55 protein-coding genes, 4 tRNA genes and 1 other annotated feature (1 of these 60 running past the window's edge) are annotated in these 57,671 nt (G+C 46.6%); of the genes, 18 read left to right on the top strand and 41 right to left on the bottom strand.

Going from position 1 to position 57,671, the window contains the following annotated elements:
* The 3 genes from gcvH to leuB form a co-directional block, all read right to left on the bottom strand.
* A protein-coding gene (gene gcvH / locus BP97_RS0124270) for a glycine cleavage system protein GcvH (protein ID WP_028551451.1) crosses the window boundary here: on the bottom strand, nt 1-298 show its 5' portion. 86 nt of this gene lie to the left of the window's left edge; only the first 298 of its 384 coding nucleotides appear in the window; it begins with the start codon at nt 296-298; the stop codon falls past the left edge of the window.
* Nucleotides 299-402: 104 nt separating this feature from the next.
* The gene (locus BP97_RS0124265; RefSeq protein WP_028551450.1) at nt 403-951 is read right to left on the bottom strand and encodes a peroxiredoxin; all 549 of its coding nucleotides are present in this window, start codon (nt 949-951) and stop codon (nt 403-405) included.
* A gap of 283 nt (nt 952-1,234) precedes the next feature.
* Nucleotides 1,235-2,314, bottom strand: coding sequence for a 3-isopropylmalate dehydrogenase (gene leuB / locus BP97_RS0124260; protein ID WP_028551449.1), 1,080 nt, complete (start codon nt 2,312-2,314; stop codon nt 1,235-1,237).
* 228 nt (nt 2,315-2,542) lie between these two features.
* On the opposite strand from leuB, the gene BP97_RS0124255 reads away from it, so the two are divergent.
* The gene (locus BP97_RS0124255; RefSeq protein WP_028551448.1) at nt 2,543-3,727 is read left to right on the top strand and encodes an aminotransferase-like domain-containing protein; all 1,185 of its coding nucleotides are present in this window, start codon (nt 2,543-2,545) and stop codon (nt 3,725-3,727) included.
* Between the two features lie 115 nt (nt 3,728-3,842).
* Here BP97_RS0124255 and BP97_RS41460 read toward each other — a convergent pair whose 3' ends face one another.
* The 15 genes from BP97_RS41460 to BP97_RS0124180 all read right to left on the bottom strand — a co-directional run bounded on the left by BP97_RS41460 (nt 3,843) and on the right by BP97_RS0124180 (nt 19,647).
* Nucleotides 3,843-3,977 (bottom strand): hypothetical protein, encoded by a 135-nt coding sequence (locus BP97_RS41460; protein ID WP_269321925.1) that lies wholly within the window; start codon nt 3,975-3,977, stop codon nt 3,843-3,845.
* 186 nt (nt 3,978-4,163) lie between these two features.
* Nucleotides 4,164-5,714: a 2-isopropylmalate synthase gene (locus BP97_RS0124245; protein ID WP_028551447.1), complete on the bottom strand. Its 1,551-nt coding sequence runs from the start codon at nt 5,712-5,714 to the stop codon at nt 4,164-4,166.
* A gap of 200 nt (nt 5,715-5,914) precedes the next feature.
* Entirely contained in the window at nt 5,915-6,907 is a 993-nt protein-coding gene (ilvC, locus tag BP97_RS0124240) for a ketol-acid reductoisomerase (RefSeq protein ID WP_028551446.1), read from the bottom strand.
* 184 nt (nt 6,908-7,091) lie between these two features.
* Nucleotides 7,092-7,580 (bottom strand): acetolactate synthase small subunit, encoded by a 489-nt coding sequence (ilvN, locus tag BP97_RS0124235; protein ID WP_028551445.1) that lies wholly within the window; start codon nt 7,578-7,580, stop codon nt 7,092-7,094.
* A complete protein-coding gene (ilvB, locus tag BP97_RS0124230) occupies nt 7,577-9,319 on the bottom strand; it encodes a biosynthetic-type acetolactate synthase large subunit (protein WP_028551444.1) in 1,743 nt (580 codons plus the stop codon). The genes ilvN and ilvB overlap by 4 nt, the downstream gene beginning before the upstream one ends.
* Nucleotides 9,320-9,814: 495 nt before the next feature.
* Nucleotides 9,815-10,201, bottom strand: a complete 387-nt coding sequence (locus tag BP97_RS0124225) for a GtrA family protein (protein ID WP_028551443.1) — start codon at nt 10,199-10,201, stop codon at nt 9,815-9,817.
* Nucleotides 10,201-11,178: a glycosyltransferase family 2 protein gene (locus BP97_RS37270; RefSeq protein ID WP_051620928.1), complete on the bottom strand. Its 978-nt coding sequence runs from the start codon at nt 11,176-11,178 to the stop codon at nt 10,201-10,203. The genes BP97_RS0124225 and BP97_RS37270 overlap by 1 nt, the downstream gene beginning before the upstream one ends.
* A complete protein-coding gene (locus tag BP97_RS0124215; RefSeq protein ID WP_028551442.1) occupies nt 11,165-12,769 on the bottom strand; it encodes an ArnT family glycosyltransferase in 1,605 nt (534 codons plus the stop codon). The genes BP97_RS37270 and BP97_RS0124215 overlap by 14 nt, the downstream gene beginning before the upstream one ends.
* Before the next feature lie 28 nt (nt 12,770-12,797).
* Nucleotides 12,798-15,131: a cyclic di-GMP-binding domain-containing protein, MshE-related gene (locus BP97_RS0124210; protein ID WP_028551441.1), complete on the bottom strand. Its 2,334-nt coding sequence runs from the start codon at nt 15,129-15,131 to the stop codon at nt 12,798-12,800.
* On the bottom strand, nt 15,107-15,337 hold the full coding sequence (locus tag BP97_RS0124205; protein ID WP_028551440.1) for a hypothetical protein: 231 nt from the start codon (nt 15,335-15,337) through the stop codon (nt 15,107-15,109). The genes BP97_RS0124210 and BP97_RS0124205 overlap by 25 nt, the downstream gene beginning before the upstream one ends.
* A 6-nt stretch (nt 15,338-15,343) precedes the next feature.
* Nucleotides 15,344-16,675: a sugar phosphate nucleotidyltransferase gene (locus BP97_RS0124200; RefSeq protein WP_028551439.1), complete on the bottom strand. Its 1,332-nt coding sequence runs from the start codon at nt 16,673-16,675 to the stop codon at nt 15,344-15,346.
* A 253-nt stretch (nt 16,676-16,928) separates the two neighbouring features.
* The gene (rplT, locus tag BP97_RS0124195) at nt 16,929-17,288 is read right to left on the bottom strand and encodes a 50S ribosomal protein L20 (protein ID WP_028551438.1); all 360 of its coding nucleotides are present in this window, start codon (nt 17,286-17,288) and stop codon (nt 16,929-16,931) included.
* A 41-nt stretch (nt 17,289-17,329) separates the two neighbouring features.
* Nucleotides 17,330-17,533, bottom strand: coding sequence for a 50S ribosomal protein L35 (rpmI, locus tag BP97_RS0124190; protein WP_028551437.1), 204 nt, complete (start codon nt 17,531-17,533; stop codon nt 17,330-17,332).
* 22 nt (nt 17,534-17,555) lie between these two features.
* Nucleotides 17,556-18,071, bottom strand: a complete 516-nt coding sequence (infC, locus tag BP97_RS0124185) for a translation initiation factor IF-3 (protein ID WP_036746454.1) — start codon at nt 18,069-18,071, stop codon at nt 17,556-17,558.
* Between the two features lie 148 nt (nt 18,072-18,219).
* Nucleotides 18,220-18,358 (bottom strand) — a sequence feature (ribosomal protein L20 leader region).
* A gap of 53 nt (nt 18,359-18,411) precedes the next feature.
* A complete protein-coding gene (locus tag BP97_RS0124180) occupies nt 18,412-19,647 on the bottom strand; it encodes a glycosyltransferase family 2 protein (protein ID WP_028551435.1) in 1,236 nt (411 codons plus the stop codon).
* 1,081 nt (nt 19,648-20,728) lie between these two features.
* On the opposite strand from BP97_RS0124180, the gene BP97_RS0124175 reads away from it, so the two are divergent.
* Nucleotides 20,729-21,256 carry a phosphatase PAP2 family protein gene (locus tag BP97_RS0124175; RefSeq protein ID WP_028551434.1) on the top strand — a complete coding sequence of 176 codons (528 nt, stop codon included), beginning with the start codon at nt 20,729-20,731 and terminating at the stop codon, nt 21,254-21,256.
* A 68-nt stretch (nt 21,257-21,324) separates the two neighbouring features.
* Complete coding sequence (locus BP97_RS0124170) at nt 21,325-22,443, top strand: UDP-N-acetylglucosamine--LPS N-acetylglucosamine transferase (RefSeq protein WP_028551433.1); 1,119 nt, start codon at nt 21,325-21,327, stop codon at nt 22,441-22,443.
* 77 nt (nt 22,444-22,520) lie between these two features.
* On the opposite strand, the gene trmB is transcribed toward BP97_RS0124170, so the two are convergent.
* The 3 genes from trmB to BP97_RS0124155 all read right to left on the bottom strand — a co-directional run bounded on the left by trmB (nt 22,521) and on the right by BP97_RS0124155 (nt 24,141).
* The gene (trmB, locus tag BP97_RS0124165) at nt 22,521-23,270 is read right to left on the bottom strand and encodes a tRNA (guanosine(46)-N7)-methyltransferase TrmB (protein WP_028551432.1); all 750 of its coding nucleotides are present in this window, start codon (nt 23,268-23,270) and stop codon (nt 22,521-22,523) included.
* A 124-nt stretch (nt 23,271-23,394) separates the two neighbouring features.
* Complete coding sequence (locus BP97_RS0124160) at nt 23,395-23,598, bottom strand: hypothetical protein (protein ID WP_036746451.1); 204 nt, start codon at nt 23,596-23,598, stop codon at nt 23,395-23,397.
* 12 nt (nt 23,599-23,610) lie between these two features.
* A complete protein-coding gene (locus BP97_RS0124155) occupies nt 23,611-24,141 on the bottom strand; it encodes a WGxxGxxG-CTERM domain-containing protein (protein ID WP_028551430.1) in 531 nt (176 codons plus the stop codon).
* Between the two features lie 256 nt (nt 24,142-24,397).
* Here BP97_RS0124155 and BP97_RS0124150 point away from each other — a divergent pair, with 256 nt between their 5' ends.
* Entirely contained in the window at nt 24,398-25,354 is a 957-nt protein-coding gene (locus BP97_RS0124150; protein WP_028551429.1) for a tRNA modification radical SAM protein MnmL/YtqA, read from the top strand.
* Nucleotides 25,355-25,367: 13 nt separating this feature from the next.
* Here the strand turns inward: BP97_RS0124150 and BP97_RS40320 are convergent, their stop codons facing one another.
* Entirely contained in the window at nt 25,368-25,841 is a 474-nt protein-coding gene (locus BP97_RS40320) for a hypothetical protein (RefSeq protein WP_156043299.1), read from the bottom strand.
* Nucleotides 25,842-26,055: 214 nt separating this feature from the next.
* Between BP97_RS40320 and BP97_RS0124140 the strand changes: the two genes are divergently transcribed.
* On the top strand, nt 26,056-26,640 hold the full coding sequence (locus BP97_RS0124140; RefSeq protein ID WP_028551427.1) for a tRNA 5-(aminomethyl)-2-thiouridylate-methyltransferase MnmM: 585 nt from the start codon (nt 26,056-26,058) through the stop codon (nt 26,638-26,640).
* Nucleotides 26,641-26,696: 56 nt separating this feature from the next.
* The gene (locus BP97_RS0124135) at nt 26,697-27,662 is read left to right on the top strand and encodes a type I phosphomannose isomerase catalytic subunit (RefSeq protein ID WP_028551426.1); all 966 of its coding nucleotides are present in this window, start codon (nt 26,697-26,699) and stop codon (nt 27,660-27,662) included.
* Between the two features lie 186 nt (nt 27,663-27,848).
* Here the strand turns inward: BP97_RS0124135 and BP97_RS0124130 are convergent, their stop codons facing one another.
* From BP97_RS0124130 to BP97_RS0124120, 3 genes are all read right to left on the bottom strand, one after another.
* The gene (locus tag BP97_RS0124130) at nt 27,849-29,417 is read right to left on the bottom strand and encodes a TolB-like translocation protein (protein WP_156043298.1); all 1,569 of its coding nucleotides are present in this window, start codon (nt 29,415-29,417) and stop codon (nt 27,849-27,851) included.
* A gap of 142 nt (nt 29,418-29,559) precedes the next feature.
* The gene (locus BP97_RS0124125) at nt 29,560-31,320 is read right to left on the bottom strand and encodes a B12-binding domain-containing radical SAM protein (RefSeq protein ID WP_028551424.1); all 1,761 of its coding nucleotides are present in this window, start codon (nt 31,318-31,320) and stop codon (nt 29,560-29,562) included.
* Between the two features lie 105 nt (nt 31,321-31,425).
* The gene (locus BP97_RS0124120; RefSeq protein ID WP_028551423.1) at nt 31,426-31,653 is read right to left on the bottom strand and encodes a hypothetical protein; all 228 of its coding nucleotides are present in this window, start codon (nt 31,651-31,653) and stop codon (nt 31,426-31,428) included.
* A gap of 313 nt (nt 31,654-31,966) precedes the next feature.
* Between BP97_RS0124120 and rlmD the strand changes: the two genes are divergently transcribed.
* The 7 genes from rlmD to BP97_RS0124080 all read left to right on the top strand — a co-directional run bounded on the left by rlmD (nt 31,967) and on the right by BP97_RS0124080 (nt 40,802).
* A complete protein-coding gene (rlmD, locus tag BP97_RS37265; protein ID WP_081824338.1) occupies nt 31,967-33,415 on the top strand; it encodes a 23S rRNA (uracil(1939)-C(5))-methyltransferase RlmD in 1,449 nt (482 codons plus the stop codon).
* Between the two features lie 316 nt (nt 33,416-33,731).
* Entirely contained in the window at nt 33,732-35,018 is a 1,287-nt protein-coding gene (locus BP97_RS0124105) for a histidine--tRNA ligase (protein ID WP_028551422.1), read from the top strand.
* Nucleotides 35,019-35,342: 324 nt separating this feature from the next.
* Nucleotides 35,343-36,506: an SEC-C metal-binding domain-containing protein gene (locus BP97_RS0124100; RefSeq protein WP_197035529.1), complete on the top strand. Its 1,164-nt coding sequence runs from the start codon at nt 35,343-35,345 to the stop codon at nt 36,504-36,506.
* Nucleotides 36,507-36,680: 174 nt separating this feature from the next.
* Nucleotides 36,681-38,279 carry a spore germination protein gene (locus BP97_RS0124095; RefSeq protein ID WP_028551420.1) on the top strand — a complete coding sequence of 533 codons (1,599 nt, stop codon included), beginning with the start codon at nt 36,681-36,683 and terminating at the stop codon, nt 38,277-38,279.
* Nucleotides 38,276-39,475, top strand: a complete 1,200-nt coding sequence (locus tag BP97_RS0124090) for a Ger(x)C family spore germination protein (RefSeq protein ID WP_028551419.1) — start codon at nt 38,276-38,278, stop codon at nt 39,473-39,475. The genes BP97_RS0124095 and BP97_RS0124090 overlap by 4 nt, the downstream gene beginning before the upstream one ends.
* Complete coding sequence (locus tag BP97_RS40745) at nt 39,472-39,696, top strand: hypothetical protein (RefSeq protein WP_036746450.1); 225 nt, start codon at nt 39,472-39,474, stop codon at nt 39,694-39,696. The genes BP97_RS0124090 and BP97_RS40745 overlap by 4 nt, the downstream gene beginning before the upstream one ends.
* Before the next feature lie 14 nt (nt 39,697-39,710).
* Nucleotides 39,711-40,802, top strand: coding sequence for a GerAB/ArcD/ProY family transporter (locus BP97_RS0124080; RefSeq protein WP_028551418.1), 1,092 nt, complete (start codon nt 39,711-39,713; stop codon nt 40,800-40,802).
* A 50-nt stretch (nt 40,803-40,852) separates the two neighbouring features.
* Here BP97_RS0124080 and BP97_RS0124075 read toward each other — a convergent pair whose 3' ends face one another.
* The 5 genes from BP97_RS0124075 to BP97_RS0124055 all read right to left on the bottom strand — a co-directional run bounded on the left by BP97_RS0124075 (nt 40,853) and on the right by BP97_RS0124055 (nt 44,813).
* The gene (locus BP97_RS0124075; protein WP_028551417.1) at nt 40,853-41,134 is read right to left on the bottom strand and encodes a hypothetical protein; all 282 of its coding nucleotides are present in this window, start codon (nt 41,132-41,134) and stop codon (nt 40,853-40,855) included.
* A 146-nt stretch (nt 41,135-41,280) separates the two neighbouring features.
* The gene (locus tag BP97_RS0124070; protein WP_028551416.1) at nt 41,281-41,505 is read right to left on the bottom strand and encodes a DUF1128 domain-containing protein; all 225 of its coding nucleotides are present in this window, start codon (nt 41,503-41,505) and stop codon (nt 41,281-41,283) included.
* Between the two features lie 235 nt (nt 41,506-41,740).
* The gene (locus BP97_RS0124065; protein ID WP_028551415.1) at nt 41,741-42,325 is read right to left on the bottom strand and encodes a TetR/AcrR family transcriptional regulator; all 585 of its coding nucleotides are present in this window, start codon (nt 42,323-42,325) and stop codon (nt 41,741-41,743) included.
* A gap of 247 nt (nt 42,326-42,572) precedes the next feature.
* Nucleotides 42,573-43,211: a YigZ family protein gene (locus BP97_RS0124060; RefSeq protein ID WP_028551414.1), complete on the bottom strand. Its 639-nt coding sequence runs from the start codon at nt 43,209-43,211 to the stop codon at nt 42,573-42,575.
* A gap of 246 nt (nt 43,212-43,457) precedes the next feature.
* Nucleotides 43,458-44,813, bottom strand: coding sequence for a glucose-6-phosphate isomerase (locus tag BP97_RS0124055; RefSeq protein WP_028551413.1), 1,356 nt, complete (start codon nt 44,811-44,813; stop codon nt 43,458-43,460).
* 127 nt (nt 44,814-44,940) lie between these two features.
* Between BP97_RS0124055 and BP97_RS0124050 the strand changes: the two genes are divergently transcribed.
* On the top strand, nt 44,941-46,188 hold the full coding sequence (locus BP97_RS0124050) for an NAD(P)-binding domain-containing protein (protein WP_028551412.1): 1,248 nt from the start codon (nt 44,941-44,943) through the stop codon (nt 46,186-46,188).
* Between the two features lie 122 nt (nt 46,189-46,310).
* Here BP97_RS0124050 and ppnP read toward each other — a convergent pair whose 3' ends face one another.
* Nucleotides 46,311-46,628 (bottom strand): pyrimidine/purine nucleoside phosphorylase, encoded by a 318-nt coding sequence (gene ppnP / locus BP97_RS0124045; protein ID WP_028551411.1) that lies wholly within the window; start codon nt 46,626-46,628, stop codon nt 46,311-46,313.
* 61 nt (nt 46,629-46,689) lie between these two features.
* Nucleotides 46,690-48,699 carry a transketolase gene (gene tkt, locus BP97_RS0124040; protein ID WP_028551410.1) on the bottom strand — a complete coding sequence of 670 codons (2,010 nt, stop codon included), beginning with the start codon at nt 48,697-48,699 and terminating at the stop codon, nt 46,690-46,692.
* Nucleotides 48,700-48,997: 298 nt separating this feature from the next.
* On the opposite strand from tkt, the gene BP97_RS39070 reads away from it, so the two are divergent.
* The gene (locus tag BP97_RS39070) at nt 48,998-50,104 is read left to right on the top strand and encodes a GGDEF domain-containing protein (RefSeq protein WP_051620927.1); all 1,107 of its coding nucleotides are present in this window, start codon (nt 48,998-49,000) and stop codon (nt 50,102-50,104) included.
* A 105-nt stretch (nt 50,105-50,209) separates the two neighbouring features.
* Here BP97_RS39070 and purU read toward each other — a convergent pair whose 3' ends face one another.
* Together purU and BP97_RS0124025 are read right to left on the bottom strand one after the other, a co-directional pair.
* Nucleotides 50,210-51,103, bottom strand: coding sequence for a formyltetrahydrofolate deformylase (purU, locus tag BP97_RS0124030; protein WP_028551409.1), 894 nt, complete (start codon nt 51,101-51,103; stop codon nt 50,210-50,212).
* Nucleotides 51,104-51,139: 36 nt separating this feature from the next.
* Nucleotides 51,140-52,264 carry a deoxyribonuclease IV gene (locus BP97_RS0124025; RefSeq protein ID WP_028551408.1) on the bottom strand — a complete coding sequence of 375 codons (1,125 nt, stop codon included), beginning with the start codon at nt 52,262-52,264 and terminating at the stop codon, nt 51,140-51,142.
* 121 nt (nt 52,265-52,385) lie between these two features.
* Between BP97_RS0124025 and BP97_RS0124020 the strand changes: the two genes are divergently transcribed.
* Nucleotides 52,386-52,811 (top strand): DUF2621 domain-containing protein, encoded by a 426-nt coding sequence (locus BP97_RS0124020; RefSeq protein WP_081824335.1) that lies wholly within the window; start codon nt 52,386-52,388, stop codon nt 52,809-52,811.
* 46 nt (nt 52,812-52,857) lie between these two features.
* On the opposite strand, the gene BP97_RS37250 is transcribed toward BP97_RS0124020, so the two are convergent.
* The 6 genes from BP97_RS37250 to BP97_RS0123990 form a co-directional block, all read right to left on the bottom strand.
* On the bottom strand, nt 52,858-54,243 hold the full coding sequence (locus BP97_RS37250; RefSeq protein WP_051620926.1) for an S-layer homology domain-containing protein: 1,386 nt from the start codon (nt 54,241-54,243) through the stop codon (nt 52,858-52,860).
* Between the two features lie 126 nt (nt 54,244-54,369).
* The gene (locus tag BP97_RS0124010) at nt 54,370-54,555 is read right to left on the bottom strand and encodes a YjfB family protein (RefSeq protein ID WP_028551406.1); all 186 of its coding nucleotides are present in this window, start codon (nt 54,553-54,555) and stop codon (nt 54,370-54,372) included.
* A gap of 72 nt (nt 54,556-54,627) precedes the next feature.
* Nucleotides 54,628-55,158: a VanZ family protein gene (locus BP97_RS0124005; protein ID WP_051620935.1), complete on the bottom strand. Its 531-nt coding sequence runs from the start codon at nt 55,156-55,158 to the stop codon at nt 54,628-54,630.
* A 146-nt stretch (nt 55,159-55,304) separates the two neighbouring features.
* A tRNA-Leu gene (locus BP97_RS0124000) sits at nt 55,305-55,387 on the bottom strand.
* Nucleotides 55,388-55,415: 28 nt separating this feature from the next.
* A tRNA-Lys gene (locus BP97_RS0123995) sits at nt 55,416-55,488 on the bottom strand.
* Nucleotides 55,489-55,530: 42 nt separating this feature from the next.
* A tRNA-Glu gene (locus BP97_RS0123990) sits at nt 55,531-55,605 on the bottom strand.
* Nucleotides 55,606-55,750: 145 nt separating this feature from the next.
* Between BP97_RS0123990 and corA the strand changes: the two genes are divergently transcribed.
* Together corA and BP97_RS0123980 are read left to right on the top strand one after the other, a co-directional pair.
* Nucleotides 55,751-56,683 (top strand): magnesium/cobalt transporter CorA, encoded by a 933-nt coding sequence (corA, locus tag BP97_RS0123985; protein ID WP_028551404.1) that lies wholly within the window; start codon nt 55,751-55,753, stop codon nt 56,681-56,683.
* Nucleotides 56,684-56,721: 38 nt separating this feature from the next.
* On the top strand, nt 56,722-57,393 hold the full coding sequence (locus BP97_RS0123980; protein ID WP_028551403.1) for a hypothetical protein: 672 nt from the start codon (nt 56,722-56,724) through the stop codon (nt 57,391-57,393).
* A 188-nt stretch (nt 57,394-57,581) separates the two neighbouring features.
* Here BP97_RS0123980 and BP97_RS0123975 read toward each other — a convergent pair.
* Nucleotides 57,582-57,670 (bottom strand) — tRNA-Ser (locus tag BP97_RS0123975).
* Nucleotide 57,671: the final 1 nt, after the last annotated feature.

The following is a 57,671-nucleotide window of genomic DNA, read 5'->3' as shown; positions in this document are numbered from 1 at the left end:
TCCATCCACCCTCATACGGAGATAGATTGATAACGCCCGGATTATCCTGCAGCTTACGGTTAATATCGATCACTTTGCCTGATACCGGAGCATACATCTCGGATACCGTCTTCACGGATTCCATGCTGCCGAACGGTTCGCCTGCTTTCAATGTATCACCGACCTCTGGGAGCTCAGCAAATACTATCATTCCAAGCTCTTCTTGGGCAAAATCGGTCATCCCGATAACGGCTCGATTGCCTTCTATACGAACCCATTCATGATTTTCGCTGTATTTCAAGTTATCCAATACTTCCACTTGCCACGTCCTCCTGTCTTACAAATAAAAATCCCTCTAGCTGCAGTATAGCAGACCAGAGGGATTTTTTGAAATAGGAAGTCCAAGAACCGAATGATCGGATATTATTTCGCAACCAGGTGCTTGTCGCCTTTTTTCCAGTTCATTGGGCACAGACCGCCGGATTGCAATGCTTCCAGCACGCGGAAAGTTTCTTCTACGCTGCGGCCTACATCGTTGTGGTTGACCACTTGATATTTCAATTCGCCTTCTGGATTGATGATGAACAAACCACGAAGCGCGATACCTTCTTCTTCGATCAAAACGCCATAATCGCGAGCTACTTTTTTAGTCAAGTCGGAACCCAATGGGAAGTTCAGCTTGCCCAAGCCGTTAGCATCAACTGCAGTGTTGATCCATGCACGGTGGGAATGAATGCTGTCCGTGGATACGCCAAGAACATCAGCGTTCAGCTTTTGGAAATCAGCATATGCTTCGCTCAAAGCAGTGATTTCTGTTGGGCATACAAAAGTAAAATCTAGTGGATAGAAGAACAATACCAACCATTTACCTTTGTAATCGGACAAAGATACTTTACCAAAATCTTGGCCGTTACCTGCTGCTGTTTCCATTGTGAAATCTGGAGCTTGTTTACCTACCAAACGTTCTGCCATCTGATAATGTCCTCCCTTAGTGCTTGTATTTTACATGTAAAATCGTAACATCCGCCATAATGAATGTCAAGATTAAAATAATTACTAATTAATAATCATTATAATTTGTCACAAATTCATAAGCCGTATTTAGCCTCATGAGCAATGAAGACCCTTAACCATCCCCTGCAGATGGAAGAGTCTTCACTGTGATGAAACTATTCGAATGCAAACCTCGGTAACAAGTCCACAGCGGAATCGTCATCCGATTCTAGGGCTTGTCCACCGAGTGCTTTACAATCTCTTATTTACGGATAGCATTAACGATCAGATCGCCCATAGCTGTAGTTCCGATAGCCTTGCTCTTGTCTACTGCGATATCGCCTGTGCGATGTCCTGCGTCAAGAACTTCTTTCACTGCACGCTCAATAGCTTCTGCAGCATCGTGATAGCCGAAAGTCAAACGGAACATCAAAGCTACGGAAAGAATCGTTGCGATTGGATTCGCTACGCCTTGGCCAGCGATATCAGGAGCGGAACCGTGTACCGGCTCGTACAATCCGAATGAGCCTTCGCCAAGAGATGCGGAGGACAGCATGCCGATAGATCCAGTCAACATGGCAGCTTCATCACTCAAGATATCTCCGAACATATTCTCAGTTACGATAACATCAAAGCTGGATGGACGACGCAGCAATTGCATAGCGCAGTTGTCGACCAATACGTGCTCCAGTTCAACATCCGGATAGTCAGGAGCGATGCGGTTAACTGTTTCTCTCCACAGACGGGAAGTTTCAAGAACGTTCGCTTTGTCTACGGAAGCCAGCTTTTTGCTGCGTGTTTGTGCAATTTCAAAAGCTTGACGCACGATGCGCTCAATTTCTTGCACGTTATATGCGCAAGTATCTACCGCTTCTTGTCCGTTTGCGCTCTCGCGACGGAATTTCTCACCGAAGTAAATACCGCCTGTCAATTCACGAACAACGATCAGGTCAGTACCTTCCAATACTTCCGGCTTCAATGTGGAAGCATCTTTCAAGCAGTCAAAAATAACCGCTGGACGAATGTTGGAGAATAAGCCCAACGCTTTACGGATTCCAAGAAGTCCGGTTTCTGGACGAAGCTCTTTGGAGTTGTTGTCCCATTTAGGTCCGCCTACTGCACCTAACAGTACAGCGTCGGAATTTTTACACATATCTAACGTTTCTTGAGGAAGCGGAGTACCTTTCTCATCAATAGCGATTCCGCCGAACAAGCCATGCTCAGTTTCAAAACGGTATCCGAAAACCTCTTCTGTCTTTTTCAATACTTTTTCTGCTTCAGCTACAACCTCGGGTCCGATACCGTCCCCTGCGATTACAGCGATTTTTTTAACGTCTGCCATTAGGTTCACTCCTACACTTTAAGTATTATATTCTTTGTACCATATTTAGCCCCCTATGACAAAGATATAAAAGCTATCATCGTAATAGGAATTACCTATAGTTGAAATTCTAGTTCATCGCTAGTTGCTAATAGCAGTCCCTATTCGTCAAAAAGTGTTGTCATACAACTTCCAAAGGATTACAATACATAAAAATATTAAAATGTCATTGGGCAAAGGAGCTTATGTATGCATTATCGATTCTCCGATACAACGGAAAGCTTCAAATCTTCGGCCGTTAGGGAAATTTTGAAACTGACTCAAGGCAAGTCTATCATTTCCCTCGCCGGAGGACTCCCTAACGAGCAGTATTTTCCCATTGCGGCGGTAAGGGAAGCTTTCTCACGCGTGTTTGACGAAGGAAAGCAAGTACTGCAGTACGGCTTAACCGAAGGCTTCACCCCACTTCGAGAAAGTATTAGCCAGCACTTGAAGCGCAAGCAGATTCACGTCGGCATCGATGACATGCTGCTCACGACAGGCTCCCAGCAAGCAATAGACCTATTAACACGAGTTTATGTTGACCCAGGCGACGTTATCTTAGTAGAGCGTCCAACATATCTGGCTGCTCTTCAAATCTTCCAATCCCGTAAGGCGCGCATCGTCTCCGTCGATTGTGACGCGGATGGTATGAATCTATCCGATCTTGAACATAAAATTCAACAATATAATCCCAAACTGATCTACGTGATCCCTACGTTCTCCAATCCATCAGGTAAAGCTTGGAGCTTGGAACGTCGAAAAAGCACTCTGGACATTTGCAAACGAAGCAATGTCCTCATTCTTGAAGACGACCCTTATGGTGAATTGCGTTTTGGCGGTGGCGATGCCTTGCCTTCGCTCTTCTCTTTGGACGAGCATCCGAACGGCTGCGTTGTGTATACAAGCACGTTCTCCAAAATCGTAGCTCCCGCTCTTCGTACAGGCTGGGCTATCGGGGATCCTTCAGTAATCCGTCACATGACGCGAGCGAAGCAGGCTGCCGACCTGCACTCGAGCTCCATGGACCAGCAAGCGCTGCACCAGCTGTTCTTGAATTTCGATATTTACGGGCACATCGATCTGGTACGCAGCGAATACGAGAAACGGATGCGTCAAATGGTAGAGCTGCTGGAGCAGCAAAATTGGCCTGACACCCACTGGATTGAACCTAAAGGCGGCATGTTCATCTGGCTGGAGCTTCCCGAACACATAAATACGGAGCAGCTGCTGAAGCTGGCCGTAGAAGAAGAGGTAGCCTTCGTGCCCGGTGTCAGCTTCTACGCCGATGAGCCTCAGCACAATACCATGCGTTTGAATTTCACTCACACGGATACCGAACAGATGATCGAAGGAATCGAGCGTTTGAACCGTGCGATTCGTAAAGTACTGTAATCCACAGCCCATCCCCATGTAGCGGCAGCCCTCCAGTTATATCTGGAGGGCTGTTTTTCCTATTTTTAAATGCTGCATCTTAAAAGCATATTTCAAGAAGGCTCTCTTTGTTTAATTAGATGAGACATGATCTTAAGATGATAACCAACAAGATGAACAGTACCAGGATAACACCCGTGCTAGTAAAGACACCGCCTACTCCTGTTCCTACGCCGCAACCGCAACCTACTCCTCCTAAACCGAATCCCATAGCTCCCATCCTCCCTTCTTAAGGAACTGATGTATCTTATGACAAATGGCTAAGGAACGAGTGGGCTTTTAGAGGAATAGGGCATCTCCCTAGGTAGGACATCTATACGGCATGCCAAAACACCCCTTATTCAATGCCCGGAGGCAAAGCATAGGGGTGTATCAGCCTTACTTATTCAAAACGTGTTTAGATCAAAGACACATTATCCCGTTTGCTGCGGGCAGGCGCTTTCCGTTTATCGATCAACCGGTTAACGGCATCAATATAAGCCTTAGCGCTCGCTTCCAGGATGTCCGTGCTGACGCCGCGGCCCTGAACGGAGTAATCTCCTTGACGCATAACAACGTGAACTTCACCAAGGGCATCCTTGCCCTGGGTAACCGATTTGATCGAGTAGTCTTCCAGCTCAACCTCTTCTTTAGTCACTTTATCAATCGCGTTGAAAATCGCATCGACAGAGCCGTTGCCTACAGCGGCTTCTTCCGCAGAACCACCTTCGATCACTTTTACACGAATCGTGGCGGTAGGAACGGATTGATTTCCGTAGGACAGCTGGAGATTATCGAGCACGAATACTTCCGGCGTTTCGATCAGCTTTTCTTCGATCAGCGCGCGGATATCCTCATCGCTAACGTCCTTCTTCTTATCAGCCAGATCTTTGAACTTGGCGAAAGCTGCGTTCACCTGCTCATCGCCCAATTCATAACCGAGATCGATCAGTTTCTCGCGGAACGCATGACGTCCGGAATGCTTACCCATAACAAGTTTGCTTTCCTTCAACCCGATCGTTTCTGGCGACATGATTTCATAGGTTGTTTTTTCCTTAAGCATGCCATCCTGGTGGATACCGGATTCATGCGCGAAGGCATTCGCCCCTACAATCGCTTTATTGCCTGGTACGACCATACCTGTTAGCTTGCTGACCAAACGGCTTGTACGAGCAATCTCATTCAGTACGAGCGATGTCTTAGCTTGGAAAAACTCCTGACGCGTTTCAAGAGCCATAGCCACTTCCTCAAGCGAAGTGTTACCCGCTCTTTCACCGATACCATTGATGGTTCCCTCGATTTGGTCTGCACCGTTCAATACGGCCGCAAGCGCATTAGCTGTTGCCATTCCCAAATCGTCATGACAATGTGCGCTCAACTGGATTTTCTCGATGCCCGGCACATTCTCTTTCAACGTTTTGAAAATATTGCCGTATTCATACGGCGTCAAGTAGCCTACTGTATCCGGGATGTTGACCACAGTAGCTCCCGCACGAATAGCCATTGCCGTCACTTCACAAAGGAAATCCAGCTCGGTACGTCCAGCATCCTCCGGCGAGAACTCGACTTTGTCGAAATACTTTCTTGCATAACGGATAGCCGCTTCAGCCGTTTCCAGCACTTGATGCTTCTCCATGCGCAGCTTGTGCTTGCGGTGGATCGGCGATGTAGCCAGGAACAAATGCACACATGGATCCTGTGCGCCTTTTAATGCTTCATGCACAGCATCCAGATCCTGCTCCCTAGAACGAGCCAAGCCGATTATGGAAGCATTTTTAACCGCTCTTGCTACTGCATTCACACCTGCCAAGTCCCCAGGAGACGCCGCAGGAAATCCCGCTTCGATACGGTCGATGCCGAGCTTTTCCAATTGCAGAGCGATTTCAACTTTCTCCTGCATGTTCAAGTTCACGCCTGGCGATTGCTCGCCGTCCCGCAGTGTTGTATCGAAAATATAAATTTTTCTCATGAGCCTAATCACCTCTTAGGAGTTTTCGCAAGAAAACGGTCTTTGTCGCTATTTCGTGGTCTTACATACAAAGTCTCTCTAAGCAGAAAGAGGTACAGCTCGAAGGTGAGAAAACCGGAGGACACTCCACCGCCTATATTCCCCATTGTCTTCAAGCCGACCTCATTCATACTGTATATATTACACGTAACGAATATTAATTACTTTTTGATCCAGTGCATCATTTCACGCAGCTGGGAACCTACTTGCTCCAACGGATGCTCGGATTCCAAACGGCGAGTAGCTGTCAAGAAAGCACGGCCGGATTGGTTTTCCAAGATGAAGTCGCGAGCGAATTTACCTTGTTGGATATCGGAAAGCACTTCTTTCATTGCTTTCTTAGTTTCTTCAGTGATGATGCGAGGACCTGTTACATAGTCGCCGTATTCAGCTGTGTTGGAGATGGAATGTCTCATAGTAGCCAATCCGCCTTCATACATCAGGTCAACGATCAATTTCAACTCATGCAAGCACTCGAAGTATGCCATTTCAGGAGCATAACCAGCTTCAACCAGAGTTTCGAAGCCTGCTTTAACCAATGCGGATGCACCACCGCAAAGAACTGCTTGCTCACCGAACAGGTCAGTTTCTGTTTCTTCACGGAACGTTGTTTCGATAACGCCTGCGCGTGTGCAGCCGATACCTTTAGCATAAGCCAAGCCGATTTCTTGAGCTTTGCCAGTTGCGTTTTGGTGGATAGCGATCAAGCCAGGTACGCCAAAGCCTTCAACGTATACACGGCGAACCATGTGACCTGGGGATTTTGGAGCTACCAGCAATACGTCTTTGTCGGAAGACGGGTTGATTTGACCAAAGTGAACGTTGAAACCGTGGGAGAACATGATCGTTGCGCCTTGTTTCAGGTTCGGTTCGATTTCGTTATGGTATACGCTTGCTTGCGTCTCATCCGGCATAAGGATTTGAACCACATCAGCCAATTTTGTTGCTTCAGCAACGGAGAATACTTCGAAGCCGTCGTTTTTGGCTTGCTCGAAGGATTTACCTTGACGAAGACCAACGATAACTTTCAGACCGCTATCACGCAAGTTTTGCGCTTGTGCATGTCCTTGGCTTCCGTAACCGATAATTGCGATTGTTTTACCTTTAAGTACGTTCAGATCAGCATCTTTTTCATAATAAGTTGTAACTGCCATGGATAATAGCTCCTCCTTTTGTTTAAAAACCCTGTGAGTGGGCGATACAGCGGACGACAATGAGAGTTCAGTTAGGGTGGAATCAACTGCAATGATTTCAAGCCCTAAAGTGATCCGCTCTAGCCCCCACTCACAAGGATATTGTATCTTTATTAATCGTTATCTTACAACATAGAAATAATGACTATTTTACCGACCCGCGAATCATAGCGGTAGCACCGGTTCTGGACAGCTCACGAATACCGTATGGCTTAAGCAGCTCGACCATAGCATCGATTTTCTCGGAATCCCCAACCACTTGAACGATCAGAGAGGATGGACCAATATCGACAACCGCAGCACGGAACGTTTCTACAACGCCTAGAATCTCAGGACGCGCGCTAGGCTCCGCACTTACCTTAATCAAGGCAAGCTCGCGTGCAACCATCGGATTGGCGCTCAGGTCAACTACTTTAATGACATCGATCAGCTTATACAGCTGCTTGGACACTTGCTCCAGCGTCTTTTCGTCGCCTGTGGTTACGATAACCATACGGGACAAGCCCGCTTCTTCAGATTCCCCAACCGTGATGCTTTCGATATTAAAGCCTCTGCGTCCGAACAAGCCGGATACACGCTGCAGGACGCCGGGTTGGTTATTCACTAGTACGGAAATGGTATGTTTGTAATTCATTCCGAATCCCCCATTATCATTTCATCTATCGTCGAGCCCTGTGTAACCATCGGGTACACGTTCTCACCTTTACGGACTACGAATTCGACGAGTACCGGACCCGGGGTGTCCAGAGCTTCCTGCCAAGCGCGGCGAGCTTCTTCTTTGTTCGTCGCTCTCAAGCCTTTTACACCGTAGGCTTCAGCCAGCTTGACGAAGTCAGGGCTTCCTGCCAGGTCGATATGGCTGTAACGATTGTCATAGATGATTTCCTGCCATTGACGAACCATACCCAACACTTGGTTGTTGATAACGGCAATTTTGACAGGAATGTTGTTGATTGCACAAATGGCCAGCTCCTGCGAGCACATTTGCATACCGCCGTCACCATTGATCGATACGACCAAACGATCCGGATGAGCTACCTGCGCACCGATTGCAGACGGGAAGCCAAAACCCATCGTGCCCAGTCCACCGGAGGTGATAAAAGAACGCGGGTGGTTGAATTTATAATATTGGGCAGCCCACATTTGATGTTGACCTACGTCTGTCGATACGATCGCTTCGCCCTTCGTTGTTTCATGAATCATTTCAATAACATGCTGCGGCTTCAATTCCGTATCGGAATCTTTGTAGCGCAATGGACGATTTTTCACGTTTTCTTGAACTACCTTGATCCATGCTTCTGAATTGGAAGGCTTCGCTTTTTGCAGCGCCATTTGCAGAACAGCCTTAACATCGCCTACGCATGGAATCGTTGCTTCCACGATTTTTCCGATTTCCGCAGGATCGACGTCGATGTGAACGATTTTCTTCGCTTGCGGAGCGAAGCCATCCACTTTCATGGTTACCCTGTCGTCAAAACGGGCGCCGATGCTGATAAGCAAATCGCAATTTTGCAAAGCCTGGTTTGCCGCGTAGGCTCCGTGCATCCCCGGCATACCGATCCACAGCTCGTGTGCACTTGGGAACCCACCCAATCCGAGCAGCGTCGTCGTTACTGGGATCCGGGTTTTCTCTGCAAACGCCAGCAGTTCTTCGGATGCGTTCGAGTAGACAACACCGCCGCCGGCCAGAATGACTGGACGTTCGGATTCGGAGATAGCCTCCAGCATACGATCTACCTGCAGCTTATTAGGCTGAATGGTTGGATTGTAGCCGCGAATCTCTACCTTTTCCGGATAGTAGAAAGATGCTTTGTCATTCGATACATCCTTCGGAATATCGATCAATACTGGACCTTTACGTCCTGTAGAAGCAATATGGAAAGCTTCCTTGATAATACGAGGCAAATCATTCACGTCCCGCACCAGGTAGCTGTGCTTCGTAATTGGCATTGTGATGCCCGTAATGTCAGCCTCCTGGAATGCATCGGTCCCGATGACCGACGTCGCTACGTTCCCTGTAATGACAACCAATGGCACTGAGTCCATATAAGCGGTGGCAATCCCGGTAACGAGGTTAGTAGCCCCTGGACCGGAAGTGGCGATACAGACACCAACTTTTCCTGTGGAACGGGCGTATCCGTCAGCCGCGTGAATAGCTCCTTGCTCATGGCGTGTCAGAAGGTGTTTGAAATCCTTGTTTCCATGCATAGCATCGTAAATATATAAAACCGCCCCGCCTGGGTAACCAAAGACGCAATCTACGTCCTCCAGCAGCAAACTACGCAGTAACATTTCCGACCCTGTAATAACATCCGGCTGCAGCAGCTCTTTCCGTAATTGTTCTTTTGACTTTTGAGTGGTTTGAACGATCATGATTTTTTCCTCCTCTCGAAAAATGAGAAAACGTCTACGACGTTATTCGTGATGTACGACCGCAATGACGGTTATTTTTCAATGCAAAAAAACCCTATCATCCCAAACGCCGACAAAGAGCGTCTGAAGGGACGAAAGGGGTTCTAATCTTCCGTGGTACCACCCAGAGTTTGTTATCTGCCTCACAGCAAATAACCTTAGCAGGTATGAAGCCATAATCAGCGACCATACCTTCAGCACGGTAACGTGTGCTATTCCGATTTCCCCTACTAGCTAAGCCAATCTAGCCGGCATACTTTTCAGGGAAACAGCTCCGAGGTGAGCTCGTACATAAGGGATTAAGGCATCGGTTCCAGCTTATCCTCTGCTCTCTGAACATAAGAGCCCTTATAACTTCGTCCTCATCATTGCCGTTTTCAGCAAAGTTGTACTTTTCAATCATTATATGCCGAAATATCTGAAGAGTCAAGTGGCATTCCCAAGCTATCATTCCCGTTAGGAGTGTGCCGATTTACGAAAGGTCCAATAGTAATTAAATATAAAATTGGATATAGGTACTGCGATCACAACAAAGCATTGACCTATCAAGTAATTCCAGTGCAGCCAATCTACTACGGTATACATAATTCCGCTGTTTAATAATAACCCAACCCCAGAAACCACCGAATATTTAACCAATGGTTTCCACCCTGAGGGAGAGTCTTGGAAGGTCCAATATTTGTTCAGCACATAAGATACCAGAAGAACGACTATAAAGCCGATTGCAGAAGCCCAGACCGGTTGAAATTGGACACCCTCCACTAACGCAACCAATACCGCAAAATGCAATACGGTCCCCAATAATCCGACTAAGCCATATTTCAATATCAATTTTATGTTCATTAGGTTCGGCTCACTTCAAACAAGGCTTCGGTCTCATTATTCATGCTATAAATTTTTTCACTGATAAGATAACGAGGTCTCCCCTTAACCTCATTATAGATCGAGGCTATATACTCCCCAATTATTCCTAACGAAATCATAATCACACTACCTATCACAAGAAGCAGCAAAATAACGGTCGTAAAACCGGTCACTGCATTACCGAGAAATTTTTGAAATAAGGTTTGAATCCCTAAGATTACAGCTCCTAGCAAAAAGATGGCACCAAATATACTAACAAAACGAAGCGGTATGGAAGAGAAGGCCACTACAGCATTAACAGCCAGCTTCAATAGATTTGCAAAGCTCCATTGACTATTACCGTCCACCCGATCCGCAACCTCGAAATCAATTTGCGCCTTATCGAATCCTAGCCATGCAACCATCCCTCTAAAGAAGGTGTTTCTCTCCGGCATTTCTCTCCATGCCCGCACCACTTTCTGGTCCAATAATTTATAATCGGACGCACCTCGTAATTCATATCCTGAAAGCTTATTAAGGATGGTGTAAAACATAGAAGAGCCTATCGCTTTATCCAGCGTTTCATTTCCGCGATTTCGCTTGACGCACTCTACAATATCTTTTCCCTCTTCACGCCATAAACGGATCATCTGCTGCAAGAGCTCGGGGGGATGCTGCATATCTGAATCCATAATAATAACTGCTTTGCCACGAGCGTGCTCTAACCCCGCACACATTGCCAGTTCCTTACCGAAGTTTCGGCTAAGCCGCAATGCATAAAAATGATCCGAATGCTCTCCGAATTGGACCAACTGTTCCCAAGTACAGTCCTTTGAACCGTCGTCTATGATCATAATCTCATAAGAAGAAGTCATTCGGCTGATTTCTTTTTCAATCCGAAGTAAAGACTGATAAATATGAACCTCCTCATTATAAACGGGAATAATTACAGATATTTCAGGCTCAATGCTGTTCATTTGGGCTCCCCCCGTCCAACGTACGGATTACCTTGTACAATCTCCATTTTCCCCCGAATTCCTTATAAAGCTCGCACCACGGAGCACCTTTATCATAAAGCTGATATTTTTGGTTATCGATGCTGTCAGCAGAGCTTTTATCCGGCTTGGGACTAAGAATGAAATCAACGCCGCTCCCTACCGGGTCTTCCAGCGATTCATGAAATTCGAAGTCACTCGTAATAAGATACTTTTCGGGATGTTGGCTGTTCAGGATAACGGAATAGGCGGAGTAAGAGTCCATCAAGATGTTGTACCCAGCCAGCTCTGTATCCAAGTAATGCGCTATCTCCTTCTCAACCGTTTGAGAAACTGCATAGTGCTTGGCTTGTATAAATTTATTCTCATCCGGTGCAATTTGCGGATTCATCAAAGCGGATGTGAGGAGAACACAAGTTGCTGCCATACCCGAAATGACAATACTGTAATTGAAAAACGTCTTTTTCACGCGAGCCAGCTCATAGGGCAGCCAGGCCACCGTAATAGGTAATACATACATAAAATAACGGAACCAACCGTAAGAGGTGCCCTTTAATAGCATTAACCATTGAAGTGTGATGATAGAGATAAATAGCAGCACCAAGACGAGAAAATCCCAAAAAAACCAACGTCGATTCCAAATTCTAAGCAGGATGATACTGACGAGAGGAATAGAGTAGTAGGCTGTTTTTTTCAACACAAACCAACTCGCGGAAATTGGATTTCCAATCATCTCGGCGAATTTCTCTTCAGACGCCAGCTGCTGAGCCTGAGCTACATTAGAATAATCTCCATTTAGGAAAAACAAAGGATTTCCCATAATTAAGTAGTTAAACCATATCCACAGCAAACCGGAGAACACTATCGGAGAAAGCAGCAGCACCCACGTTCCCTCAACATGAAAATATTTATAGCTAAGCTTGTGCTTGGGTAGTTGTTCCCTATCTGCGCCATACCGCGGTATCAGAAAAACAATAATAATCACAGCCAAGCCCATTGCAGCTCCAAGCGGCACGGCTTCGTATCTAGTCCAGAAGGCTAAAGCAAGCGCGAAGCTAACTTTTATAAGACTTCTGACATTTCGACTCCTTATCCAGTGACTCAAATGGACCACAGAATACATGATAAAGAATATAAAAGGCGCATCGCTCATCCCGTTAGCTCCAAATAAGAACATGAACGGATTACAGCTGAATAAGAGACTGAATACTATCGCAAACCAGCCTGGCAAACCAAAGCTTATAGCCGCACGGGCCAGCATAGCCGCAGTCATCCCTGCAAAAAGACTGCTCATAATCACTCCTGCCACCCCTGAAGATGCAAGTGCAGGAAACCACCGATACGGCAGCAGAAAAATCAGATCTACCAAGCTTGGAAGCGGAGTCCATACAAAGCCGATGGCACCTAAGTGAGGATCTCGGCTAAACAAGACATAGAATGCATTAGCGACACGGCTCATAGCGTCAGAATGGACATAGCCAATGGTATGGCTAACATAGAACCCTACTGCAAATTCAAGTCCAAATAGAAGGAGGAATAATGCCCAATACATACTTCGATGAAGCTTGACCATCTACACTCCCCTCCTACCTTGAACATTGTTATTTAGAGACTGTTGTTTGTTTGTTAAGTCCGTGAGTTGTCTTCTCCCAATAAAACGGCTTTGTAATCAACTGCCAAGCTGCTTTTATCGCCGCAATACTCATCAACACCCAATAGATAGGAGTAAGAAGGGCATGCTTGACAAAACGATAAGAAAAAACATGTTCATTCTTTCTTTCCAGCTGATCGATGACCCAGTAGACTCCTGCCACATTACTGAACACAAACAAGAAGTTACCAATCAAAAACTCTACTGCTGCCAAATAATAAATAAATCCCGGGAAAAACTGCGGAATCCAAGCAGCCTTCCAGCCATACCAAAGCACGATCATCACCCAAAATACCGGATTTAGGAGCGGCAGCATCGGAGTCGCCAGGACCATAACTTGAAAGCCCATAAACCCTTTGAATCCGAGCTCCCGATACAATCTCAACGGATTACGCATATGAACGAGCCATGTTTGCATATAGCCTTTGATCCATCGTGACCGTTGACGTATCCAGTTCCCGACCCGGCTGTTGGCTTCTTCCCATGTCCGAGAATCAACAATGGCAGTTGTATACCCCGATTTGTACAGTCGAATGCCCAAGTCGGCATCCTCAGTAACATTGTATGGGTCCCATGCATTAATTTCTTTTAGCACCGACATTTTAAAATGATTGGACGTTCCTCCAAGAGGAATCGGGATGTCCAACTGCATAACGCCAGGCAGCAGCAGCTCAAACCACATGCTGTATTCATGGGTAAACCAGCGCGTAAGCAGGTTTTGCTCACTGTTGAAGTAATTCAGCTTCGCTTGAATACAGGCGCAATGCTCCGGGTTTTCCATAAATGCCGCATGCACCTTTTTGAGCTGATCGGAATCCGGCCTGTCCTCCGCGTCATAAATGACGACGTATTCCCCACGTGCACGTATAAGCCCATAATTGCAAGCCTTTGGCTTCGTCTTAGGCAAGCTATGAGGTACCACAATGGTCGTGTAATAGGCAGGCAGCTTCATTTCCTTTAACAGCTCCTGAGCCTCGATATCATCCTCTTCGATAAGAAGTCTCACATCCAGCTTGGCCTTCGGATAGTCCAACTGCTCGATATTGTTAAGCAAATGTGGAATAATATGACTTTCCTTATACATAGGGACGAGAATCGTATACATCGGCAGCGTTCTCTCGTCAATCTCGTCAATTTGTTCCTGAGTAAAGCGAATTTGCGCACGATCCCGCGTGCCGTACATAATAATCATGAACTTGAATAAGGTCATAGAGAAATAAAAGATTTGTACCGCAATATTGATAACAATCAACGTATGAAACCAATCCAGCCCCAGGCTGATCAAAAGTAAAAACAACCCGATCCCAGCTGCAACTAGCTGTGCGTTGGTAAATGTGACATGAGCCGAATTTTGCGGCTGCTCGATCACCAGCTTCTGTGTGCTTTCTGCCATTAGCTCTGTCGGGTAAATTTCCTTCCAAAAAAATTCCATTTCTTCGCGTGTCGCTAAAACTTGTTCGATGGGAAGTCCCAGCCACGTTTCCAAGGTGCTGCGCGACTCTTCCGTCAGCGGCCCCCCAACAGCAACCAAGTATCGATGAGGGTTCTGATTAATAACGACTGCGTCATGCTGCCGCGCCATGGATTCCGGCAGCTTGTTTACCATATCAAATTCGAATTCCGTACCAATTCGTCCAATGTTGTTTTGCGTGGCGATATGGCGGTAGAGCCTCTCCGGTTCGATGTAGCGTAAGGACATAAGAATATCCCCCAGCAAGCCGCCGCTTTTGCGCTGAAAATCCAATGCTTGGTTGAGCTGCGCTTGGGTAATAGCGCCTGTTTCCACTAACATATCGCCCAGACGGCCTTTATGCGATTGGCGGTTCATGATGGCTGTAATATGTTCCTTGTCAGCAAAGCCCATTTCGGCAACAATATCGCCCAGTCTGCCGCCTAATTTACGCTGCTCTTCTATAGCTGCCGCTAACTGCTGTTCGGTGATTAGCCTTTCCTCGACAAGCAAATCGCCAAGCCTCATTCTAGGCTTGCTCACTTGCTCCTCCAGTAAAGGCTTGAAGCCTTCTTGATTAAGAATCGATAGCTTTTGCTCAATCAAGGCTTCAACATACTGTTCTTTGGCGTCGCATTCCCTTTGCAGCAGTTCTATTTGCTTACGAAGCTCAGCTAGTTGTCGCTGATTCGACATACCCCTATTTTCAATGAGATCTTGTTTGTTCCTTATGCGTTCTTCCAGCTGTGTCGCATACTTATCGGTCAAGCCTCTGCGGAGTCCGAACCAAGCGAGACCGAATGATCGAGTTAATTCCGGTTTCTTTGAATCCATTGCTTCAAGCCCGTTTCCAATTGGTCTAATTCATCTATTTTATGCCTGAGGGCAGTTAGCTCGCCAAGCAGCTCCGCTTCCTTCTGCTTATACATCGCCTCTTCCTCTCTAAGCTGCTCGTCCAACAGCGCCTCTTTGGCCTCTAATGCCGAAAAATAACGTTCTACTTTGCGGGGATTGTACCCTAACAGCGATTTTTCCCTCACAATTCGTCACTCCCTTTGTGAGCTGTAATCATCTTTAACAATTTCTATTACATAGACTGTCTCCATAGCCTGAAGCACTGCTGTATCTCTGTGATTCAATATGATGGTGCCCCCAGTAGGTAAAGTGAAGGGCTCATCGTTTTTAATTATTCGTGAGCTTCCGCTCACAATCGTCCAGGTGACAGTCTGTTTGTATTCGTCAGCGGGCTTTAATCGCTTCATTTCCATTCCCACTTTTAAGCAAATACGCCGAGTGGTAACTACGATCCCATCTTCAAGGACGCATTGGTCTATATCACGCGATTGTGAAACAGAATCGGTTTCGCTTTCCCTCGCTGTCTTCCGCAATTGGCTCAATGCATCTTTAAGCTGTCCATCTTCTCCTTTATGCGTGATCAAGATCCCCTCACGGCTGGCAGCAACAATAACATCAGTTAACCCCAATACAACAACAGGAGCATCCAGTTCATTAATAATATGAACACGGCTGCAGCTATTGCTGATTAAGCCATTGCCAGTCAATGCCTCACTGATCTCTTCTGTCAATGAGCTCCATGTTCCAAGATCCTTCCACGGCCCTTCATAAACGAGCGCTGTGATGCGTTGTTCCCGCTCCACAACTGCATAATCGAAGCTTCGGCTTTCCAATTCCGAATAAGCAAGGAGAAGCTCTTCATATGTATCCGGCAGCTTCATACGCTTCAGGATATCGAGCAGGAAGCCAGCCTTAAAACAAAACACACCACAATTCCATAGAGCGCCAAGCTCTATATACTTCGCTGCATCGCTTGCTGAGGGCTTCTCATAAAACCGACGAACAGCTACTGTCTGCCCTCCAAGACTCCCAGCCTCAGGCAGCATATAACCATATTTCTCAGACGGCATGGTAGGCTTGACTCCCATTAGGGCAATATTGGCACCGGAGCTTTCCAGAACCTCCGGCAGCTTAATTAAAGCATCATAGAAGGAATCCTCTACTTGCCCGTCAACAGGCAACACAATCACTGTCTCATCATGGGAAATTCCACGATGGGTGTATAAATAAGCAACCGACAACAAGATGGCGGGAAACGTGTCCCGTTTGGTCGGCTCTAATACAAGATCAACATGACGACCAAGCTGCTCGCGTATATGTTCCCTCTGGCTTACAGCCGCACCAATGATGGCATCACGGTGCAGATGACGACTTTCCAGCTGGCTCCATACTTTTTGCAGCATGGATACCGGCTCGGTCTGATGAGGTTCGTTGAACAACTTAATAAACTGCTTTGGACGTTGTTCGTTGGATAAAGGCCATAATCGTATCCCAGACCCTCCAGAGAGCAATACAAGCTTCATAGGTATCACCCAATCTCTTTTTCAAAGTGACAATTTCTTCTCATTATCGACGTCTCACTACGTTAAAATGTTCCATTAATGAGACAAAAGTCCTATTGATAATATTTATAATAACACAAAAAAGTTTTAAAATAATTAAGTAAATATTAGTTATTAGTTAGGGATTAATAATATTTACCCAATTTAAAAGAAAACAAAAAAATCGCTTGCCCACTGAACATGTCAGGGGAAGCGATTTTTTATCGTACTATATTTATGCGTTCACTTTTTGCTTAGCTGCAGTAGCCAAGTCGTTAAACGCGTTAATGTCGTTTACAGCCAGATCAGCCAAGATTTTGCGGTTAACTTCGATACCGGACAGCTTCAAGCCGTGCATGAATTTGCTGTAGGACAAACCGTTCATGCGAGCTGCAGCGTTGATACGAGTGATCCACAATTTGCGGAAGTCGCGTTTTTTCTGACGACGGTCACGGTATGCATACAGCAAGGATTTCATTACTTGTGCATTAGCTGTTTTAAATAAACGGTGTTTGGAACCGAAATAACCTTTAGCCAATTTCAAAATCTTTTTATGACGACGACGAGTTACGAACCCGCCCTTTACTCTTGCCATGATTCATTACCTCCAAAGTTTAAGTAGAATAAAATTACGAATTAACCTTTGATGTTAGCCAGTTGTTGCTTCAAGCGTCTTACGTCGCCTGCAGCCATAACCGGGTTAGTAGCCAAAACACGTTTTTGACGTGCGGATTTGCTGGACAACAGGTGGTTTTTGTAGGCTTTGTATCTTTTTACTTTGCCTGTACCTGTAATCTTGAAACGGCCTTTCAAGCTGCTATGTGTTTTCATTTTTGGCATGACGTGTAGTCCTCCTTATAAATTATACTTGCTGCTTCGGCGATAAAATCATGATCATGCTGCGGCCTTCCAGCTTCGGTCTGCGCTCAACGATGCACAGTTCCTCCACTTCGGCTGCCATCCGCTCAAGCACTTTTTGCCCAATGCTAGCATGGGCGATCTCACGACCGCGGAAACGGACGCTCAGCTTGACCTTGTCGCCATCATTCAAAAACTTCACGACGTTGCGCTGTTTCGTTTGAAAATCATGCTCATCGATCGTGGCACTCAGGCGAACTTCTTTAATTTCGATGACTTTCTGGTTCTTACGGGCTTCTTTTTCTTTCTTCTGCATTTCATAGCGGTACTTCCCGTAATCCATGATCCGGCACACCGGCGGCTTCGCCGTTGGGGCAACGTTAACCAAGTCTAAACTGGCATCCACAGCAATCTGAAGCGCTTCGCGAATCGGCTTGATCCCGAGTTGCTCTCCATCTGCACCGATCAGACGAACTTCCTTCGCCCGAATTTCATCGTTAATTAAATGCTCTGTACTAATAACCTGCCACCTCCATTAGGATTGTGAGATAAGCCTCTATCGAGATCTTTCAAAAATGACCGACCGCGTAGAGGTTGGTTTATTCGCCAATAGGAATGAGCATTCACTTTGCATATCGCTTAAGTATATTTGGTCATTCCTATGTGCTAAAAAAGAAAAGACGCGGGCGCAAAAGGCCCACGTCTGTTAAGGTTCAAGTGATCGACTTTATTCCACATTCACTTTAGCTTATTAACCAGCCAACCTCAAGTCGGTCAGGTGAGAAGCGGGCGCTTCTTCTTTTGCACTAAAGAATCATATCATATTCTGTATAGCAAGTCAACTATTCAATTCACATTGTTTAGCTGACCTGTTTGCTCTGAACATCTTCCAAGCGGATAACCCTTGTATGCTCAGTATGGCTCCATTGCTTGTTGTTTTGCGTGAAGAACGCATAAACCGTAATAGGCCACCAAGACAGCATAAATACAGGGAAGGTGATCAAGTAAAGCCATGTTTTCCAAGAAGCCTTCTCGATGATAAGCGCTAGCGGGAACAAGACATAGCTCACAATAGCTACAATCGTGAACAGGACCGGCGCATAATCGAACAGTGATCTTAGAGACGGAATGCCTGGCATCATCATATCAATCCATAATGCGATGGAAACTACAGATCCAATAAGAATTACATATACATTCAACGCGTACACTGCTGTATCAATTTTAGCCCAGCTAGCTTCCTTCAGTCCCTGCCAGAACAACGGGAAGAAATAGCGTCGAGCGACATCAAAGTGCCCCTGCATCCATCTCAAACGCTGTCTTGCGGATGCCTTGAAGGTCAAAGGCTTCTCGTCATACACCTTTGCATCATAATTAAACGTCGGGTTAATACCGCGTTGTACGCAGCGCATAGTAAACTCCAAGTCCTCAACCAAGCTTGTTGCACCCCAGCCGATTTCCTTCAGCAGATTGGTTTCAAAACACATCCCCGTTCCACCCAAGAAATTGGCCAAGCCCAGATTTTCGCGGGGCAGCTGCCACAAACGGTTACAGTACCAATAAGTTACCGCATAAGCTGCAGTAATCCAAGAGTCATTCGGATTTTTAGTATCCAAATAGGCTTGAATCACTCTGGAGCCATTACACAAATCATTGTTCATGTGTGTTAAGTAATCCGGATTCACCAGATTGTCTGCATCGAACATAACAACCGCATCGTAGCTGCGGGGCATTTTCCAAAGTTCCTTCAGCATCCATTCGATTGCAAATCCTTTGCCGCGAAGCTTAGGATTGTTGCGCTCGCAAGCATAAACGCCCATGCTACGGGCAATGTGTGCAGTTTTGTCTGTACAGTTATCGCAAATAACGAAAACATCGTACAACTCTTTCGGATAATCGAGGTTCTTCAGGTTATCAATCAGCGCACCGACTACTTGTTCTTCGTTATGTGCCGCAACCAGTATGGCAAAAGACTTTTGCGGCGCATGCTGCGCTTTAGGCTTGCGTCTGTACCAGCCAAAACACGTCAAAAAAAGCTGATAACCTCCGACCAACGCCAAGACAATCTGAATGCTTAGTATTACATTGTCCAGCATCATAAATCCCCCTTTTTTATGTACCCCAAAGTCTTTTCTCTCTCTACTCTATAGTTATGAACTTCGATGGTCTCTTTTGGATTTGTGTGGGTAGCCGAATATGATTTTCCTCTCTTTGCCCCGTTTTGTCAAAAGCTTCTGTAAGCTCCTTTAAGTCAGAACTCCGAACTATACGGTCAAAAACAAGGCATATTAAACAAAGCTCTCTGCCAACCAGCTTTTACATCTCATTTTCATCGATTTTCAGCTTTTTTTCAGTTTAACATTATTTAGCAGCAACGGTATCCTGCCCCTTACGACCGGGAATTACCTCCACTTTCGTTCAAGCACTTAGACTAGTCCTTTAAAGATCTGATCCCACAACTGCTGTAAGCAGTATACATACCCTGCCGCGGACAATCGGGAACGTATACGCTAATATGATACAACAATTCTACGGCGTGTACAAATTGTGGGAATCCTCCCGATGGGCATAGTATTCCTGTGTGAAAAGCATTGGTAATATCCATTACCCCACATGCCCCAGCATGAAACACACCTTGAAAGCTGCCTGAACTTTCCCAGGGCTATCAGCCCCTGCCTGCTCCATAAGAGTCGACAACAGCGCATTTTTCAAGGAACAAACTTCACGACAAAAAGAAGCATGATTTTCCATACTGACTATACTATTCCATTCCTATGCATTCTATGTCGAAAAAAGGATAAAAAAGGCTCCTTCCCACCCTGTGCTACGCCTTAGTCCAGATCCCTCAGACTCTACTTCTACAGTTGAAACTGTGTCGAATAGGAGGGAAACCTAGATCCTTTGGCATTCCCGTTGGAACCATAGCAGGCGCTTCCAAAGCACTGCACTTGTCCATTTACGCAGGATCAAGGATAGTTCCTCGCCAATTAGGGTAGATTAAAAGGGAAATACTGTCATAACATTCTATCAATCTGATGTTATAAGAACATCAATAGAACATTAAATTGGGCGCCAGTGGATTTATTATTCATTTGATACTCCATTAACAAACCGAAGTTACACTATATATATGTTCGTTAGATAGAGCTTATCCCAATTTTTAAGGAGGCGAAGTTGGTGAGCAGAGTTGTACTATGGCTTCAGCTCCATGAAAACCGACTGTTTTGCTGGGTCAATCAACGGCTTCAGCACAAGATGCTGGATTATCTGTTTAATACGCTAACCCATCTCGGAGGCGCAACGATTACTATAATAACGGCTTTGTGTATAAGCTTATTCGGGCAGGAAGGCTGGAGATTGGCCGGCTTTCACTGCTGCGTCGCATTAGCAATCAGCCACATCCCCGTAGCTATTATTAAGCGCGCCTATCCGCGCCTTCGTCCTTATCTTGTTCTTCCTGACACGAATACATGCAAAAAGCCGTTGACCGATCATTCTTTCCCATCAGGCCATACGACCGCTGTTTTCTCCATTGCAGTACCGCTTGCGTATACTGCACCCTGGCTCGGAACTATTTTAATCCCTTTAGCATTCTTCGTAAGCTTGTCGCGTATATATTTAGGACTCCACTATCCATCCGACTGTTTGGCAGGAATCTTGATTGCAACGACTGCCGTGCTAGTCACTGCACCGATATTCGGGTAATGATTTGGGCATACTAGGGACTGCGTTCATTTTATGTAAATCATTTGGCAAGGTATGGTGAAGAGCCTATGCGTAAAAAAAGGGTCTTGTTATTATCCGAAGGCTTCGGTGCCGGACATACACAGGCTGCTCATGCTTTATCAGTTGGCCTTCGTATGCTCTCGCCCGACATTCAGACCCGCGTTCTGGAGCTTGGCACCTTTCTCCACCCCACATTAGCTCCATGGATCTTGACGGCTTACCGTAAAACAGTCACTACACAGCCTAAGCTATACGGCTTTATGTACCGCTATCAATACAAAAAATCATTAAATCGCTTTACTCAACTGGCGCTGCACCGGATCTTTTACTCTCATGCGGCTGAAGTGATCAATCATCTTCGCCCTGACACCATCGTATGTACGCATCCATTCCCCAATGCTGTCATTTCCCGCTTAAAACGCGCTGGAATGAATATCCCTTTATGCACAGTGATTACTGACTATGATGCACATGGCACTTGGGTCAGCCCGGAAGTAACCAAATATTTGGTATCAACAGCCGCAGTAAAGGAAAAGCTGCTGCATCGGGGCATCCCTTCTGACGCTATCGAAGTCACAGGTATACCGGTCCACCCCAATTTCTGGGGGCAGCATAACCGCGAGGAGCTTCGCACCCGCTTTAATCTTAAGGCCATGCCTACGGTGTTTATTATGGGTGGTGGCTGGGGATTGATGAACAATACGGAATTTATGCAGTACTTTACCCGCTGGCGGGAAAAAATTCAGCTTATTATTTGCATGGGCAACAATGACAAAGCACTCCATGTCTTATCCGAGGACGAACGGTTCAAGCATGAAAATATTAGACTGATGGGCTTTACTACGGAAGTGGATAAATGGATGGATGTATCGGATTTGTTGATTACGAAGCCTGGAGGAATGACCTGTACGGAAGGATTGGCAAAAGGAATTCCCATGCTCTTCTATACACCGATTCCAGGCCAAGAGGAAGAAAATCTGCAGTATTTCACCCAGCACGGTTTCGGAGAGCAGATCAAATCGGCGGAAACGATTGACCATTGGTTCCAACTGTTAATCGATCGATACCCCGAGGTTCAAAAAAGAAGGGCGCAGTTAAATCGCCATGCGAACAGCTACAAGCCGGCTGACTGTACCAATGCGATTATGGAAATCTTGATGCAATGATAGCAATAAATTCACATAACACAAAAAGCATGCATGGCTCGAGAATAGCCAGCATGCTTTTTACATTTTTTCCTTTGTTACTCGTCTTCTGATTCATCAGAAGCTTGGACGTTCTTTTCTTCCCGCTCCCGCTGCTCAAGCTGATGCAAGTGGTCAGCCAATGCAACGGATCCGATGACCGCCTCCAGACGGTGTATGTTCATGCCCTTATCATGAAATTTCATTTCATATTCCGTCATGACCAGATCGGTTCGTGGTCCTTCAGCATGAAGGTCCAAGGCAATATTGCGCATACGCAGCCCCATATCTGCTAATGAGTTCAATGAGAACTCGAATAAAGAACGGGAATCCGTTTTGAAATGAATTTCGCCGCGTTCATTTAAAATATCGATATATTTGCGAACAAAGCCCGAATGTGTCAACCGGCGGCGCGCATGACGCTTCTTAGGCCATGGATCGCTAAAATTCAAATAAATGCGTTCCAATTCATCGGTATCAAATATATCTTCGATTTTTTCAATATTAAAGAGTGCCAGCCTCAAATTGTCCAAGCTACCCCCATGCTCTTCACGGGATAGCTGAGCCTTCTCTGCAGCTCTGCGCAGCAGCTCATCATACATATCCACGCCTATGTAATTGATATCGGGGTTCAAGGCGCTCAGTTGACTAATAAACCGGCCTTTCCCCATACCCAGCTCGACATGAATAGGCTTATCATTGCCGAACAATTCTTTCCATTTGCCTTTATAAGCCGCTGGATTTAATAGGATAAGACCTGGTTGTGCCTCCAACGCTTCCCTGATCCCTTTTCTACCACGTAAACGCATCGTCATCCTCCAAAAAACTGCAATATCATTTTCAGTTCAGTGAGAATTATACTCTGAAACGCCGGTAAAGAAAAGACCGGCCCATGCAAACAAGCTGCACGGGACCGACCATAAATGTTGGAAGTTACATCTCCAGAAGATGATACTCCAGCTTTTGATTATGAGGGAATAGGAATGTCTCCATAGATTCCCGCACCTTTTTTCGAGCATTGGACGCTAATTGAGGTTGTTCATTATAATGAGTTCCCGCACTAAGCGCCCATGCCTCTTTTATCGTAAGCTCAACAAGCAGCTTTTGATTTCCAAGCGGTAAGGTCAGATGGTTCATAGGTTGTCCAATTTATCGGTCGCCAACATTGGATTCATTGCGGTTGTTGCTGCGCAATCCAGCCAACCCAAGCAAACCAAGCAGACCTAACCAGCCCCAACCAGAGCCTGTTCTTGTCGTAGTATCCGCATTGGCTCTGTAGCTGTTAGTGTCGTAGTTCCCACCGTAGCCATACGGTCTGTACGTATTGTGGTCATAAGTATTGCCGTAGGTGTTCATTCGATTCAGAAGATTGTTGCTGCTGTAATTTCCAGTTGTCGTGCTGGTAGTATTTGCATTGTTAGTATAGGTACCATCTGGGGTTGCCGCAGTACCCGTTGTAGAACCCGTCGTATTCATTGTTCCTGTTGTACCTGTACCAGATGTCGAGATCCCGGTGCTTGAAGTAGTATCCACATTATAAGTCCCATAGTTGCCGGTAGTCGACGTTGTCGTTCCCGTGCCGGAGGTACCCATAGTTGAAGTTTCGGCAAAGGCTTGTCCACCAAATCCTAAAGAAGCAGTAAGAGCCAAGGTCATGACGGTTTTAGCAAACTTGTTCATGAGGTTATGATCTCCCTTCGCAGCTGTTTTGTTGGTGCCTCATTAGCATGGTCGCTTGAAGAAATAAATATCCTTTCGAAGGGATAGGAGCTTTTGTCAAGGAAAAATTCGCAAAGCTTTCATTTTTGCGATAAAATAAAAAGGTCGAAGATCCTCGAATTCCGCTCCATAAGGGACTTCGTGTACTCTTGGGTTCCATAAAACAGGAACGTCATACCTCATTTCTACTTTATAAACAAAAAGGAGTTCAATATAGATGAAGCAAGTCGAAGAATCACCTATTCCAGCTAGCTGGGGAGATAAAAGGTTTCATACCTGGAATGTAGAAATGCGTCGGCAGTTCGGCACGAAAGTGTTCAAGGTTATGCTGGACGCAGGATTTACGTGTCCTAATCGCGATGGCTCTATCGCAGCGGGAGGCTGTACCTTCTGCAGTGCGCGCGGATCAGGCGATTTCGCTGGAAGCCGCCGCGACGATCTGGTGACGCAATTCAACAAAATACGTGATCTGCAGCATAAAAAATGGCCAGAGGCTCAATATATCGGCTATTTTCAAGCCTATACCAACACCTATGCGCCAGTGGAGGTACTAAGAGAATATTTCGAAGAGATCTTAAAACAGCCAGGTGTGGTTGGTTTATCCATTGCTACAAGGCCGGATTGCTTGCCTGATGATGTGGTGGAATATTTGGCCGAACTCAACGAACGGACTTATTTATGGGTGGAAATGGGCTTGCAAACGATTCATGAATCGACCTCGCAATTAATCAACCGCGCCCATGACACCCAATGCTATCTCGATGCAGTAGCCAAGCTTCGCAAGCATAACATTCGCACTTGTGCTCACATCATTTACGGCTTGCCCGGGGAGACGCACGAGATGATGCTAGATACTGGACGTGCCGTTGCCCAAATGGATGTGCAAGGCATCAAAATCCATCTGCTTCATTTGATGCGTAAAACTCCAATGGTGAAGCAATATGAAGCTGGATTACTGCAATTTTTGGAAAAGGACGAGTATGTCAAACTGATTGTCGATACGCTGGAAATTTTACCGCCGGATATGATTGTTCATCGTCTTACAGGGGATGCACCGAGAGACTTGCTCATCGGGCCGATGTGGAGCTTGAAGAAATGGGAAGTGTTGAACGCCTTCGACCACGAACTGCGTGAACGGAATACATGGCAGGGTAAATATTGGAAAGCACCCTAATGGAATTGTTAATTTAGAGAGAAAGAAGATGACACAAATCGACCGGTTCTTCATGACGAAAGGAGCAATGCTTCGTGAAAAAGACATGGATAGCGGCGCTGGTCACCGCAGCACTGATCTCCGGCTGCAGCAGCGACCCTGCCCCGCAGCCGCAGGAGAGCCCCGCGCCCGCTAAGCCGCCTGACGCGGGCGAGCTGCTTGCGCCGCCAAAGGCGGAGCAGCCAGACGACAAAGCGTCCGGCAGTACCGTTGGCGGCGACAACACCGCTGCCCCTCCGGCGGCAGCGGTAGAGCCTGCTGCGCCGAGCGGCGGCGCAGCAGGCAACAGCGGCGCGTCTACGAGCGCGCCGAAGAAGCCCGCGGCGGCCAAGCCTACGCTGCCGCCGGCGAAGACGCCCTTGGCGGAGCAGACGCCACCGCCGCAGGTGGTGCCCGACACGCCGAAGGCGACTGAACCGACGACACCGACATTGCCGCCGTCGTCCATCAAGGACCCTCCGAAGGCTACTCCGGCTCCTACACCATCGGGTGACGGCAGCAAGTCGCCTATTGTCCCGCCGGGACAGGATCTTCTAACACCGCCAATGGCTGGCGGAGGATCGAAATAATCGTGTTCCTTCTATAAATAAGTAAGTAAACATGGTATATATAGTTTCCTCTTTTACTTGCACTCATTCTATTTTGGATCTATGGAGGCTCAGATGGGTTTCTTATCAATATTAAGCTTCGCCCATAAGTTAATCGAAGAACGTGTCACTCCGGGCGAAACCGTAATCGATGCTACGGCAGGCAACGGTGTGGACACCGTCTTTTTAGCCAAATGCGTCGGTCCGCAAGGTACTGTTCACGCCTTTGATATACAAGAACAGGCGCTGCTTCTAACCGAGCAGCGCCTAGCCAAAGAAATACCCGGCTGTACCTCCGTCCAGCTGCATTTGAACAGCCATGCGCTGCTTAAGGAGATACTAACCGAAGCAGCGCGCGGCACTGTAGGTGCCGTCATGTTTAATCTGGGCTACCTGCCAGGAGCCGACCAGCACACGATTACGAAGCCTGAGTCTACCCTACCCGCCCTGCAGGCCGCTTTGGACATGCTGCGCGTCGGCGGCATTTTGACCATCGCCTTATATACAGGTCATGAAGGCGGCGGACATGAAGCAGAGGCTGTTCACGAATGGCTGGGACAGCTTTCACAGAAGCAATACCAGGTGCTGGAGTATCGTTTTCTGAATCGCAGCAACAACCCGCCCTACTTAATTGCAGTAGAAAAAAGGCAAACCAGTTGATATAATGCAAGCAAGCTACTGGAAAAATGGAAAAACCTTAGAAAGCAGGGAACTCTTTGAAACCATATCCTTTATTATTTCAACCCGAAATGAAAGAACGCGTATGGGGAGGCCGTGCCTTGGAGCAGTTTGGGCTGGAGCTGCCCGAAGGTCCGATCGGTGAAGGCTGGATGATTGGCGACCACCCGAACGGTACGACCAAAGTAGTCAACGGAGAGCTTGCTGGTCTGGGTCTGGATCAAATCCGTGAACAGTATGGGAAAGACTTTTTCGGAAGCAAAGGCTTCTCCGAGAAAAACGGCCGTTTTCCTCTATTAATTAAACTACTCGATTGTCAGGATGATTTATCCGTGCAGGTGCATCCGAATGACCATTACGACCGATTGCCGCAAGGCGAGCTTGGCAAAACCGAAATGTGGTACATTCTCGATGCCAAACCAGGAGCCAAAATCATCTATGGTCTGAACGACGGTGTAACTCGTGAGCAATTAGCCCAAGCCATCGAAGAAGGCCGAATTTTAGATTGCTTACGCGAAATCTCGGTGGAAGCCGGCGATTCCTTTTATATTCCGGCAGGAACCGTACATGCACTTGGCTCAGGTATACTCGTGGCGGAAATTCAACAAAATTCGGACAGTACTTATCGGCTGTACGATTATAACCGTTTAGGGCTAGACGGCAAGCCGCGGGAGCTGCATATCGAGGATTCCTTGAATGTCATTGCTTATGAAGGCTCAGGCTCTTCTTATATGAAGACGGATCTTCCCGCTTCCAACCAATGGCTTACTCTGGCCAACTCACCCTTCTTCGTTACAGAAAAGGGCAAGGCAGAGCAAACATGGACATTGCAAACAAGCGCAGACAGCTTCATCATCCATATCATCTGCGACGGATCTGGAACCATCCAATGGGCGGATGGCGAGCTTTCTGTCAAGCCTGGTGAGTGCTACTTGATTCCTGCTAATCTAGGAAATTATACGCTGACAGGGTCCATGACCGTGCTGCGGAGCTATCTCCCTTAACGTAAGCAAAAGCCCCCCTTTATCAGGGGGGCGTCTGTCGAAAAAACCATGATAATTCAGATGTATGTGTGATACTCCGGTGAGGTATCCCCTTCCAGCCGCTTACGCTCCTCCAGGGAATCCCCCACCTCCCGCCTTCATTCAGCTTCTGAATAATTGGTTTTTCGGCACTCTGACCACCATATATCAAGGGTGGTTATTTTTTGTTATACCATATACAACAATTCCGTCTTGAGACCCATACAGCTTGAGATCCTCATCTTTCATAGGTGTTGGTAGCGTCTCACCCTGATAAGGCTCTATCGTTTGCTTGTGTAAATCTATCACGAACCAGGTCAATCCTTTTGCATAAAAGACAATACGTCCATCTTCCTGTAGATGAAATCCCTCCAAGCTGTGAGCAAGCAGCTCTACAGCCGACTCGATCTCGTGCCGCTCCCCGCTGCGGGAATCATACACCACAATCGTTTCCTTTCCCTCTTCCCTACCCGTCATTCGCACATATACCCCATGATCACGGTCAGAAATGACCACTCTGCTCTCTCCCCATTGGGCAGTCTCCAAGCGGTCCATTCTCTTCCTTTCTCCCGTAGAGGTATCCAATATATAGACTTCAGGCAGAGCACTCCATGCCTCCGACTCCACGGTTGTATAATAGAGCTGCCCCTTTCCTATGAATTCTATCCAAGCCGAGCAAGGACCTTCCAAGCAGCGGTACCTGCTAATTCCGGTGTAGGCTGCAGTCGGCTCGGTATATTCGGCTGAATCAAACAGGAGCAAATCCAAAGAAAACCGCTCATCGTCTCTGAGATAGGCTGCTGCAATTCCTATTTGTCCCGTAGAAGGGTCGACTGCGATACCTGCAATCCTCTGGTAATTGAGCTCATCGGATTTGGGCAGCATCCAGAATAGCTGATCTTCCCCGGTTAAAGCGTTATACAGCCAAACCTCCTGTCTTTTCCACGTATCCTTCATGTAAATTAGGGATTGCCCATCATTTAACCATTGTGGATATCCTATTTGACCATAAGGAAAGGAATGGATCACATGTCCTTCACGATTCATCAACTCATAGATTTCTTCGGCAGCAATCGGATTTTCGACTCTTTCGCCCCTCAACAACCATTGTCTGTCAGGTGAGAAAGATAAGGTTTGGGTATCGTCTTTTCCTAAGTACAAGGTTGAGGTTTCCTCGTTAAGAGAATTCCATGCCTTGACCTCTACAGACTGAACAGCCTGCAGTACCACATGCTCATCTCCCTTCAGTACATGGCCTTTTAAGCTTTGAACGCCTGATAGATGCAATATCGTATAATTGTCCTCAGCTGCAGCTGATTCCGGAAAGTTCAAAACAAGCTGAATAGTTTTACCGTCCTCCCACTCCATAGACCACTCTGCATTTTGAAGCTGCTTGCCCAGCAGTTCCTCTACTGAGCTTCGGTCTACCTCCTCGGAAAAAATGATCTTCAGTCGATACGGATTGTTTACCAGGATTCGTTTAGGCATGGTTATCCCATTGGGGTAAGAAAGTCGAAAGGCTTCCGACAGCCGTGAATCCTGCTCCGATTCAATCGAATAAGTCAGCTCTTCCGTAAACTCCCTTTGTCTTTCGGTTGGAACGATCCTTTCAATGTTGATTGGCGGTTGAGCGGCTGGCCCTAATTGCACCGCTGTCTGCCTTCCCCAATTGACTTCCTCACCTCCCCAACCGGACCCTGCCATAATAAAAACTAACACCGCGATTAACCCGTTCATCTCCTCACGCCCCACTTCGTTTTCCAGATATATACAATGACGCAAGGCGCTGTATTTTGTTCCTCCTTCTTAAGCATGATGTAAAAATAAAAGCCTCGTTCCTATGGCATTCACCATGAGAAAGAGGCTTTGAGTAAAGAAATTATGCGATTGTAGCTGCAGCATCTAAAGTAAAATATTGAGCTGGCGCAGCCGCATCAGGCGGGAAGTACACCACGAGCAGCCGTTCTTCATCGGAAAGCATTTCGCCGGTTTCCAAATAATGATCCAACCGGAACGGCAGTACTTCTACCATCACATGCTTGTGCAGATCCTTCTCACTAATACGCAGTGCGGCAAAAGTCTCAGAAACCATCTCCGGATGTTCTGCAAGGTATTTGAAGTAGCTGGCCTGAGCCGCTTTATCCAGCTTGAATTCCCACCATATTTTTCTAGGCTTGTACTTATGATTAAGGAAGTAATCTAGCTTCATTAAACCTTCCACCACATGCAGCTGCTTTGTCTCACGTTGGGTCAGAAAGGCACGCAACCGGGTGAACAAATCCTCCAGCTGATGGCCGATTTTTTGCCAGCCCTGAGCTTCCCAGAAATCCCCAAATTGTTGGAAGAAATCAAATGCGGAAGGAAACTCCTCCCGGATCAAATAATTAACGGTATGATCCATCCGATGGGAGTTCCAATATTTCTCCAGTACGTCTTCTACTCGTTTAATCCTGATTAAGTCGGTGAAAGGCAAAATATCGTTGCCAAGAATTTCATAAGGCGCATGATCCATAAATTTATAACCATATTTCTCAGCATCGGCGCGCATTCCCGTTCCGCGAAGCATTTTCAAGAATCCGAGCTGAAGCTCCTCCGGCTCTAATTCGAACACGTCGTTGAACGTTTTGCGGAAGGAGTTGTAATCCTCCTCAGGCAGACCGGCAATCAAGTCCAGATGCTGGTCTATCTTACCACTTTCCTTAACCATGGTGACCGTACGCGTAAGCTTGCTAAAGTTCTGCCTCCGCTTGACAAGGTTGTTCGTGAGATCATTCGTTGACTGTACCCCAATTTCGAAACGGAATACGCCAGGGGGAGCGTTCTCAGCCAAATAATCCAATACTTCAGGCCGCATAATATCAGCCGTAATTTCGAATTGAAACACCGTTCCTCGATGGTTCTGAATAAGGAACTCGAAAATTTCCATCGCATAGTCCCTTTTAATATTAAAGGTTCTATCTACGAATTTAATGAGCTTCGCTCCTGAATCGATCAAGTACAGAAGATCGCTTTTGGTGCGCTCCATATCAAAGTACCGAACGCCGACTTCAATTGAAGACAAGCAGAACTGACAGCTGAACGGACAGCCGCGGCTTGTCTCGAAATAAACGACACGGTTCGCTAAGCTCGGAACATCCTCGGCAAAACGGTGCGGCGAAGGAATATCGTCCAGCTGCAGCTTAGGACGCGGCGGGTTGATGATCACTTTATCGTTTTTGCGGTAGGCAGCGCCAAACACGCTGTACAGCTTCCGATCTCCTGTAAGCTCCTGCAGCAGATGATGGAACGTTTCTTCTCCCTCACCCATCACGATGTAATCCACATCAGGCAGCCTGTTCATCCAATATTCCGTATCATAAGAAACCTCCGGTCCTCCTAATACGACGATAAGCTCCGGATTGATCTTCTTCATCATACTGATCACAGTGATTGTTTCTTCGATATTCCAGATGTAACAGGAGAAACCGAGAATATCCGGCTTCTTTTGAAATAGATCGGAAACGATATTCATCGCCGGATCCTTAATCGTATACTCTACGATGTCTATATCAAAATCTTTCTCGCTAAACGCCTTCAAATAACGAAGCGCGAGCGAGGTATGAATGTATTTCGCATTAAGCGTAGATAGTACAACTTTCATATAGATACCCTCATTTGCTTGCAGAATCAATGTATTTCTTTATTCTACACGGAAACGGGATTGAACACAAAAAAAAGAAAATGGAACAATCTCTCCATTTTCCTGCTATATCCAGCTATTGTTGTGTTCGGTCCAACCGGCTTCTGGTGTCATGGCTTGAAGCAAAAACTCATCGTTGCCGTCCTCGCTCCACCGATTCGCTTGACTCATCAGTTGTTCCTCCACCTGATCCTTTTGCGAAAGCAGCTGCTCCCGATTCCCTTCGGATAAGAGAATGTTTCTTTTTAATTGTTGGCGCTGTTCCATGCGTTTAGCCATTTGGTATAAAATCATGTTCGATCTTCCCTTCTTTGGTTCCTCGTTATCGTTAGGATACCGCCCAAATATTAAGACAAGATTAGCGGAACATAAACAGATCGTTAAAAATCTGCGACGATACGAGATTCTCTTTCTATTTTTCCCAGAAAGTTGAAATATATGTAAAACGGTGGCGCCTTATGCCAAAAAAATGATGAATAATCAGCTGGCTTTTTAAAACGCCGATCTTCATACCCTCTTGGTTTCTCCTTCAGTCTGAACGTGATATAGTAACTGTAACTGAACGAAAATCATGAATTAATATTGTGTATCGGAGCGATTACTGTATATGAATAAGAAAGAAGTACGGACTTCCCAGCAAGGGAAGAAGCCGTTTAAGGGGCAGGCTCCCCAACATAAAAACGTTGCCGGAAGCGGAGAAGATGTCAAGCCGGGAGATCGCATCGTCGTTACGATTAAAAGAATAGGCATTAACGGAGAAGGTGTCGGTTATTACAAAAGAAAAGCGGTTTTTATTGACGGCGCTCTTCCTGAGGAAGTTGTAAAAGCCCAAGTCACTAAAGCAGAATCCAACTACTTGACCGCTCAGTTAGTTGCTATCGAAAAGAAATCGCCTGATAGGACGAAGCCGCCTTGTCCAGTCTATGATGCCTGTGGAGGCTGTCAGCTTCAGCATATGACTTATCCCGCTCAGCTTCGTGCCAAAGAAGAGCTTGTACGCGAAGCCTTCAATCGGTACGCCAAGCTGGCGGACTTGCCACTCCGTCCCATTATGGGCATGGATGAGCCGTGGGGATATCGCAATAAAGCGCAGCTTCAGGCCGGCTGGTCGAACGATCAGATCATCACGGGGCTTTACTCGCCCGGTTCTCATAGGCTTGTTGACATTTCGGGCTGTCCCATCCAGCACCCGGAGATTAATGAAGTGATCAGCAAAGTAAAAGCGATCCTCACCCGGCTGAATATTCAGCCTTATCAGGAACGCAGCCGCAAAGGGATCGTTCGGACCGTCGTAGCACGGGTCAGCAAGCAATCTGGCAGCGTCCAGCTCACGCTCATTACGGCTTCGGAACGTCTTCCCGACAAGGATCGGCTGATTGCAGCCATCCGTGCCGAGCTTCCGATTGTTACTACGATCGCCCAAAACATCAACAAGGCTGATACGCCGCTTGTCTTTGGCGAGGAGACTCACGTGCTCTGGGGCGAGGAACGGTTGGACGAAGAACTGGGCGGTCTTCGTTTCTCCTTATCGCCTCGCGCTTTTTTCCAGCTTAACCCCGAGCAGACCGTTAGGCTGTACGATGCCGCCAAAGAGGCTGCAGCTTTGACCGGTGAAGAGCTCGTCGTCGATGCCTACTGCGGTACCGGCACGATCGGGCTCTGGCTCGCTCCGCAGGCCAAGGAAGTTCGCGGCATCGAGCTCATCCCCGAGGCGGTGGACGACGCCCGCCGCAACGCGCAGTTGAGCGGAGCCGACAACGCAAAGTTCTTCGTCGGGCGCGCGGAAACGCTGCTGCCCGAATGGGTCAAGCGCGGCATCTGCCCCGACGTAGTCGTAGTGGACCCGCCGCGCACGGGTTGCGAACGCGAGCTGCTACACGCGATCGCGGCCGCCAAGCCCGCACGACTCGTCTACGTGTCGTGCAACCCCTCCACCCTGGCCAAGGATTGCCAGGCGCTGCTTCAAAGCGGCTACCGGCTGGAATGGATTCAGCCGGTGGACATGTTCCCTCAGACAGCACATGTGGAGTGTACCGTGCTCCTAGTGAGAAGTTAGAAAAGTTACTATCAGATGCACGTTCTGCTACAGAACGGTGCATCTTTTTTTCCAATTTACTATCTTTGGATTAAATCCAGCCCCTTGCATCCCATCCCATCTCTTGCTATAATCGATCTCAACCATTGTTGAAGGGATTGGACGCCATGAATACCATCATGCTAAATCAACTTCATCATTACAAGCAGCGTTAGCACACCTGTACATTTTCAGGGTGGGCTAACGCTTCTCGCGTTGGCCTCCCTGCGGCATATGAACGCGCAGGACCAAGAGGTCCGGCGCGTTTTTTATTTTCCCCAAGAAAGGATTGGAAACTATGCAAAATGTAAAAGGTACCTACGATTTCTTCGGAAAGGAACAAGCGCTGCGAAAAAAGGTGCAAACCGTACTGCAGGAAGTATTTGAGCTATATGATTTTGACGAAATGGATTCTACGATTCTGAATGAGCTTGACCTTTTGACCTCGAAATATGCCGGTGGCGATGAAATCCTTAAGGAAATGTATCAATTAACGGATCAAGGAATGCGCCGCCTTGGGCTTCGTTACGACCTGACCATTCCTTTTGCCAAGGTCATTGCATTGAATCCCGGCATTGAACTCCCCTATAAGAGGTATGAAATGGGGAAAGTTTTTCGGGATGGTCCAGTAAAGCGGGGGCGTCTACGTGAATTTTTGCAGTGCGATGTTGATATTGTTGGGATCGACGGACCTGAGGCGGAAGCCGAATTAATGCAAGTTGCTGCCGAAGTGTTCAAAAGACTAAATATACCGATTACGCTCAGGTGGAATAATCACCAATTCCTCGGAGAAATTCTTGAAACGATGGGAGTACCTTCCGACAAAAAACCTTCGGTCATGCTAACACTTGATAAAATAGCAAAAATCGGAAACGAAGGAGTCATCCAAGAGCTTGCTGACAAAGGACTGGATGCTCAAGTAACAAAGGCTATAACTGAACTAATTCAATTGGATGACCCAACGTTTAAGCAAATATCTGACCTATACGGAATAGTCGATTCCAAAGGCTCTTTGGAGGTTCAAGCTCTGCAAGAGCTCATCCAAGAGCTAGGACTGGATCAAACCTGTAAATTCGACCCTTTCTTGTCTCGAGGGCTATCTTTTTATACGGGTACTGTGTACGAAATTTTCGATGCAAGCAGTTCGTTCACATCAAGCTTAGGCGGAGGCGGACGATATGATGAGATCATTGGCAAGCTGGTTAACAGAGATGAGGCTGCCTATCCGACCGTAGGCATGTCTTTCGGAATGGAATCCATCATGGAGCTGCTGAGGGACCGTCCACTGGAAGCCAAAGTTCCTCTAGTCGTAGTCATTCCTATTGGAGAAGCCACAATCCCTGTAGTATTAAAAACGGCTGCCGAGCTTCGTGCGAGCGATATCCCCACCGGTTTGGATACGAGTCGACGTAAACTAAAGAAATCGCTTGCCTCGGCTGCATCCAAAGGCATCAGGTATGTGATTTTGATAGGCGAAGATGAGGCTGCCGATGGCAAGGTTCGTTTGAAGGACATGAAGGAAACAACCGAAGTCGTTTTATCTCTGGATGAAGCCTTACTCATAGTTCAAAAAAACGTTTTATAAGGATTCATGATGGTATCTTATCGGGGTGGTTGATTGTTCATCAATAACTGGTTAAAATATTCAGTAAGATGAATTTCGACCAAATTCTCCGTTAAATCGACAAATAGTGCGGTTTGTCAACGTGAAACTTTGACAATTTCACCGATCTGCTTAATATTTATTTCATTATGCTATATAATTACATTTGAGCAGTATCACACGCTCTGTGTTATTTGTTAGTGTGATTGGATGAAATATGGATTCCAAAATAATGTTACAATAAAACCCATCCAAGCTAAACTAAATTTCGGATGGGGCTTTTACCTGCTCAGAAAGGATGAATACATGATGGACAAGCATCTGAGCGAAACCGATCAGAAGATGCTGTTGAAAGAGGAAGAAAAGCGTTGGCCCGACATTGAGGTGCCGGTTACACTTTCCGACTATTTGGCCAAGCTTACCAAACCGGAGCTGTCAACCATTCGTATGAACCTGGGAATCAAAGGAGCAAGCTCCTTAAAGAAGCAAGAGCTTATCGATGTGTTGGTGGAGCAAATGCCATTGACGCTTTCTAGCCTGCTGCTTGCATTCGATGAAGCCCGCTACCAAATTTTGAAGCAGCTGGCGGACCGCGGCGGACAAGGCTATACTCCGTTGGAGTCTTATCAGCTCGATTATTTCAAAAAAAGAGGTATTCTCTGTACCGGTACTTACGAAGGGAATAAAACACTGGTTATGCCTCAGGAAGTGCTTGCCTGCTTCAAACGCGTGGACAGTTCTTCTTATCGGGATCAAATCCGTAAAAATACGGAGTGGATTAAGCTCACACACGGCTTGCTCTACTACTATGGCGTCCTAAGCTTAAATGAGCTGGAACGGCAAATGAACCAGTTAACAGGAACCAAAATCAAGCTAGGCGAATATACGGCTATCCTTCAAGAAGCCGTATCGTTCTACGAGGAGCTGCAAACCGATACGTACGGTTATTCCAACAGCAGTGTGCTGGATGCAGACAAAGTGAAAAACGAGCAAGAGTCGAGATCCCAATTGCCGTTCTTTCCATTCACTAAGGCTCAATTATTACATGCCGGTGCACCCCAATTTGTCGACCGGAATGCAAGTTATCAGGCTTTCGTACTTTTTATTCGCAAAAACTATACCATTTCTTTGGACGAGGCAGACTATATCGTAGAAGAGTGCGTTGACGCCATTCGAAACGATCGATCGCCGACAGAAGTGTTCAAGCTATTACAGCAGCTTCTGGAAATCAATGAGCTGGACATGGTCAAAGCGTTCATGGATCATATCGCAGACCTCCACAATAATACAAGACAATGGGCTCTCAAGGGCTATACTCCACATCAACTGTCCCCCGCAGCTGAATCCGCTACTGCGGAAGTATCGGCTAAGCCGAATATCATTGAGTTTGCAGCGAAGACAAAAGTCGGACGGAACGACCCTTGTCCTTGTGGAAGCGGCAAAAAATTTAAAAAATGCTGCGGACGTTAAATAAATCAATTTAAATAACAAAGAGACCTTCCTAGGGTCTTTACTATACGAATAGCCATCCCTATCTGCCAATTGTGCAATGGGATGGCTATTTGTGCTGAGCCTATCCCGAATAAAAAAATCCAATATAGGTAAACATTTAAACATGAACAGCAAAGAGTATGAGGTATAAGCATGTCGATTTTTACTTGGTTAAGACGTCACATCCACCCGCCCGTCTCCAACAGCCCAACCGAGTCTCAACAGCAAGGACAGCCTACGGGGGCTGCCACGGATCAGCTCGATCGATCTATACATATTGACGCTAGAGTCGCATGGTTTCAAAAGCAGCTTTCCGGCAATTCCGATGTCATCATACAGAACTTTACGCATTCATCAGGAACAGCCTGCGCGCTGTTATTCATTAAAAACATGATAGATCTGGAGACTTTGCAAAAGGAAGTGCTGCAGGCCGCTCTATCCATGGATGCTGTAGATGCAGCCGATTTTTGCAAACAAATTTTCGATGATCGACGTCTGCCTGTTACAGGGATGCATTTGGCTGCAACTGTAAGTCAAGGCTTACTCGCAATACTGGAAGGCCATGCGCTGCTTCTCGTTGAGGGAGACTGCCGAATTCTCGATTTGCCTGTCACCTCCTATCCCAAAAGAGCCATAGATGAAGCGCCTAACGAATCGGTCATCCGAGGACCTCGCGAAGCGTTTATTGAAAGCTTGCAGGTTAACACCACCCTTATCCGCAGAAGACTCAAGACACCCGATCTCAAGCTTGAATATATGAAGATAGGCAGGCATACCCATACGGATGTTGCCATCGGCTATATACAAGGGGTTTGCAAGCCGGAGCTCGTACAGGAATTGAAACGAAGGCTATCTCAAATCGATGTGGACGGACTTATGGGAAGCAGCTATATTGAGGAATTTATTGAGGACAATCCCTATTCTCCATTTCCTCAAATGCAGTATACCGAAAGACCTGACGTTGTTTGCGCCTCTTTACTGGAGGGTCGAATAGTCATCATCGTAGATGGCACGCCTATCGTCCTGCTTGCACCCGTCACCATGTTCATGCTGATGCAGTCCGCAGAGGACTACTACCAGCGGTTCATCTCCTCGACTTGGATTCGCTGGATCCGATTCGCGTTCATTTTCATTTCACTGCTGCTGCCCTCAACCTATATAGCCGTAACGACCGTTCATCCGGAGATCATCCCTAAGCGGCTGCTCGTTACAATTACATCATCCCGCGAAGTAGTGCCATTTCCCGCCCTTATTGAAGCTTTTATGATGGAACTGGCCTTCGAAGCGCTGCGAGAGGCAGCAATCCGGATCCCCAAATCGATCGGGCAAGCCGTATCCATTATAGGAGCGCTTATTATCGGGACAGCGGCCGTTCAAGCGGGCATCGTATCCGCTGCGATGGTCATTATCGTTGCCTTAACTGGAATTGCTTCCTTCATCATTCCGCATTACGATCTCGGACTGGCTTTCCGGCTGCTGCGCTTTCCAATTATGATATTGGCCGGCATGTTCGGATTGTTCGGGATTGCCTGCGGGTTGATTTTGGTTTACTTGCATTTACTTTCTCTGCGATCTTTTGGGACGCCTTATCTCACCCCACTCACTCCTCTCTCATTCAGTGATTGGAAGGATACTTTTATCAGAGCCCCCTGGTGGTTGATGAAAAAACGCCCTTCGCTCTCATCGAGCGGCACGCAAAGACAGTCGAAGAATACGCGGAGATGGGATCACGAGGAGGAAGATGAAGATTGATTTCGCTAAACTTTCTTCGAAAAACGATCGTACTGTCAGCCGTCTTACCCCTTCTATTCCTACTAAGCGGATGCTGGTCGACTATTGAGCTGAATGATCGTGCCTTTGCTCGTCTCATGATTTTTGATAAAGGCAAACAAGGAATTGAGCTTACTATCGGTTTCCCGCTCCCTAACCGGATGATTCCTGGAATGGCAGGCAGCGGCAGCGGACCGCAAACAGGCAGCCCCTATACTTTTATCTCCAAAGAAGGTGCCAATGTTGGACAAGCGCTGCGTAACATTCAGATAGATTTGTCCCGCAAAATCACCTTAGGACAATCCAGTGTTGTCATTATTGGCAAAGAGCTCGCCAAAGAAGGGATAGGCCCTGTGCTGGAATTTTTGGCCAGAGAGCCCCGAATTCACATTAATGCCAGCGTATTCGTAGCCGAAGGAAAAGGAAAAGAATTAGCTAACATTCCTACCATATTCGAAAGATTTCCAACGGATATTGTAGCCGCTTATGTTCTCCAGCATGAAACGATTCAAGCCACGATTAAAGATTTCCTCATGGCTAACTTCACTGGAGGAGATATGGTAGTTCCCCTGCTTTCCTTTCAACCCAAACAAATCGAGAGTGAGAATGGTAAACAGCAGGATTGGATGGGAGCAGGAGGGGCTGCCATATTTAAAAACAAAAAAATGCAGAAAACCGTTGGCATAAAGGATATGCGGGGAGCACTATGGATTCTCGGCCAGTTGAACGAGGCGGAAATTACGATTAATTCACCGACAGACGGGCGCAAAGTCAGTTTTTTTATCGAACACTCACGCACAAAAATAAGACCTCGCATCACAGGAGAGCAAGTAGCTATTCATCTCCAAAGTACAGCAAATGCACGGCTGCTCTCTTCGGATACCAATATGAATGTAGAAGACCCTAACCAATTGAAAGTATTGGCTCGACAGCTTGAATTAGAGGTAGAGAAGCGCATGATGGGCATGATCGACAAAACAAGGGAAGTCAAGGCGGATGCTTTTCACTTCGGCAACTATATCTCCTGGTACTATCCACAGCAGTGGAAAACATTAAGACCTCAATGGAACGAGCTTTACTCTGATGAAAAAGCCGAAATTGTGGTTCATGCGGATATCGCCATCCGCCGGCTGGGAACCGAAATAGAATCTGTAACCGTGGTGGAGAAGGACACATGATTATTATCATGATCATATATGCTATCGTTCTGTATTTGGAATGGCACTATTTGACCCGTCATGGACGAAAGCGCAGAACGTTCTTCATAGTCCTCGGTTACGCTGCAGCTACATTCATCAGCTTTGAAATATTATATTACGTTAGAGAACAATGGCAATTGAAGGATCTGATAGAAACCGTCTTCGGTCCTATTCAATCCCTTTTGAAAATGGAATCTTGACGGGAGGACTTGCAGTGAGGCAAATAACCCAGACGCAGCTGTTCATGATGTTTTCTATCTATTTGTTTACAAGCACGCTTGGATTATATGCCGATTATGTCTCCAGGACCTCCGGGTATCTAACTTGGTTGAGTATGCTATTAGGTGCTTGCCTCTCGGTACTCATCACCTATATCTCCTACTGCCTTGCCAAGAGAAGGCCAGACCAGTATTTTGCTATCTACGGCAAAGAGATATTAAGTAGATGGGTACATATTCCGCTTACGATCATCATCGTGATATGCCTGCTTTTCATCACTTCATTTATTTTGCATGATTTGGAGGATTTCATCATTCAAGTTTATTTACCGGCTACCCCGAGCTGGGCTATCGCCGCTCTTTTTGGCATTTGTTTCGTGGCGGCGGTTCGCTGCGGGATCGAAACCATTTTCCGCTGCGCGCAGGGTATTTTTTTCATCAGTATATTCGGTGTTCTGGTGACCCCTTTTTTTGTAAAGAAAGAAATGAATGTGGACATGGCCATAGCTTTTATTAACCGTTTCGACCTTCCTGAGGTATGGAATGGGATGTGGGCAAACGCTTGTTTATTCGGAGAGACAGCGTTCATTCTGTTTCTTTTCCCGAAAATATGCAATACCGAGAAAACAATGCGGACGATTGCCGGCGCCACCTTTACTGCCGTTTTTATCATTTTGACCAACATTTTACCTGCAATACTCATCTTCGGCCCTGAGCTGATGGGTAATTTAACTTATCCTGAGCTAGAGCTGATTCGGTATATACACGGCAGCTCTTTTTTTGAAAATTTGGATCCCCTATTGATTGCCCTATGGATAACGGGTTTGTTTATTAAAATCAGCTTTCTTCTGTATTTAATTACTATGAATATCGCCCAGCTCTTCTCGTTAAAAGACCATAAGCCCTTAACCTTATCCACGACCGTTCTAATTATCGGGATTTCTTTATATGTAGTAAGCTCTACGGCTGAAAGCTCGGAAATGGTTTCTAGCAGCCTTGTCGGTATGGTCATCGTAGTGGAAATCATACCGGCGATCTATTTGTTGGTCGATTGGCTTCGTTCATTAACAGTCGCTAAGAGCAAGTAAAAAAGCCCATTCGCGGGCTGCAGAGCCCCGGATGAGCTTTTACTTGCTTCTTAGAAGAAACCGCCGCCGAATCCGCCGAACGGGAAACCGAAACCGCCAAAGCCATCAAAACCGCCGAAAGCAAAAGGGGATGTTCCAATGGCAAGGAGATCGAATAATACCAACGGTGCTAAAGCGGATGTTTGGACTTTCCCTTCTTCAGGAGCCATAACGAGCTTATTTCCACTAATGCGGACTAACTTACCGCTTACAGTCGTACCGTCTTTCTTAACAGCATAAACCGTTTTACCGATTAACTTCTGTACTTCTTTGCTGCTAATCGTCATTTGCATGTGAGTCCTCCTCCGTATACTGGGTGTTAGGCTGATGCCACATAGCATTCAACTACACTATATAGTACGGAATTGGAGGATGGCTTGCCTGTTCGCTTATACCTGTCCTAAGAAAGATAGGAACATGGCCCTTCAAGGCATTAAAACTATACTTTACGAAGGCGTCCCAGCTCGGTCGTAATCGCTTCGATTTCACTAATGCTAAAATTAGGCTTGGACGATACCATTTCGTATATGTCTTTCAAGTCCTCATACTGCTCGTCATTCAAGGACGTAGCTTTCAAAGCTGCTCCTGTCGCCATACGAAGCTTTTTCTTAATTTCTTCGATCATATAATCCACATTTTCCAATGTATTTCGAGTTAAATCCAACGTTCTCTCATCCTTTCTCTTCAGAGGACCATCATGTATTTCGTGAGCCGTGTCATTGTCGAACCGCCTCTACGCTTTTACTATGTCTTTGGCTTTCCCATTGTACCATGTTTTGAACGGATGCGCGTACTATGTATCCAAGGCACACTATGCCTAGGCGAATTATGAGGATTAAGACAAGCGGTTACACGATGCCTTCCTTGAGAACAAAGATGTTCACCGGAAGCCTTCTTGGCTACTGAAGCCCTTCGCATAAATATTTCACATGCTGCTCGGCAAGCTTCTTCACATCTTCGTATGTTTGGTTATATCGGATATTGTAGGAAATAAAACCATGCATAGACATAAACAAACTCCATGGAATGCTGTACATCCTCTGCTCACTGCCCGACTGCTTCGCGATAACGGAACGAACTACTGTAGCAAACAACTCCAGACATTGCGCTTGCTCTGTTCTACCATACAGCTGTAGATCCGCATCGTTGATCATAAACATGATTTCGTAATGATATGGATTCTCGAGACCAAACCGGATAAATTCCAGCATCAGCTTCTCCAGCTGCCCCAGATCACCCATTCGGGTCCGGGTGAGCATCTCTCTCTGTCTTTGCAGCAGCATCTGAAAATCGGCATTCACTAACGCATAAAATAGCTCTGCTTTCTCTTTAAAATGATAATATAACGCCCCGTGACTGTACCCCATCGCTTTGGCGATGCTGCGCATTGTTAAAGTATGATAGCCGTGTTCGGCGAAAAGCTGCCTCGCTTCCTCCAGTATTCTTTCGCGGCTTAGCTCTTGCGCCACTGCTTTTCTGGCCAACACGATTCAACTCGCTTTCCTATTATGTTTTTCTCTACACTTCAATAGTTTATCACTTTATTGCTGCAAAGCAAGAGAAAATATAGGATGAAAGTACTGCAAATAAAAAACGCCTTGCGGCGTCCAATTTTTGAGAAACCTATAGACTTGAAATATGTCTACTATACTCCTGTGGGTATTCCAGTCCAACAGACTCAACACCGTTCAGCATCCTTTTATATAATTCATGGAGTAATCTGCATTCCGGCTAAGGCTTCTCGGAGTGCTCAATATATTTCTCCGCACCAGCCGTTATCATCCCCTGTCCCTGCGTGACATCAGTCATCCATGCTATGAAACGATCGGCTTCCTCTGCCAGAGGAAGACAGAGCAACGTTACTTTGTCCGTAAACAAAGTCTCCCCCATCAGCATCTCACGGTTTCGCAGCTCGTTCTCCACTTTCCCATGCCACGTGTAATCGATTTCGATCCATACCTCGCGATGCAGCACTTTGTATACGGGCTCTGCAGCAGCCAATCCCGCAACCGCTCCATCTGTATACGCCCTGACAAGTCCCCCAGCGCCCAACATAATACCACCGAAATATCGCGTTACCACCACGGCTACATTTTTCAAGCCTTGGTTCTTGATGACCTCAAGAATGGGTCTACCTGCCGTACCGCTCGGTTCACCGTCATCCGACTGCTTTTGATATTGATCCCGCTCTCCGACCATATAAGCAGAGCAATTGTGCGTAGCCATCGAATGCTCCTTCTTTATGCTCTCGATGAACTGTATCGCTTCTTCTTCCGTCTCAACCGGCATGGCATGACCGATAAAACGGGATTTTTTAATGACAATTTCTGAAACTCCGGCCTGTTTGACCGTTTTATAATAGGGCAGCATAACGAATCCCTCACTTTCTAAACCATTGCATAACCCTTGCTGTATACCATACCATCATGAGAAAAACGTCTATCGACGTCATTTCCTAGATGTACGACCGCGTTTAGCGGAAGTTTTTATCGCCAATAGAAACGTTCACTTCGATAATGTCTTAGTGAAGGTATCCTTTCCTATGTGGTAACGAAACTTGACGAGAAAAAAGCAGTGCACCCTAAACAATAAGGGCGAACTGCTTTTCTCCCAGCATTACTTGGTCAATCTTGCTTCAAGCTCTGCTTTTTCTTTCTCATAGCCTGGTTTGCCTAGCAGGGCGAACATATTTTTCTTGTACGCCTCAACACCAGGTTGATCGAATGGATTTACTCCGAGCAAGTAACCGCTGATTCCGCATGCTTTTTCGAAGAAATATACCATAAAGCCGAACGTATACGCGCTCATATCCGGAAGCGTCACGATCAAGTTAGGCACTCCGCCGTCGGTGTGTGCAAGCATTGTACCTTGGAACGCTTTTTTGTTAACAAAGTCCATGGTTTTGCCGCTCAGGAAGTTCAAGCCGTCCAAATCGTCGGCATCCGTTCCGATTGTGATTTGCTCATTCACGTCCGCTACTTGAATAACCGTTTCGAACAAGGTGCGGTTTCCTTCTTGAATGAACTGTCCCATCGAGTGAAGGTCAGTGGAGAAGTCAACCGATGCAGGATAAATTCCTTTGTTGTCTTTACCTTCGCTCTCCCCGAACAGCTGCTTCCACCACTCCGATACGAAGTGCAAAGAAGGCTCGTAGTTCACGAGAATTTCGGTCGTTTTGCCTTTGCGGTACAAAGCATTACGCACAGCTGCGTATTGGTAGCTTGGATTTTCATGCAGATTCGGGTTGGAGAACTCGACTCTCGCGTCAGCCGCTCCACGCATCATAGCTTCAATGTCGATGCCTGCAGTCGCGATTGGCAGCAAACCTACCGCTGTAAGCACGGAATAGCGTCCGCCAACGTCATCAGGAATTACGAAGGACTCGTACCCTTCTTCAGTAGCCAGCTTCTTCAAAGCACCCTTAGCTTGGTCTGTCGTTGCGTAAATGCGTTTGCGGGCAGCTTCCTTGCCATACTTCTTCTCCAGCAGCTCACGGAAAATACGGAACGCAATCGCAGGCTCTGTCGTTGTTCCCGACTTGGAGATAACATTGACCGAAATATCTTTGCCTTCGAGCAGCTGCAGCAAATGCGTTACATAAGTGGAGCTGATGTTGTTGCCAACGAAGTATACTTCCGGCGTTTTACGCTTGTCCTTCGGCAGAAGGTTATAGAACGAGTGAGACAGCATTTCGATAGCTGCACGCGCGCCCAGATAAGAACCGCCGATACCTATAACAACAAGAGCGTCAGAGTCGGATTGAATTTGCCCAGCTGCTTTTTGAATGCGAGCAAACTCTTCTTTATCGTAATTCGCAGGGAGATCGATCCATCCCAAATAATCGGATCCTGCACCGGTTTTATTATGTAATTGCTCGTGAGCAAGCTTGATCGGCTCGGCGAGATAATCTACTTCGTGTTGCTGAATGAAAGATAACGCTTTGCTGTAGTCAAAAGAAAACTTGGAGCTCATTCTTCTTCATCCTCCTTAAATTTGGCTATCATACTTTAAATTAGAATACTGTACTTCACAAAGGAAAAGCAAGCGACTCATTCACACCGATAGGGGTAAATGCTACAATGTAAGCAGAGGTGATTCGATGAAAAGGATTGGATTTATCGGATTAGGAACTATGGGTAAGCCCATGGCTGCCAATCTTTTAACAAAAGGCTACGACGTAGTCGTGTACAACCGAAGCTCAGAGAAAACCGCTGAGCTCGCAGCACTTGGAGCGCACACGGCAGCAACGCCGTCCGAAGCCGCTCAAGGTGTGGATGTCGTCGTTCTCATGCTGAGCAACGATGCCGTTGTGCTTGACGCCGTCCTTGGCGATCAAGGTGTGATTCACGGTGTGACCGCCGGACAAACGGTCATTGATTGCAGTACGGTGTCTCCGGATACCAGCAAACGAATAGCGAACGAGCTGCTCGGACGTGCCGTCGATTTTCTGGACACCCCCGTCACAGGCAGCAAGCCCGCCGCAGAAAGCGGAACGCTTGTCTTCATGATCGGCGGCGAACAAGCTGTTCTGGAACGCCATCGTCCTGTGTTTGAAGCCATGGGCTCCAAAATCGTCTATATGGGTCCAACCGGCTCCGGCTCTTATGCCAAGCTCGCACACAACACGATGGTCGGCATTAACGCGCTTGGCCTTGCCGAAGGCTTGTCCATCGTGACTAAGGCAGGATTGGATGCAGAGCAGTTTCTGCAAATTGTACTTGCAGGCAGCGCCAACAGCAAGCAAGCTGAGCTAAAAGGCGCTAAAATCATTAACCGCGACTTCAGCAACCAATTCTCGCTTCAGCTGATGCTCAAAGACCTTCTGCTGGCTAATGATGTGACCAATCGCTTCCAAATGCCTTCTCCGATGCTCAAAGCAGCGGCAGGCATTTTCCAGATGGGCTTAAGCAAAGGACTTGGTGAAGCCGACTTGTGCTCCGTAGCCCAAGTCTATGAGGACTGGATGCATATGCAGATCAGCAAGACAGAATCCGTCGTTGAAGAACGTCGTAAAACGAACAGACTGCAGCTGAACATCCCTCTGCACTTGTCCGTCCATCAATGGGAACAAGAAGGTGCCTTTACTGGTCAAACGATCCCAGGCATTTTATACGACTTGTCAGAGAACGGCCTTCAGATCATATCCCAATTCCCGTTGGCAGAAGACATGTTTATCGTCATCCACTTCCCTAAGGAAGCCGAGCTGCCTCCAGTGACAGGAAGAGTCATCCGAATTGAGAGTGACAACAACGGCTCATTCCGTTACGGCTGCTTGCTTTCCGGACTGGCTCCTTATGACAGAATCCAGCTGGAAGCCTATATAGCGCACCATCTGGAACAACAATAACGATACCGTTACATAGAAGCACTAATCCTATAAGACACAAATACCCTGCTTCAGCACAAATCTCCAAGGAGGTTGCCGGCAGGGTATTTTGTCATTCCATCGTCCGTTCCGAAGCTTCTGGTCTACTCTGCAATGTAGGAGCAGCAGTAGTCAGTAGGCGTTTTAACCAGCAGCTTGAACTTCGAATTCGCAGGAACGGTGAACTCCCCAGTGCCGTTAATATGAAGCCATTCACTTGTGCCAGGAAGCAGTACATCCAGCTCGCCAGCTTGAATTTCCATGATTTCCTTAGCATCCGTTCCGAATTCATACTCTCCAGGAAGCATAACTCCCAGCGTCTTCTTAGTTCCATCCGCGAATAGTACAGTACGGCTTGTTACTTTACCATCGAAGTAAAAGTTCGCTTTTTTCAATACGGTCACTTGCTCAAATTGGGACATGGTTCGCTGTTCTCCTTTGGAAGGGAGACCGGACTGTGTCAGCCCGGCCTTCAAGTTTAATTTATTTCAAAAGCTGCTTCACGCGGGCAACCACGTTTTCCACGGTAAAGCCGTATTCTTTAATAACAACAGGACCTGGAGCGGAAGCGCCGAAACGGTCGATGCCAAGAACGCTACCTTGATCGCCAACATAACGATCCCAGCCGAAGGAATGACCCATCTCAACAGCAAGACGAGCTTTAACATCCGGTAAAAGAACGGAATCTTTGTACTCTTGGGACTGTTTATCGAACAGCTCCCAGCTTGGCATGCTGATGACGCGAACTTGCACGCCTTCTTCTGCCAATTGCTTTTGAGCAGCAACGGCAAGCTGTACTTCCGTACCTGTAGCGATGATTTGCGCTTGAGGCTTGCCATTAGCAGCATCAGACAGAACGTAAGCGCCGCGGCTCAAGCTAGCATTGGCTTGCTCAGTGCCATCCAGCTTAGGAGCTGCTTGACGGGAGAAGATCAAGGCAACAGGGCCTTTTTTGTTCTCAACCGCATAGCGCCAAGCTGCTGCTGTCTCGTCGCCGTCTGCTGGACGAATAACAGTAACACCAGGAATAACGCGCAAAGCTGCCAATTGCTCGATCGGCTCATGAGTAGGGCCGTCTTCGCCGACACCAATACTATCATGAGTAAATACATAGATAGCAGGAACATTCATGATGGATGCCAAGCGGATAGCCGGACGCAAGTAATCGGAGAAGACGAAGAACGTACCGCCGAATACTTTAAGACCGCCGTGAAGCAGCATACCGTTCACAGCAGCGCCCATACCGAACTCACGCACACCGTAGTAAATGTTTTGTCCGCTGTAATCTTTTGCTGTCATCACGCCAAGATCTTTCATGTGCGTCATAGTCGAGGACTCCAAGTCCGCGGAACCGCCCACGAGAGATTTTACGTTCTTAGCGATAGCGTTCAGCACGATACCAGAAGCGGTACGAGTTCCTTTTTCCGCAGGAGCGGCAGCAGGAATATCTTTATCCCAGCCTTCAGGAAGGTCGCCGTTAACAGCTGTTTCGAATTGCTTAGCAAGCTCAGGATATGCCTTAGCGTACTCAGCGAACATTTGCTGCCATGCAGCATTGGTTTCGATACCTTTTTGCTTTACAGCAGCAAAGTGTGAGCGTACTTCTTCAGGCACATAGAAATGTTGATCTTCCGGCCAGCCGTAAGCTTTTTTGGTCAAAGCCACTTCGTCTACGCCAAGCGGAGAACCGTGAGGACCTACATGACCGCCTTTACCTGCTTTGTTCGGGCTACCGTAACCGATGACTGTTTTCACTTCGATAAGCGTAGGACGCTCGTCGTTTTGAGCTTCTTTGATCGCTTTCTCGATAGCATTCAGATCGTTGCCGTCTTCTACGAAGAGCACTTGCCAGCCATAACCTTCAAAGCGTTTCTTTGCACTCTCGGAGAAGGACAAGTTCAACTCGCCGTCCAAAGAGATATCGTTGGAATCATACAATACAACCAATTTGCCAAGCTTCATATGTCCTGCAAGGGAAGCTGCCTCGGAAGAAATACCTTCCATCAAGTCACCATCGCCGCAAATAACATACGTATAGTGGTCAATTACATTGAATTTATCTTTATTGTAAACCGAAGCCAAGTGCGCCTCAGCAATTGCCATCCCTACACCCATACCAAAACCTTGTCCCAAAGGACCCGTTGTAGCGTCAACACCTGCAGTATGCCCTACTTCAGGATGTCCAGGAGTTTTGCTGCCCCACATACGGAACTGCTTCAGCTCGTCCATCGGAAGATCATACCCGCTCAAATGAAGCAAGCTGTACAACAGCATGGAACCATGGCCAGCCGACAGCACGAAACGGTCGCGGTTAATCCAAGTCGGATTGTCCGGATTATGGTTCATCATTTTTGCAAACAGCTCATAACCCATAGGCGCTGCGCCCATCGGCATTCCCGGATGCCCCGATTTTGCCTTCTCGATGGCATCAATGGATAAGGTACGGATCGTGTCAATCGATAATTGCTCGATCGCTTTATTCAATACTGTCATGAAAAAAAACCTCCTACTTATTTTAGTGAAAGCGGTAATTCCGGACGCTACCAAGCACAAAGGCCAAAATGTACGGAAATCACTGCCATTGTTAACGTGTGCATTGTGAATTGCACGGAAACTCACTTGCACCATTTTACCATTGTCCGTATCGGTTTGCCAGCTTAAACCTAATTTAGGCATAAAAAATTCATACGGAAAATATCACCTGCTCCGAGAGGAATTTGTTTCAATCTGGCGAATATGTAGTATTCGCGGATGAATGAATCCTGTTTACTTGGAGTGGTAGAAGTCAATTATGAATCTCTTACTGGAACTGGCCAAGACACGCCAAACCTATCGAAAGATGCTGAATTTATATTGGATTACCATTATTCTAACCGTTGCGTTGGAATACATGATTCACCGATTAGACACCTCATCAGGAGGGGAGCGTATCCTCGCCACGCTAGTCCTTCAAGCCTTCGGATTAGCGGCAGTGACCGGTATATCGGAAATGCTTTACAGGTATCGAAAAATACAAAGTGATGATTTAATGATTGTTACTGGAATCATCTTCGCCTCTTCAATCATCTATTTGAACCCAACAATCGGCATCGTACCTGCAATCTACATCTTTCCCATCCTAACATCCGTACTCTCCTTCAGCAAGAAGCGCATTTTGGTAGCCTTTTGTCTGATACTCATCTGTTTTACCGCTATGTACATCACAACTCCCGAGCTGCGTGTAGCCATGAAGCCCATTCATATTATAGGCACTTTGTTTCTGTATATCGGTGTAACGATCATAGCTTTGAACATATCGATCAGCGGCATTGAGCTGTTGAACAATCTGAAGAATGCCACCGAAACGAAGCAGGAGCTGCTCGTTAAGACGATTATTATGGATAAGCTTTCGAAGATGGATGCTTTGACCGATCTGTACAACCACAAGACGTTTCATGAGTATTTGGAAAAATTGATTGAGCAGAACGAACGAAACCATCTGTCGCTTCAGTTGGCCCTTATGGACATCGATAATTTTAAAAAAATTAACGATACTTACGGTCATTGGGTCGGCGATATTATGCTGCAGCGGGTTGCCAACATTATTAAGGACACGGTCACGCCAAACGACTTTGTGGCACGCTACGGCGGCGAGGAGTTTGCCGTCATCTTCACCGAGAAAACGATCGAGCAGTCGTTTCTCATCGCTGAGCAAATTCGCCATAAGCTGGCGGTCACGCTTCATCCTGAGCTGGATTCGCAGGCGGTCACCTTGAGCATTGGCCTTCAAGATTACGTTAAAGGGGACGGTAAGGAAGCGCTGTTCAAAGGAGCGGATGCGTCACTCTATTCCGCCAAGCGTACCGGTAAAAACAAAACCGTGATCCAGGCGCTTCTCGGAGATCATAAAGGAGCTTAACAGCAGCGCTAGGAACCTTAAATAATGAAACCTTAAATAAATACTGAACACAAAAAGAGACTGACCGTCATTCCCATGACAGGTTCAGTCTCTTTTTGGCTGTCGTTAGTTAAACACGACGGTTTTGTTGCCGTGTACAATAACCCGGTCCTCTACATGCCATGATACGGCACGTGCCAACACGGTGCGTTCGATGTGACGACCAATTCGTTTCAGGTCATCGACATTATGGCGATGGCTCACCCGCTGTACGTCCTGCTCGATGATCGGTCCTCCGTCCAGCTCCTCCGTCACATAATGTGCGGTAGCGCCGATAATTTTTACCCCACGGTTGTATGCTTGTGCGTAAGGCTTACCACCGACAAAAGCCGGCAAGAAGGAATGATGAATATTAATGATCCGATTAGGGAAATATTCGATAAACTTCGGCGTAATGATCTGCATATATCGAGCCAAAACTACCGCGTCTACCTTACCTACAACAAGCTCCAGCTGTTGGCGCTCGGCTTCTGCCTTCGTTGCAGCCGTAACCGGAATGTGATAGTAAGGAATATCAAACGATTCAACTAAGCTGCGCATGTCGTCGTGATTACTGATGACCATGGCGATATCAGCTTCCAGATCTCCCGCCTGCCACTGCCACAGCAGTTCCAGCAGAGCGTGATCCTCCTTCGAAACGAACACGGCAAGACGCTTTTTCCGACTCGCGCGGTTAATGCTCCATTTCATTTGGAATTGCTCTGCAACGACAGCAAAGTCCGTTTTAAGCTTTTCTCTGCGCTCATCCAGGTTGTCCAGATCGAACTCGATCCGGATGAAGAACATGCCGCCCTCCGGATCCATCGTATACTGGTCAGACTGTTCAATATTAGCTCCTTGCTCGTATAAAAACCGGGAAACTGCAGCAACAATCCCTGGCTGGTCCGGGCAGGAAACTAGCATTCTCGCGCGGTTTTTCAAATCGTCCCGTTGGGCTTTCGGCAATACATTCGGTGTCATGACACTAACTACTCCTTCATCATTTCAAAATTTCCATTACAATTGAAACACTTTTTGACCTGCAAACCAAGCTGTTAAGCGCTGGTTAATTTGTTCTTCCGAAAGCTCCGGCAATATGCGGTGCTCAGCAATCAGATCGTACAGGCGTTCCATCGGCTCGCGACCGTCTTCTTTTTTGGCCTTGGCATCGGTTTTAAGCACATCCCATACACGTAGCACATAGTCACGGTGATTAACATCCTGCTTGCTGAAGAAATGCGCCAAACGTTCGACATCCTCTAAGAAATTAGAGCCAAAACGCTGCTCAACCGTACCGCTTAGAAGAGCAATTTCCGCTTCATACATCGGACGCTGCAGCTTATCCTCTTTACCAATCCATGGCGTTTCTAGAATAAGAGGCAAATGCGTCAGCTTTTCATGGTGAACTACGTTGTTCATCGCTTCGAACCCGATCCAGCCGGCCCCAACTGGTGCATGACGGTCTTTTCCCGCCCCTTTAGGGTTTTTGCTGTCGTTCAAATGGACAACGCCGATTCGGTCCAATCCTACTATTTTATCAAAATGCTCGAGCACTCCGTCCAGATCATTCACAATGTCATAGCCTGCATCATGAACGTGGCATGTGTCCAGGCAGACGGATAATCTACCATTATCCTCTACCTTGTCGATAATAGTGGCAATCTCTTCAAAGCTGCGGCCCATTTCCGTTCCTTTACCGGCCATTGTCTCTAAAGCGATATTCACATTCGTATCCTTGACGCCGGCCAGCACTTCATTCAATCCTTCAGAGATCCGAGCGAGCCCATATTCGGCATCCTTGTCCGTGTAAGCTCCAGGGTGAAGAACAATTTGCTTCACGCCCAAATAATCCGTACGGCGAATCTCTTCTTGAAGAAAACGAACAGCCAGCTCATACGTATCATCTTTATATGAACCTAAATTAATAATGTAAGGGGCATGTACGATAATCTCTCCGATGCCATGCTTGTCCATAACGGCTTTGCCTTCTTCAATATATTGCGATTCAATCGGCTTACGGCGCGTATTTTGCGGTGCACCCGTGTATATCATGAAAGTAGACGACCCGTAAGAGATAGCTTCTTCTGCCGCGTTCAGCAGCCCTTTATCTGAAAACGATACGTGAGAACCGATTTTTACCATCGTATTGCTCATCTCCTTTTTTTTCGCACTCACTCTATTTTACTAGGATTGACTCTTGTCCACAAGGCTACTTTTGGATATCGCCAAAGTAAGGTATAATAAGGATGAGGTGACAATAATCATGAATTCGGGTTTTATGTACTTTATCATCTTTTGGGTTTTTGTGCTGCTCTTCTTTATGTCGATAGGCGGCTATTTTATGTTCCGCAAATTTTTGAAGGTGCTGCCTAAGGCGGATGGCATGTCCAAGCTCGATTGGCAAAACCATTACGTTGAATCGTCCCGCCATTTATGGACCGATGAAGCCAAAACCTTTCTAGATATGCTTGTCGATCCTGTTCCTGCTCCGTTCCGTGATATTGCACGCCACTCCATTGCCGCCAAAATCGGTGAAGTCGCATTGGAAGAAAAAGTGGACCGTATTACGCAGGACATTTGTCTCCGCGGCTATATTCTGGCAACCCCCAAACGCGATTATAAAAGCTTGGCCAGTTATCTTGATAAGCAGCAAATCGATTACAGTGCATTTAAGCATCTTCTGCAATAGCACAATAAAAGGCTTCCCACCATTGAATGGAGGAAGCCTTTTGTCATCATTTTTTCTTACCGGGCTTAACCGGCTCCGGTTTATTCTTATCAAGCTTCACTGTTAAGGTGACAGGGGTCCCCGCAACCTTCAATGGATTCGGTTTAAGCTGGGTCGTACGGAAGCCTACCAGCTTGATTCCATCCACAGATATCGTTTTCGGAAGCTCCTTCTGAGTCAAGTGGGCGATTTGTCCATCCAGAATAATGTACAAATCCACTTCATCGTCCGTTTTCATGTCGACGGTCAAATATCGATTGTCTTTAGGTAATACGGCCGCTTCGATTTCGCCGTTCTTCAGGTTTTTATTAAGTACACCCTTATCGTCGAAATAATCCGTAACATTGACGATGGAGTCGTTCGACCAGCTTCCTGAATTATTCCCTCCGATGATGGAGCCGCCTGTGTCCCAATCCGGATACAGGTTCGATGTATCGGGATTGTAAATCCCGGAACCCGTTGACCCGTTTCCGGAACCGCTCGTTCCGCCTGAGCCAGAACCCTCTAATTCAATAGTAGAATAGTCGCCCAACCAGTAATTTTTGCTTAAATAATTATAAATTCGGTTCAAAATCGTCACCGCTTCAGCACGTGTCACTTTATCCATCGGGCGGAAATATCCGAGCTCGTTGGCGGTCATAATACCCGAAGCCTGCAAGCTTGCCAAGCTGCTTGCCTGAGCATTCGAGAATGCATCCGTTCCGAAGGAACAATCGCTCTTCCCTGTTCCCATTAACAGAATAGGAAGCACGCTATTTGTCTGTAACAATGCGGTGCCGGATGCATCAAGACGGCCGTCCGATTTGGCGGCATCGTCATACTTCAACTTATCTTGATACATATTTACTGGAATATCTTTAAATTCGGATACAACCGAGCATACGTCATTCGGACTCAAGCGCCGATCAATCATCCTAGTGTCGAAGAACGAATATAGCATATCGGCCAATTGCAGCCGAGTGAGCTGGGCGTCAGGACGAAAGGTTAGCTGCCCCGTATTGGATAGCCCATATACGCCCCAGTTAAACGTCTGGTTATAAGTTTCGGAAATCTGCTTATAAGCCCAGTGCTGCGGAGATACGTCTGCGAAACCGTCAATCTTTTGTAAGCCTGTTGCATATAAATTCGGCCGATATTTATCGAACAACCGGTAAATCATCGTTGTCCATTCGGCTTTGCTGATCGTTTGGCTCGGTCTGAACGTTCCGTCCGGATAGCCGGTCAGAACCTGCTTTTGTGCCATCAAATAGATGGAGTTGATAGCCCATCCGTTATTTTGTGCGTTGACGTCACTGAATTGAACCTCGGCTTTCGCCGGCAGCGCGGGCAATGCAAGCCCTATGACCGTCAACCATAATAACCATGTGTAGCGGATACCTCGTTTCTTTTTCATTGCATACCCTCCAATCCTCTTCCTTCTTATATCGGCTTTTCACACATTTTTTGTTAATTTCTCGATGAAGAAAAAGACGGCTCTCCTTGAGCCGCCGTTCCTGCTGATCTGCTAAAAAAATAATAATCAAATCTTCAAATCAATACTTTGTCCCAAATAAGGGTGTTGAGCCGCTGTCATGCCTTGCAGCAAGGCATTGACTTGCTCGGTCTGCGCATCCGTAGCCTTTTTCAAGACAGCGATATCGACGGATTGCTTAAGTTCGTTAGCGCTAATTGCAGTCGAAGCTGCGCTGATACCACTTACATCCATTTTCAAGGACCCCTTTCTTTTCATGAGAATAAGAAGCGTCCTATTTTATATCGGATGCAGGGCATACTTTCTTTAATTAGCCTTCCGTTTACGAAAAGCCAGCTTCACAGCCCCTATGACGAGCGCCGCAAGTACGACACCAATGGAGTCCACCATAACGTCGATTGCATGGCCGGTGCGCCCTGGCACGAACGATTGATGCCACTCATCGGAAGCCGCATACAGTACGGAGAAAACTGAGCCCATCGCTATAGATGGTATCGTCTTGATCGGCTTGGACAGCAATGTCATTATGCTGAGAAAGCATAGGACGGCAAACTCCGTTACATGACCGCCTTTTCGAATGATAAACTCTATAAAATCGTAAGGCTTCGTCCAAGTCACCAAACCGCCGTCATAATAAAATTCAATGTGCGGCAACCACCGGTTCAGCAAGTCTAAAGGGAGCCATTCGGCAAGAAGCGGTCGAATATCCTGTTCTGCATAGGTTTGGGCTGATTTGACAAATATAAGCACAATCCAAAAACAGCTGAGTATAAGCCATACAATAAATTTCCATCGCTTTGCGGCTCTTATATGAATCACTCCTATTAACAAAATCATAAGTGAATAGGTCTGGATGTCCATATGAAGGTAGAACAACTCCGCCAAAAAGTGAAGCTATTCCAATTGCTTTCAGGGATTGTCCCCGATTAACAAAGCAATAAAAAAATCCCTTGCTTCCAAGGGATTGTGTCTGTTTAGATGAATGCGGTTGAGAGGACTCGAACCTCCACGAGCGTACGCCCACCACCCCCTCAAGATGGCGTGTCTGCCATTCCACCACAACCGCAAATTAAAAAAAATGAGGGATAAAAACATGAGCCATGAAGGACTCGAACCTTCGACACCCTGATTAAAAGTCAGGTGCTCTACCAACTGAGCTAATGGCTCTAATCAAGGCATGCTTTTCAATTCGATTACCTTCGAAAAGAATGGTGACCCGTAGGGGATTCGAACCCCTGTTACCTCCGTGAAAGGGAGGTGTCTTAACCCCTTGACCAACGGGCCTCGTTATGCATAATCTTGCTGCCTTTTTGACGACAAAAGTTATTATATCCGAATGTATTGTAATTGACAAGCCTTTTTTTAAAATAATATTTTCGTCATGAAAACCATTGTATGATATGCTTTGAACATTGAGGTGAACGTAATAATGATCTTACACAATCTGGATACGGATCAAGTGACTGAAGAAGAAATCCGGCCTCCATCGGAGCAAGAAATCGTCTGGATTCACTTACCTAATCCCGAGCCTGCTGAAGTCAAGCGGGTCGTCGAGGAAATGTTTCACTGCCATCCTCTCGTCGTGGAAGATTGCATCAAGTTGAACCAGAGGGCTAAGATGGATCGGTATAAGGACCACATCTTCATGACCTTTTTTGCATTTGTCGATAAAAGGCTGACACCTGTAGAAATCGGTATTATTATAGGCGCTAATTACATCATTACGATCAGCAGAAAACAACTTAAATTGTTCGAGGTGCTGCGACAACAATTATTAGCTGTACAAGAACGCTCCGATCATCCAGGTGATATTTTGCACCGATTGCTGGATCTATGCGTAGATGATTACACGGAAATCACGAATCGGATTGAAGATCAAGTGGATCAGATGGAGCGTAATCTTTTCGTGAATCCGTACCTCAAGGTGTCTAAGGAAATTTTTCATCTAAAAAGATCCATGCACAAGTTTCGGCGTATTGTCCTAGATGAGAAAGCAATAGTGGGATCCATCAGCCATCACACATTTCCCTACACTCGTCAGGAAACCGATGCTTATTTCGTCGATATCTACGACCATATTTCGCGTGTCCTTGATTCCCTCGATATTTTCAGAGAATCGTTTACCGCTCTGCTTGAGCTTCAAGTGAACATGAAATCGGACCGGATGAACGAAATTATGAAAACTTTGACGATTATCAGCTCCATCTTTTTGCCACTGACATTCATTGTTGGCCTATATGGGATGAACTTCAAAAACATTCCGGAATTACACTGGGATTGGGGTTATGCTTACGTATGGGGAGTCATGCTGGGAGTCAGTTTATTTATGTGGCTCATTTTCAAATGGAAAAAGTGGATTTAGATTCAGAAGATTAACCAACATCCAGGAAACAGGTGATAGTGTTGCAGACGTTTCTCTTCATCCTGCTGGGTTTTCTGGACGTTATAGCCATTCTCGCGCTCATATTCAAAACGTTCCGGTGGCCCTTCTGGGAATATTGGCCCCAATTGACGATCATCGGGTCGGTCTTGTCGGTCGCATCTTATTTAAACCGGATGGTGCTGGATATTCCTAGCTACGATCTGGTCATTCAATTTACATTATGCATTCTATTGCTGCGATTTCTGGTCAAAGTAAGCTTTGTCCATGCGATTGACGTCTCGGCTATCGGGTATCTTTCCTTTAACGGGATACTGATCCTTGTCTATTTCGGGCTGCTTGGTACTGGGCTCGTCTCCACCGATGATGCGCAGCAGCCGGCGAATTGGGGAACATTCATTATTCAATTGTCCGGTGAGCTAGGTTCGTATCTTACAGCTTATTTGCTGTTTCGTTTTCACTACGGGTTTTCCTTTATTATGCGACCGCCTCACAACTTATATCTCAATCGTAAAGTATCTGGCTTTAAGAGGATTATAGCGGTAGTCAACACGATCGGTATTCTGACCGTTTGTGTCTCGGTATATTGGGTTTTGAATTACCATGAATCCGTATTTATTTTGTTATTAATCATCATCCTATCCTTGGCCATACTCGTTTATTTATCTTACATGAGAGATCTTCAGGACTAATACATATTATTTGTAAGTATCATGAATCCGTTGTACATAATCCGATTCACCTAAAGAGACGGTCCGCTAGGTTACCCCGGCGGCTCGTCTCTTTTCGATCACAGCTTGCCTTGACTGGGTACTACTAGTAATCGAAAATGCTGGGAAAATGAAAAAGAACCGTCCTCACGGACGGCCCTTTTATTGTACGGAGAGAGAGGGATTCGAACCCTCGCACCACTTACGCAGTCTAACCCCTTAGCAGAGGGTCCCCTTATAGCCACTTGGGTATCTCTCCA

Source organism: Paenibacillus sp. UNC451MF, assembly GCF_000686845.1.
GTDB lineage: Bacteria > Bacillota > Bacilli > Paenibacillales > NBRC-103111 > Paenibacillus_S.
The sequence above is the reverse complement of the archived record's forward strand: the minus strand, read 5'-3'. Positions and strand labels throughout refer to the sequence as shown.

Coding starts and splice junctions, on each gene's coding strand:
- BP97_RS0124200 (WP_028551439.1), bottom strand. CDS start 16,675: ATGAAGCTTGTATTGCTCTCTGGAGGGTCTGGGATACGATTATGGCCT.
- BP97_RS0124120 (WP_028551423.1), bottom strand. CDS start 31,653: ATGATTTTATACCAAATGGCTAAACGCATGGAACAGCGCCAACAATTA.
- BP97_RS0124150 (WP_028551429.1), top strand. CDS start 24,398: ATGAAGCAAGTCGAAGAATCACCTATTCCAGCTAGCTGGGGAGATAAA.
- BP97_RS0124100 (WP_197035529.1), top strand. CDS start 35,343: ATGATGGACAAGCATCTGAGCGAAACCGATCAGAAGATGCTGTTGAAA.
- BP97_RS0124180 (WP_028551435.1), bottom strand. CDS start 19,647: ATGCTGGACAATGTAATACTAAGCATTCAGATTGTCTTGGCGTTGGTC.
- leuB (WP_028551449.1), bottom strand. CDS start 2,314: ATGGCAGACGTTAAAAAAATCGCTGTAATCGCAGGGGACGGTATCGGA.
- BP97_RS0124245 (WP_028551447.1), bottom strand. CDS start 5,714: ATGAGAAAAATTTATATTTTCGATACAACACTGCGGGACGGCGAGCAA.
- BP97_RS0124225 (WP_028551443.1), bottom strand. CDS start 10,201: ATGAACATAAAATTGATATTGAAATATGGCTTAGTCGGATTATTGGGG.
- BP97_RS0124005 (WP_051620935.1), bottom strand. CDS start 55,158: ATGATTTTGTTAATAGGAGTGATTCATATAAGAGCCGCAAAGCGATGG.
- BP97_RS0124130 (WP_156043298.1), bottom strand. CDS start 29,417: ATGAACGGGTTAATCGCGGTGTTAGTTTTTATTATGGCAGGGTCCGGT.
- rlmD (WP_081824338.1), top strand. CDS start 31,967: ATGAATAAGAAAGAAGTACGGACTTCCCAGCAAGGGAAGAAGCCGTTT.
- BP97_RS0124155 (WP_028551430.1), bottom strand. CDS start 24,141: ATGAACAAGTTTGCTAAAACCGTCATGACCTTGGCTCTTACTGCTTCT.
- corA (WP_028551404.1), top strand. CDS start 55,751: ATGATCTTACACAATCTGGATACGGATCAAGTGACTGAAGAAGAAATC.
- rplT (WP_028551438.1), bottom strand. CDS start 17,288: ATGGCAAGAGTAAAGGGCGGGTTCGTAACTCGTCGTCGTCATAAAAAG.
- ilvC (WP_028551446.1), bottom strand. CDS start 6,907: ATGGCAGTTACAACTTATTATGAAAAAGATGCTGATCTGAACGTACTT.
- tkt (WP_028551410.1), bottom strand. CDS start 48,699: ATGACAGTATTGAATAAAGCGATCGAGCAATTATCGATTGACACGATC.
- ilvB (WP_028551444.1), bottom strand. CDS start 9,319: ATGATCGTTCAAACCACTCAAAAGTCAAAAGAACAATTACGGAAAGAG.
- BP97_RS0124010 (WP_028551406.1), bottom strand. CDS start 54,555: ATGGATGTAAGTGGTATCAGCGCAGCTTCGACTGCAATTAGCGCTAAC.
- BP97_RS0124125 (WP_028551424.1), bottom strand. CDS start 31,320: ATGAAAGTTGTACTATCTACGCTTAATGCGAAATACATTCATACCTCG.
- BP97_RS0124215 (WP_028551442.1), bottom strand. CDS start 12,769: ATGGTCAAGCTTCATCGAAGTATGTATTGGGCATTATTCCTCCTTCTA.
- BP97_RS39070 (WP_051620927.1), top strand. CDS start 48,998: ATGAATCTCTTACTGGAACTGGCCAAGACACGCCAAACCTATCGAAAG.
- BP97_RS0124105 (WP_028551422.1), top strand. CDS start 33,732: ATGCAAAATGTAAAAGGTACCTACGATTTCTTCGGAAAGGAACAAGCG.
- BP97_RS0124265 (WP_028551450.1), bottom strand. CDS start 951: ATGGCAGAACGTTTGGTAGGTAAACAAGCTCCAGATTTCACAATGGAA.
- BP97_RS40745 (WP_036746450.1), top strand. CDS start 39,472: ATGATTATTATCATGATCATATATGCTATCGTTCTGTATTTGGAATGG.
- BP97_RS0124170 (WP_028551433.1), top strand. CDS start 21,325: ATGCGTAAAAAAAGGGTCTTGTTATTATCCGAAGGCTTCGGTGCCGGA.
- rpmI (WP_028551437.1), bottom strand. CDS start 17,533: ATGCCAAAAATGAAAACACATAGCAGCTTGAAAGGCCGTTTCAAGATT.
- BP97_RS0124210 (WP_028551441.1), bottom strand. CDS start 15,131: ATGGATTCAAAGAAACCGGAATTAACTCGATCATTCGGTCTCGCTTGG.
- BP97_RS37250 (WP_051620926.1), bottom strand. CDS start 54,243: ATGAAAAAGAAACGAGGTATCCGCTACACATGGTTATTATGGTTGACG.
- BP97_RS0124050 (WP_028551412.1), top strand. CDS start 44,941: ATGAAAAGGATTGGATTTATCGGATTAGGAACTATGGGTAAGCCCATG.
- BP97_RS0124140 (WP_028551427.1), top strand. CDS start 26,056: ATGGGTTTCTTATCAATATTAAGCTTCGCCCATAAGTTAATCGAAGAA.
- BP97_RS0124075 (WP_028551417.1), bottom strand. CDS start 41,134: ATGCAAATGACGATTAGCAGCAAAGAAGTACAGAAGTTAATCGGTAAA.
- ppnP (WP_028551411.1), bottom strand. CDS start 46,628: ATGTCCCAATTTGAGCAAGTGACCGTATTGAAAAAAGCGAACTTTTAC.
- ilvN (WP_028551445.1), bottom strand. CDS start 7,580: ATGAATTACAAACATACCATTTCCGTACTAGTGAATAACCAACCCGGC.
- BP97_RS41460 (WP_269321925.1), bottom strand. CDS start 3,977: ATGGGATTCGGTTTAGGAGGAGTAGGTTGCGGTTGCGGCGTAGGAACA.
- purU (WP_028551409.1), bottom strand. CDS start 51,103: ATGACACCGAATGTATTGCCGAAAGCCCAACGGGACGATTTGAAAAAC.
- BP97_RS40320 (WP_156043299.1), bottom strand. CDS start 25,841: ATGGACGACGGCGGCAATGTCGGTGTCGTCGGTTCAGTCGCCTTCGGC.
- BP97_RS0124060 (WP_028551414.1), bottom strand. CDS start 43,211: ATGCTGCCCTATTATAAAACGGTCAAACAGGCCGGAGTTTCAGAAATT.
- BP97_RS0124095 (WP_028551420.1), top strand. CDS start 36,681: ATGTCGATTTTTACTTGGTTAAGACGTCACATCCACCCGCCCGTCTCC.
- BP97_RS0124055 (WP_028551413.1), bottom strand. CDS start 44,813: ATGAGCTCCAAGTTTTCTTTTGACTACAGCAAAGCGTTATCTTTCATT.
- BP97_RS0124255 (WP_028551448.1), top strand. CDS start 2,543: ATGCATTATCGATTCTCCGATACAACGGAAAGCTTCAAATCTTCGGCC.
- BP97_RS37270 (WP_051620928.1), bottom strand. CDS start 11,178: ATGAACAGCATTGAGCCTGAAATATCTGTAATTATTCCCGTTTATAAT.
- BP97_RS0124160 (WP_036746451.1), bottom strand. CDS start 23,598: ATGAACCATCTGACCTTACCGCTTGGAAATCAAAAGCTGCTTGTTGAG.
- trmB (WP_028551432.1), bottom strand. CDS start 23,270: ATGCGTTTACGTGGTAGAAAAGGGATCAGGGAAGCGTTGGAGGCACAA.
- BP97_RS0124020 (WP_081824335.1), top strand. CDS start 52,386: ATGAATTCGGGTTTTATGTACTTTATCATCTTTTGGGTTTTTGTGCTG.
- BP97_RS0124025 (WP_028551408.1), bottom strand. CDS start 52,264: ATGGTAAAAATCGGTTCTCACGTATCGTTTTCAGATAAAGGGCTGCTG.